The organism is Nonomuraea typhae, assembly GCF_009760925.1.
Classification (GTDB): Bacteria; Actinomycetota; Actinomycetes; order Streptosporangiales; family Streptosporangiaceae; genus Nonomuraea; species Nonomuraea typhae.
The window spans coordinates 392,670-434,253 of sequence record NZ_VRLV01000006.1 but is presented as its reverse complement, the minus strand read 5'-3'; the positions used below and the strand labels follow the sequence as shown (position 1 = coordinate 434,253).

38 protein-coding genes and 1 pseudogene (1 of these 39 running past the window's edge) are annotated in these 41,584 nt (G+C 70.5%); 20 read left to right on the top strand and 19 right to left on the bottom strand.

All coding sequences use genetic code 11. The features are described 5' to 3' along the window. Positions 1 to 222: 222 nt before the first annotated feature. The 4 genes from FVE25_RS24845 (at position 223) to FVE25_RS24830 (ending at position 5,244) form a co-directional block, all read left to right on the top strand. Positions 223 to 831: a superoxide dismutase gene (locus FVE25_RS24845; protein WP_157249435.1), complete on the top strand. Its 609-nt coding sequence runs from the start codon at positions 223 to 225 to the stop codon at positions 829 to 831. A 70-nt stretch (positions 832 to 901) separates the two neighbouring features. After that, on the top strand, positions 902 to 2,011 hold the full coding sequence (locus FVE25_RS24840) for a serine/threonine-protein kinase (protein ID WP_157249434.1): 1,110 nt from the start codon (positions 902 to 904) through the stop codon (positions 2,009 to 2,011). Between the two features lie 35 nt (positions 2,012 to 2,046). After that, positions 2,047 to 3,831, top strand: a complete 1,785-nt coding sequence (locus tag FVE25_RS56375; protein WP_157249433.1) for a serine/threonine-protein kinase — start codon at positions 2,047 to 2,049, stop codon at positions 3,829 to 3,831. Between the two features lie 27 nt (positions 3,832 to 3,858). Beyond that, entirely contained in the window at positions 3,859 to 5,244 is a 1,386-nt protein-coding gene (locus FVE25_RS24830; RefSeq protein ID WP_157249432.1) for a class II fumarate hydratase, read from the top strand. Between the two features lie 190 nt (positions 5,245 to 5,434). Here the strand turns inward: FVE25_RS24830 and FVE25_RS24825 are convergent, their stop codons facing one another. Further along, positions 5,435 to 6,367, bottom strand: coding sequence for a LysR family transcriptional regulator (locus tag FVE25_RS24825; protein WP_157249431.1), 933 nt, complete (start codon positions 6,365 to 6,367; stop codon positions 5,435 to 5,437). 120 nt (positions 6,368 to 6,487) lie between these two features. Here FVE25_RS24825 and dnaE point away from each other — a divergent pair, with 120 nt between their 5' ends. Next, positions 6,488 to 10,003, top strand: coding sequence for a DNA polymerase III subunit alpha (dnaE, locus tag FVE25_RS24820; protein ID WP_157249430.1), 3,516 nt, complete (start codon positions 6,488 to 6,490; stop codon positions 10,001 to 10,003). 126 nt (positions 10,004 to 10,129) lie between these two features. Here dnaE and trpD read toward each other — a convergent pair whose 3' ends face one another. Then, positions 10,130 to 11,179, bottom strand: a complete 1,050-nt coding sequence (gene trpD / locus FVE25_RS24815) for an anthranilate phosphoribosyltransferase (RefSeq protein ID WP_246267381.1) — start codon at positions 11,177 to 11,179, stop codon at positions 10,130 to 10,132. 242 nt (positions 11,180 to 11,421) lie between these two features. On the opposite strand from trpD, the gene FVE25_RS24810 reads away from it, so the two are divergent. The 5 genes from FVE25_RS24810 to FVE25_RS24790 are packed head-to-tail and all read left to right on the top strand — an operon-like array spanning position 11,422 to position 17,578. Beyond that, positions 11,422 to 12,171, top strand: coding sequence for a 3-hydroxybutyrate dehydrogenase (locus FVE25_RS24810; RefSeq protein ID WP_157249428.1), 750 nt, complete (start codon positions 11,422 to 11,424; stop codon positions 12,169 to 12,171). Continuing rightward, the gene (locus FVE25_RS24805; RefSeq protein ID WP_246267378.1) at positions 12,171 to 14,108 is read left to right on the top strand and encodes a helix-turn-helix domain-containing protein; all 1,938 of its coding nucleotides are present in this window, start codon (positions 12,171 to 12,173) and stop codon (positions 14,106 to 14,108) included. The genes FVE25_RS24810 and FVE25_RS24805 overlap by 1 nt, the downstream gene beginning before the upstream one ends. A gap of 31 nt (positions 14,109 to 14,139) precedes the next feature. Next, positions 14,140 to 15,411, top strand: coding sequence for an MFS transporter (locus FVE25_RS24800; protein WP_157249427.1), 1,272 nt, complete (start codon positions 14,140 to 14,142; stop codon positions 15,409 to 15,411). Then, the gene (locus FVE25_RS24795; RefSeq protein WP_157249426.1) at positions 15,408 to 16,394 is read left to right on the top strand and encodes an alpha/beta fold hydrolase; all 987 of its coding nucleotides are present in this window, start codon (positions 15,408 to 15,410) and stop codon (positions 16,392 to 16,394) included. Before FVE25_RS24800 ends, FVE25_RS24795 begins: the two co-directional genes overlap by 4 nt. After that, entirely contained in the window at positions 16,394 to 17,578 is a 1,185-nt protein-coding gene (locus FVE25_RS24790) for an alpha/beta hydrolase family protein (RefSeq protein WP_157249425.1), read from the top strand. Before FVE25_RS24795 ends, FVE25_RS24790 begins: the two co-directional genes overlap by 1 nt. 542 nt (positions 17,579 to 18,120) lie before the next feature. On the opposite strand, the gene FVE25_RS24785 is transcribed toward FVE25_RS24790, so the two are convergent. Together FVE25_RS24785 and FVE25_RS24780 are read right to left on the bottom strand one after the other, a co-directional pair. After that, positions 18,121 to 20,115 carry a glycosyltransferase family 2 protein gene (locus tag FVE25_RS24785; protein ID WP_157249424.1) on the bottom strand — a complete coding sequence of 665 codons (1,995 nt, stop codon included), beginning with the start codon at positions 20,113 to 20,115 and terminating at the stop codon, positions 18,121 to 18,123. Between the two features lie 60 nt (positions 20,116 to 20,175). Further along, positions 20,176 to 20,811 (bottom strand): aggregation-promoting factor C-terminal-like domain-containing protein, encoded by a 636-nt coding sequence (locus tag FVE25_RS24780; RefSeq protein ID WP_157249423.1) that lies wholly within the window; start codon positions 20,809 to 20,811, stop codon positions 20,176 to 20,178. 317 nt (positions 20,812 to 21,128) lie between these two features. Here FVE25_RS24780 and FVE25_RS24775 point away from each other — a divergent pair, with 317 nt between their 5' ends. From FVE25_RS24775 to FVE25_RS24765, 3 genes are read left to right on the top strand one after another with little or no spacing between them, the layout of a single operon-like run. Further along, positions 21,129 to 21,803: a response regulator transcription factor gene (locus FVE25_RS24775; protein WP_157249422.1), complete on the top strand. Its 675-nt coding sequence runs from the start codon at positions 21,129 to 21,131 to the stop codon at positions 21,801 to 21,803. Further along, a complete protein-coding gene (locus FVE25_RS24770) occupies positions 21,803 to 23,212 on the top strand; it encodes a sensor histidine kinase (RefSeq protein ID WP_246267376.1) in 1,410 nt (469 codons plus the stop codon). The genes FVE25_RS24775 and FVE25_RS24770 overlap by 1 nt, the downstream gene beginning before the upstream one ends. After that, positions 23,209 to 23,751, top strand: coding sequence for a hypothetical protein (locus FVE25_RS24765; RefSeq protein ID WP_157249420.1), 543 nt, complete (start codon positions 23,209 to 23,211; stop codon positions 23,749 to 23,751). Before FVE25_RS24770 ends, FVE25_RS24765 begins: the two co-directional genes overlap by 4 nt. Here FVE25_RS24765 and phoH2 read toward each other — a convergent pair. The 13 genes from phoH2 to FVE25_RS24705 all read right to left on the bottom strand — a co-directional run bounded on the left by phoH2 (position 23,741) and on the right by FVE25_RS24705 (position 35,669). Next, positions 23,741 to 25,060, bottom strand: a complete 1,320-nt coding sequence (gene phoH2, locus FVE25_RS24760) for an RNA 5'-3' helicase PhoH2 (protein ID WP_281367883.1) — start codon at positions 25,058 to 25,060, stop codon at positions 23,741 to 23,743. The genes FVE25_RS24765 and phoH2 overlap by 11 nt on opposite strands. Before the next feature lie 198 nt (positions 25,061 to 25,258). Continuing rightward, positions 25,259 to 26,026 carry an isoprenyl transferase gene (locus FVE25_RS24755; protein ID WP_157249419.1) on the bottom strand — a complete coding sequence of 256 codons (768 nt, stop codon included), beginning with the start codon at positions 26,024 to 26,026 and terminating at the stop codon, positions 25,259 to 25,261. Between the two features lie 40 nt (positions 26,027 to 26,066). Beyond that, on the bottom strand, positions 26,067 to 26,585 hold the full coding sequence (locus FVE25_RS24750; protein WP_246267375.1) for a hypothetical protein: 519 nt from the start codon (positions 26,583 to 26,585) through the stop codon (positions 26,067 to 26,069). Between the two features lie 40 nt (positions 26,586 to 26,625). Further along, positions 26,626 to 27,477: an amidohydrolase family protein gene (locus tag FVE25_RS24745; protein ID WP_157249417.1), complete on the bottom strand. Its 852-nt coding sequence runs from the start codon at positions 27,475 to 27,477 to the stop codon at positions 26,626 to 26,628. Positions 27,478 to 27,486: 9 nt separating this feature from the next. Continuing rightward, a complete protein-coding gene (locus FVE25_RS53940; RefSeq protein ID WP_181019701.1) occupies positions 27,487 to 27,879 on the bottom strand; it encodes an SCO6045 C-terminal-like domain-containing protein in 393 nt (130 codons plus the stop codon). After that, complete coding sequence (locus FVE25_RS24740) at positions 27,869 to 28,693, bottom strand: MbnB/TglH/ChrH family RiPP precursor modification enzyme (RefSeq protein ID WP_181019700.1); 825 nt, start codon at positions 28,691 to 28,693, stop codon at positions 27,869 to 27,871. Before FVE25_RS24740 ends, FVE25_RS53940 begins: the two co-directional genes overlap by 11 nt. A gap of 50 nt (positions 28,694 to 28,743) precedes the next feature. Next, positions 28,744 to 29,703 (bottom strand): TIGR04222 domain-containing membrane protein, encoded by a 960-nt coding sequence (locus FVE25_RS24735; protein WP_157249416.1) that lies wholly within the window; start codon positions 29,701 to 29,703, stop codon positions 28,744 to 28,746. Positions 29,704 to 29,764: 61 nt separating this feature from the next. Further along, entirely contained in the window at positions 29,765 to 30,688 is a 924-nt protein-coding gene (locus tag FVE25_RS24730) for a TIGR04222 domain-containing membrane protein (RefSeq protein ID WP_157249415.1), read from the bottom strand. Between the two features lie 40 nt (positions 30,689 to 30,728). Then, positions 30,729 to 32,558 (bottom strand): phosphoenolpyruvate carboxykinase (GTP), encoded by a 1,830-nt coding sequence (locus FVE25_RS24725; RefSeq protein WP_157249414.1) that lies wholly within the window; start codon positions 32,556 to 32,558, stop codon positions 30,729 to 30,731. A 232-nt stretch (positions 32,559 to 32,790) separates the two neighbouring features. Beyond that, positions 32,791 to 33,300: a hypothetical protein gene (locus FVE25_RS24720; RefSeq protein WP_157249413.1), complete on the bottom strand. Its 510-nt coding sequence runs from the start codon at positions 33,298 to 33,300 to the stop codon at positions 32,791 to 32,793. A gap of 74 nt (positions 33,301 to 33,374) precedes the next feature. Then, the gene (locus FVE25_RS24715) at positions 33,375 to 34,514 is read right to left on the bottom strand and encodes a C40 family peptidase (protein WP_246267369.1); all 1,140 of its coding nucleotides are present in this window, start codon (positions 34,512 to 34,514) and stop codon (positions 33,375 to 33,377) included. Between the two features lie 134 nt (positions 34,515 to 34,648). Then, complete coding sequence (gene greA, locus FVE25_RS24710) at positions 34,649 to 35,149, bottom strand: transcription elongation factor GreA (RefSeq protein ID WP_157249411.1); 501 nt, start codon at positions 35,147 to 35,149, stop codon at positions 34,649 to 34,651. A gap of 100 nt (positions 35,150 to 35,249) precedes the next feature. Beyond that, positions 35,250 to 35,669, bottom strand: a complete 420-nt coding sequence (locus FVE25_RS24705; RefSeq protein WP_157249410.1) for a DUF4307 domain-containing protein — start codon at positions 35,667 to 35,669, stop codon at positions 35,250 to 35,252. A gap of 134 nt (positions 35,670 to 35,803) precedes the next feature. Here FVE25_RS24705 and mca point away from each other — a divergent pair, with 134 nt between their 5' ends. The 3 genes from mca to FVE25_RS24690 are packed head-to-tail and all read left to right on the top strand — an operon-like array spanning position 35,804 to position 37,147. Continuing rightward, a complete protein-coding gene (gene mca / locus FVE25_RS24700) occupies positions 35,804 to 36,688 on the top strand; it encodes a mycothiol conjugate amidase Mca (RefSeq protein ID WP_157249409.1) in 885 nt (294 codons plus the stop codon). A gap of 9 nt (positions 36,689 to 36,697) precedes the next feature. After that, a complete protein-coding gene (locus FVE25_RS24695) occupies positions 36,698 to 36,865 on the top strand; it encodes a hypothetical protein (protein WP_157249408.1) in 168 nt (55 codons plus the stop codon). Continuing rightward, positions 36,866 to 37,147, top strand: coding sequence for a GNAT family N-acetyltransferase (locus FVE25_RS24690; protein WP_157249407.1), 282 nt, complete (start codon positions 36,866 to 36,868; stop codon positions 37,145 to 37,147). Here the strand turns inward: FVE25_RS24690 and FVE25_RS24685 are convergent. Continuing rightward, a complete protein-coding gene (locus FVE25_RS24685; protein WP_157249406.1) occupies positions 37,133 to 38,281 on the bottom strand; it encodes a hypothetical protein in 1,149 nt (382 codons plus the stop codon). The genes FVE25_RS24690 and FVE25_RS24685 overlap by 15 nt on opposite strands. 264 nt (positions 38,282 to 38,545) lie before the next feature. Between FVE25_RS24685 and FVE25_RS24680 the strand changes: the two are divergent. The 4 genes and pseudogenes from FVE25_RS24680 to FVE25_RS24665 all read left to right on the top strand — a co-directional run. Further along, positions 38,546 to 38,704, top strand: a pseudogene (locus FVE25_RS24680) (DUF255 domain-containing protein); the annotation flags it as partial. Positions 38,705 to 38,763: 59 nt separating this feature from the next. Beyond that, positions 38,764 to 39,057: a hypothetical protein gene (locus FVE25_RS24675; RefSeq protein WP_157249405.1), complete on the top strand. Its 294-nt coding sequence runs from the start codon at positions 38,764 to 38,766 to the stop codon at positions 39,055 to 39,057. Beyond that, positions 39,054 to 39,320, top strand: a complete 267-nt coding sequence (locus tag FVE25_RS24670) for a hypothetical protein (protein WP_157249404.1) — start codon at positions 39,054 to 39,056, stop codon at positions 39,318 to 39,320. Before FVE25_RS24675 ends, FVE25_RS24670 begins: the two co-directional genes overlap by 4 nt. Positions 39,321 to 39,344: 24 nt before the next feature. Beyond that, the gene (locus tag FVE25_RS24665; protein ID WP_157249403.1) at positions 39,345 to 41,303 is read left to right on the top strand and encodes a thioredoxin domain-containing protein; all 1,959 of its coding nucleotides are present in this window, start codon (positions 39,345 to 39,347) and stop codon (positions 41,301 to 41,303) included. Between the two features lie 12 nt (positions 41,304 to 41,315). Here the strand turns inward: FVE25_RS24665 and FVE25_RS24660 are convergent, their stop codons facing one another. Continuing rightward, positions 41,316 to 41,584, bottom strand: the 3' portion of a protein-coding gene (locus FVE25_RS24660) for a transglycosylase domain-containing protein (RefSeq protein WP_246267365.1). It continues 1,762 nt past the right edge of the window; only the last 269 of its 2,031 coding nucleotides appear in the window; its start codon lies off the right edge, out of view; the stop codon is at positions 41,316 to 41,318.

Sequence of the window (41,584 nt, the reverse complement as noted above, 5' to 3'; positions counted from 1 at the left end):
TACCCGGTGTTTTGGTTGCTCGGGGGGGGGCGGGTGGGGCGGGGAGCCGCATGTGGGGGTGCGCGCCACCCCCCCCCCCCCACGACCAGGACCTAACTGACTAATGCCATCATGACGTACTTGCAAGTTTGTCGCAATTAGCTCGAGTCCTAGGTCGCTGGTCTGATGCAACTGCGACAGACTTGCAATAGTGTCGGAGCTCAGTGATCGATTGGAGGACACATGGGGAAGTACAACCTTCCTGACATGCCATACGACTACGCGGCCCTGGAGCCGGCCATCACCGGCGAGATCCTGGAGCTGCACCACGCCAAGCACCACGCCGCGTACGTCAAGGGTGCCAACGACACCCTCGAGCGCCTGGCCGAGGCACGCGACAAGGGCGAGTTCGGCGGACTGGTCGGCCTGGAGAAGACGTTCGCGTTCAACCTCTCCGGGCACGTGCTGCACTCGATCTTCTGGGAGAACCTCTCGCCCGACGGCGGCGACCGCCCCGACGGCGCGCTGCGGGACGCCATCGACGAGCACTTCGGCACGTTCGAGGCATTCCAGAAGCAGTTGACGACCGCTACCGCCGGAGTGCAGGGTTCCGGCTGGGGCATCCTGGCGTGGGAGCCCCTCGGCAAGCGCCTGATCGTCGAGCAGGTCTACGACCACCACGGCAACGTCGGCATGAACTCCACGCCGCTGCTGGTATTCGACGCCTGGGAGCACGCCTACTACCTGCAGTACCGCAACGTCCGCCCGGACTATGTGGAGAAGCTGTGGGGGCTCATCAACTGGGACGATGTGGCCGCTAGGTTCGCTGACGTTCAAAGTCAAGCGGGTTGACCGAAGTTCGCAACATTTTATCGGCCCGGCCTCTACTGGTCGGTTTACACAAATAGGTAAGCTGCCTGCCATGCGTGCGCCCGCCGGTTACCTCCTTGCAGCGCGCTACCGGTTGCTGGAGCCGGTTGGCCGCGGCGGCATGGGCACCGTTTGGCGAGCGCATGACGAGCTGCTTGACCGGCACGTGGCGGTCAAGGAGGTGCGGCTGCCCGCCGTACTCGACGAGGACCTGCGCGCGGAGCTCTGCGCCCGCACCGAGCGCGAGGGCCGGGCCACCGCGATGGTCGCGCATCCGTCGGTCATCACCGTGTTCGACGTGGTCACCGAGGACGACCGGCCGTGGATCGTGATGGAGCTGCTCCAGGCCAAGTCCCTGGAGCAGCTCATCCTCGAGGAGGGGCCGCTGCCCCCGCGCCATGCCGCCGAGATCGGCCGGCAGATCCTGGGGGCGCTGCGGGCCGTCCACGCCAAGGGCATCCTTCACCGCGACGTGAAGCCCAGCAACGTGCTCGTGACCGAGGATCGCGCGGTGCTCACCGATTTCGGTCTGGCCGCATTGGAAGGCGACGTCTCGATCACCCAGGCGGGCATCGTGCTCGGCTCGGCCGGCTACATCGCCCCCGAACGCGTGCTCGGCGCGAAAGCCAGCCCCGCCGCCGATCTGTGGTCGCTCGGCGCGACCCTCTACACCGCCGTCGAGGGCAGGGGCCTGCACGGCAGGCGTACGGCTGCCGCCGCCCTGGCCGCCCTGACCAGCGGCGAACCGATCCCGATGACCAAGGCCGGGCCGCTCGGCCCGGTGCTCGACGCCCTCCTGCGCATCGATCCGGAAACCCGTCTCGACTCCGTGCGCGCCTCGCTGATGCTGGCCCGGGTGGCGGCCGGCGGCTCGGCCGAGGAGCCGCTCCCGGCGAGGAAGGGCGTGCGGCCGACGCCGGTGATCAACACCCCGTCTTTCGCGCGCCGGCCCGCGCACCGCGGGCTGCATCGGGCCGAGGCCACGGCCGCGGCGCTGGCCGTACCCGGACCTCGGATGGAGCGCAGGCCGGGTGAAGGAGTTCACCGTAAGCGGGTCGAGTCACGTCCCACTTTGTCGGCTTATGGCCGTTTTAAAGCGGCGCTGATAAAGTTGCTGCTTCCTCGGCGGTTCTGGCCGCGTGAACTTCGCAAGCGAGGGTAAACCACTTCCCAAGCGAGAATCGATATCTTCTATCCATGCCGGAACAGCACACACGCCTGCTCGCGGAGCGATATGAGCTGATCGCACCGCTGGGCCGGGGCACCATGGGCACCGTGTGGCGCGCCCACGATCGCGCCCTCGGCCGTGAGGTGGCGGTCAAGGAGATCCGCCAGGACCCCGGGCTCACCGAAGAGCAGCGTGCCGAGCTGCGGGAGCGCATGGTCAGGGAAGGCCGCACCGCCTCCAGGATCAACCACCCCTCCGTCGCCGCCATCCACGACGTGATCATCGACGGCGACAGCCCGTGGATCATCATGGAACTCATCGCCGCCCGCTCACTGGAGCAGGTCATCGACGAGGAAGGCCCGCTTCCGCCCAGGCTCGTGGCCGAGATCGGCGTCGACCTGCTCGGCGCGCTGCGCGCCGCGCACGCCCAGGGGATCACCCACCGGGACGTCAAGCCCGGCAACGTGCTCGTCAGCTCCGGCGGACGGGTGGTGCTGACCGACTTCGGCATCGCCAAGCAGGAGGGCGACAGCCGCCTCACCAAGACCGGCATGGTGATCGGGTCGCCGGGCTACACCGCGCCGGAACGCGCCAGGGGTGAGTACACCGGGCCCGAGTCCGACATCTGGTCACTCGGGGCGACCCTGTACTTCGCGGTGGAGGGACGGCCCGCCTACGAGCGCGCGTCGATCGCCGAGACGCTGGCCGCGTTGCTCAGCGAGAACGCCGACCCGCCCACGCAGGCCGGGCCGCTGCGGCCGGTGCTCACCGGGCTGCTGAACAAGGACTACAAGCAGCGGCTGAGCGCGGCCCAGGCCGAGACCATGCTGCGGATGGTCGCAGACACGCCGACCAGCGAGATTCCGATCGTCAAGGACGACACCCGGCAGCCGAACCAGGCCGGACGGCCGGGGCCGCACCCCGGCGGGCAGCCGGATGGGCGGCTTGGTCCTGGGCAGCGCGGTGGGCAGCCCGGACCTGGGCAGGCGCCTCGGCCGCCGCGGCCTCAGGAGGGCTACGACCCTGACCGGACCATCGCCGTCCGCCTTCCGAAACCGCCTCACGCGTCCCCGCAAGCCGGCGGCCCGGTCGGCGTCCCTGGGCAGCCGATCGGCGCCAACGGACCGGCGGCCGGCGCCGGCGCGCCCGGCCAGGCCCTCGGCGCCCCCGGGCAGCCAGGGGGTGCTCCGGGCCAGCCGGTGGGAGCTCCCGGCCAGCCAGGGGGTGCTCCGGGCCACCCGGTGGGTGCTCCCGGACGGCCAGTGGAAGCTCCCGGGCAGCCGGTGGGTGCTCCCGGGCAGCCGGTGGGTGCTTCCGGGCAGGCCCACGGTGCTCCAGGCCCGACCACGATGCCGGGCGCGGCGGCCCCCGGCCAGGGGACTCCGGGTTCGCCGGGTATCGGGGCCTTCGCCGCCGCTCCGCCCAGCACCGACGGCGACAGGCGCAACACGGGCGCCTTCGCGGACCCCCCCGGGCAGCCCGGCGGGTTCCCGCCCGCTCCAGGTGGCAACCGGCCGCCCGTGGACGAGGGCGACGTCCACACCATGAGGGTCGCGGTCCCCCCGGGCCAGCGGGTCTACCCGCCGCACCCGCGCCCACAACAACCCCCCATGCCCCCGAACCCTCCGCAGCAGCAACCCGGAACACCCCAGGTCTACGAGGAGAAGGGCCTGGGCACCGACCTGTTCGCCATTGCCGGCACCGCCGAGGAGCCGCCCCAGGTCGGCAACAAGAAGGGCATGCTCATGCTCATGGCCGTCGCCGCCGCGGCGGCGGTGATCATCGCCATCCTCATCGTGGCGTTCGTCAGCTGAGCACCCCCATGAGCCAGACTGGATCGCATGAGTGAATTCCGGATTGAGCACGACTCCATGGGCGAGGTCAGGGTCCCGGCGGGCGCCCGCTGGCGGGCGCAGACGCAGCGCGCGGTGGAGAACTTCCCCGTTTCCGGCCGGACCCTCGAGCCCGCCCACATCGCCGCGCTCGGCCTGATCAAGGCGGTGGCCGCGGAGGTCAACGGCGAGCTGGGCGTGCTCGACAAGGACATGGCCGAGGCGATCGCGCAGGCCGCCGCGGACGTGGCCGACAACGAGCACGACGAGCACTTCCCGATCGACGTCTTCCAGACCGGCTCCGGCACCTCGTCCAACATGAACGCCAACGAGGTGATCGCCAGCCTGGCCGAAGAGCGGCTGGGGCGTGCGGTGCATCCGAACGACCATGTGAACGCCTCGCAGTCGTCCAACGACGTCTTCCCGACCTCGATCCACGTGGCCGCCGCCACGGAGGTCGCCTTCCACTTGATCCCCTCCCTCGAACACCTGGCGACCGCGCTGAGGGCCAAGGCGGAGGAGTTCGCCGCTCACGTGAAGGCCGGCCGTACCCACTTGATGGACGCGACCCCGGTCACGCTGGGGCAGGAGTTCGGCGGCTATGCCACGCAGGTCGAGAACGGCGCGGCCCGGGTGGATTCCGTCATGATCCGCCTGCTCGAGCTGCCGCTGGGCGGCACGGCGGTCGGCACGGGCATCAATACGCCGCCGGGCTTCGCGGAGAAGGCGATCGCGAAGCTGCGCGAGGCGACCGGCATCCGTTTCACCGAGGCCGACGACCACTTCGAGGCGCAGAGCGCGCAGGACTCCATCGTGGAGTTGTCCGGCCAGCTCAAGGTGGTGGCGGTCTCACTCAACAAGATCGCCAACGATCTCCGGTGGATGGGGTCGGGGCCGCGCACCGGGCTGGGCGAGATCAACCTGCCCGATCTCCAGCCGGGCTCCTCGATCATGCCGGGGAAGGTGAACCCGGTCATCCCCGAGGCCACCGCGATGGTCGCCGCCCAGGTCATCGGCAACGACGCGGCCATCACGTTCGCGGGCGCGTCGGGCACGTTCGAGCTGAACGTGCAGCTTCCGGTGATCGCCCGCAACATCCTGGAGTCGATCCGGCTGCTGGCCAACATCTCCCGGCTGCTGGCCGACCGCACGGTCTCCGGCATCACGGCCAACGTGGAGCGCCTGCGCGAGTACGCCGAGTCGTCCCCGTCGATCGTCACGCCGCTGAACCGGTATGTGGGGTATGAGGAGGCGGCCAAGATCGCGAAGCAGGCGCTGGCCGAGCGCAAGACCATCCGGCAGGTGGTCATCGAGCGCGGCCACGTGGCGAGCGGCGCACTGACCGAGGCGCAGCTCGACGCGCTTCTCGACGTCCTCTCCATGACCCGCCCCTGATCCGCCGCCCGCTCGTCCCGCCGCCCTCTCCGCTCGACGTCCGCTCTGCAGCCCGCCGCCCTCTCCGCTCGACGTCCTCCCCGCAGCCCGCCCTCGATCCAGTACGGCGAAGCCGCCCCCACGCCACCCGCCGCCGTGCGCGGGCGCAGGTCGTGGGGGTCGCTTCTCACGTCGGACGAACGCGCCGCCGTCACGGGGAGGCGAAGACCACCCGGTCCAGGTCGGGAACCCACTGCCGCGAGGGGTCGAGCGGCTGGAAGGCGTCCCTGACGTACGCGGCCAGGGCCTCCAGGACCGGCCTGCGGTGGTGCCGGGGGGCCAGCAGCGACCACGGGTAGGCGGGGATCGGGTTGACCACCGGCAGCCGGACCACGTCCGGGTGCGGCGGGAGCCTGGTGCCTTCGCCGACGAAGCTGAAGCGGTTCTCCGTGGCCACGGTCTGGACGAAGTGCTCCCAGCCGAAGTCCGGCCCGGAGGTGTCGATCGCGAAGCCGAAGGCGGCTGACATCTCGACGTAGAAGTCGGCCCATTCGCTGCCGTCCTCGTTGCCGGGCATCCACGCCACGAGTCCGGCCAGGGCGGCGGTCTCCACGTGGCGGCCGTGGGCGAGGGGGTGGTTCTTGGCGGCCAGGACGTGCAGGGGTTCCAGATAGGCAGGCAGGGCTTCGGCGGTGTCCGGGAGGGTGCCGAGCGCGCGGGCGAGGACGGCGTCGACGCCGCCCCTGGCCAGGTTCTCGCGGGCGCTGCGCAGGCCGTTCGAGGTGACGATCTCCAGGTCCACGCCGGCGGTGCTCTCGTGGAAGCCCCGGATGAGGTCGATCGAGGCGAGCCGGGTGTCGAGGACGTCCACGCGCAGGGCGCGGCGGCGCCGCCGTACCTGCTCGAGGGTTTGGTCGGCGAGGGCGAGCAGGGAGCGGGCGGGCGGCAGGAGGGCGGCGCCGTCGGGGGTGAGGGTGGTGCCGCGGGCGCGGTCGAACAGGGTCAGCCCCAGGTCGGACTCCAGCTTCGCGATGCGTTTGGAGACCGCCTGCTGGCTGATGCCGAGGCGGGCGGCGGCCTCGCTGAAGGAGTGTTCCTCGGCGATCGCGACGAAGGCGCGGACGGCTCCCAGGTCCAGGTCCACTCGGCCTCCTTTCACAACCGTTGGTTGTGCTCATCGAGGGTGTTCGTTGTTGGACAACCCGCTTCCGGCTCGGGTCGAATGCTCGGGTTCCGGGATGAGCGTACAACCATGGGGAGTGCGATGCGGTCCTTCGTCCATCTGCACGTGCACACGGAGTACAGCATGCTCGACGGCGCCGCCAAGGTGGCTCCGCTGATGGAGGAGGCGGTGCGGCTGGAGATGCCGGCGGTGGCGATGAGCGATCACGGCAACGTGCACGGCGCCTACGAGTTCCACCGGGCGGCGGAGAAGGCGGGGGTCCGGCCGGTCATCGGGATCGAGGCGTATGTGGCTCCTGGGTCGCGGCGGGATCGGCGGCCGGTGTTCTGGAGTGACGACCTGTCGCTGCGGCGCTCGGACGACGCGACGGGCGCCGGCGGGGACGTCTCGGGGCGTGGTTTGTATACGCACATGACGATGTGGGCGGCGAGCGCGGAGGGGTTGCGGAACCTGTTCCGGCTGCAGTCCCGGGCGTGGCTGGAGGGGCATGTCCAGAAATATCCGCGCATGGATGATGAACTGCTGGCCGAGCACGGCCACGACGTCCTCGCCACCACCGGCTGCCCCTCCGGCGAGGTGCAGACCCGGCTCAGGCTCGGTCAGTACGACCGGGCGCTGACCGCCGCCGCCCGCTACCGTGACGTCTTCGGCCCGGAGAACTACTACCTGGAGCTGATGGACCACGGCCTGGCCATCGAGCGCCGCGTCCGCGAGGACCTGCTGCGCATCGGCAAGCACCTCGGCCTGCCGCCCCTGGCCACCAACGACTCCCACTACGTCACCGAGCAGCAGTCCGCCGCCCATGACGCGCTGCTGTGCATCGGCACCGGCAAGCGGCTGGCCGACGCCGACCGCTTCCGTTTCTCCGGCAGCGGCTACTACCTCAAGAGCGCCGCGGAGATGCGCGCACTCTGGGACGACGAGGTGCCCGGCGCCTGCGACAACACGCTGGAGCTGGCCGAGCGGGTGGGTGACTACGCCGAGGTCTTCGGCCACCGGGACCTGACGCCGCGCTTCCCCGTGCCCGAGGGCGAGACCGAGTCGAGCTGGCTGCGCAAGGAGTCGCTGCGCGGCGCCCGCCGCCGCTACCGGGGCGAGCCTCCGCAGGAGGTCCTGGACCGCATCGACTACGAGCTGGGCGTCATCGACGCCATGGGCTTCCCCGGCTACTTCCTGGTCGTCTCCGACATCTGCCGGCACGCCCGCGAGAACGGCATCGGGCTCGGCCCGGGCCGCGGCTCTGCCACGGGCTCCATGGTCGCCTACTGCACCGGCATCACCGAGCTCGACCCCATCGAGCACAAACTGATCTTCGAGCGCTTCCTCAACCCCGAGCGCGTCACCATGCCCGACGTGGACCTCGACTTCGACGACCGCCGCAGGGACGAGATGATCGACTACGTCACCCGCAAGTACGGCGACGACCGCGTCTGCCAGATCGTCACCTTCAACACGATCAAGGCCAAGGCCGCCGTCAAGGACGCCTGCCGCGTCCTCGGCCACCCCTACGCGCTCGGCGACCGCATCAGCAAGGCATTCCCCGCGGCCGTCGGCGGCAAGGAGATCCCCCTGGCCGCCATCCACGACGACACACATCCGCGGTACGGCGAGGCCGCGGAACTCCGGCAGATGTACGCGGCCGACGCCGAGGTGCGCCAGGTGATCGACACCGCGACCGGTGTGGAGGGCCTGGTGCGCGGCACCGGCATCCACGCCGCCGGCGTCATCCTGTCCAGCGAGCCCCTCGTGGACGTGCTCCCCCTGGCCAGGCCCAAGGCCGACGGCCCGGTCGTGACCGGCTTCCCGTTCACCCAGGCCGAGGACATGGGCCTGCTGAAGATGGACTTCCTCGGCCTGCGCAACCTCACCGTCATCCAGGACGCCATCGCCAACGTCGCGGCGAACAAGGGCGTCGAGATCGACATCCTGGAGGTCCCGCTCGACGACCCGGCCACCTACGAGCTGCTGGCCCGCGGCGACACCCTCGGCGTCTTCCAGCTCGACAGCGGCGGCATGCGGGTGTTGCTGCGGCTGATGCAGCCCACGACGTTCACCGACATCGCCGCGGTGAACGCGTTGTACCGGCCCGGCCCGATGGAGATGAACGCCCACACCAACTACGCGCTGCGCAAGACCGGCAAGCAGAAGGTCGAGCCGATCCACCCCGAGCTGGAGGCGGCGCTGGAGCCGATCCTGGGCGACACCTACCATCTGGTCGTCTTCCAGGAGCAGGTCATGGCCATCGCCCAGCAGCTCGCCGGCTACTCCCTGGGCGCCGCGGACCTGCTCAGGCGGGCCATGGGCAAGAAGAAGAAAGAGGTCCTGGACGCCGAGTGGGACCGTTTCTCCGCCGGGATGCGCGGCACGGGCTTCTCGGCCGAGGCCACCAAGGCGGTCTGGGACGTCCTGGTGCCCTTCAGCGGCTACGGCTTCAACAAGTCACACACCGCCGGCTACGGCCTGGTCTCCTACTGGACCGCCTACCTCAAGGCCAACCACCCGCAGGAGTACTTCGCGGCGCTGCTCACCTCCGTGGGCGACGACAAGCCGCGCATCGCCGGGTACCTGTCCGACTCCCGGCGCCTGGGCATCAAGGTGCTGCCGCCCGACGTCAACGCCAGCGGCCTGCACTTCGCCGCCGTGGGCGCCGACATCCGCTTCGGCCTGGGCGCGGTCCGCAACATCGGGGCCAACGTCGTGGACGCCATCGTCGCCGCCCGCGCCGAGAAGGGTCCCTACACCGGATTCGACGACTTCCTGGAAAAGGTCCCCGCCGCCGTCTGCAACAAGCGGGTGATCGAGTCGCTGGCCAGGGCGGGCGCCTTCGACAGCCTGGGACACCGCCGCAAGGCCCTGGTCGCCGCGCACGAGCAGGCGGTGGACGCCATCATCGACGTCAAACGCCACCAGGGACACGGCCAGGACTCCTTGTTCGGCGCAAGCGCCGCCCTGGCCACACCCCTCACCGACGACGAATGGGACCAGCCGACGCTGCTGGCGCACGAGCGGGAAATGCTGGGCCTCTACGTCTCCGGCCATCCGCTCGACGGGGCGGAACGCCTGCTCCACGCCCACCGGGACACCACCATCGCGGCCCTGCTCGCCTCCAGCCGCCAGGACGGGGCCGTGAAGGTCAGCGGGATCGTCTCCGGGCTGCAGCGCAAGGTCACCAAGCAGGGCCATCCGTGGGCGGTGGTCACCCTGGAGGATCACGACGCGGCCGTCGAGTGCCTGATCTTTCCCAAGGTCTATGTGCTGTACGGCGAGCAGCTCGTGGAGGACGGAGTGGTGGCGATCCGGGGCAGGGTGAACATCCGGGACGAGACGGTGAGCGTTTACGGGGAGGAGGTCACCTTCCTCACCAAACCGGACCCGCCGCTGGTGCTCCCCTTGGACGAGAACCGGGTGACCAGGCGCCTGGTGCGAGACCTGAAGCACATCCTCACGTCGTATCCGGGGGAAACGCGGGTCCACCTGCGGGTGCGCCGGGAGGCGGGCAAGGACGTGCTCATGGACCTGCCGGACTACCCCGTCGCACCGACGCCCGCCTTCTACGCCGACATGAAAGCCCTCCTGGGCCCTCTTGCTCCTGGATGATTTACGGCGAAGCCGCCCCCACGCCACCCGCCGCCGTGCGCGGGCGCCGATCGTGGGGGTCGCTTCTCACGTCGGACGAACGCGCCGCCGCTACGGCCCACCTCTCCCGATCACCAAGTCACGCGCTCACAGGTGGACGTGCCTGCGGGAGGTTGCCACCACCCATCTGGCGAGCAGGTCGGCTGCGGCGCCCGAATCAACCGCCGCAGCCGCGCGTTCCACTCCCTTGGCCAGGTAGGCGGTCAAATCGGCGGCAGGGGGCGCGCCGTCGGCGGCGACCAGGGCGGCGGCGGCGTTGAGCAGGACGATGTCGCGGACCGGGCCGCGTTCGCCGGCGAGCAGGCGTCTGGCCACGTCGGCGTTGCGGGCCGCGTCGCCGCCGCGCAGGTCGGCCACGGTGGCGGGCGGGAGGTCCAGGTCGGCCGGGTCGAAGCGGGTCGTGGTGACCGTGCCGCGGCGGACCACGTGAACCGTGGACGGGCCGGTGGTCGTCAGCTCGTCCAGGCCGTCGTCGCCGCGGAAGACCAGTGACGAGCCGCCGCGCTCGGCCAGCACCCCGGCGATCACCTCGGCCATGCGCGGGTGGAAGACGCCGACGGCCTGGGCGGCCGGCATGGCGGGGTTGGTGAGCGGGCCGAGGAAGTTGAAGACGGTCGGCACGCCGAGTTGCCCCCGGGCGGCGGAGGCGTGGCGGAGGAACGGGTGGAAGCGCGGGGCGAACAGGAACGTGATGCCCACCTTCTCGGCCACGTCGGCGACCGCGGCCGGGTCCAGGTCCACGACCACGCCCAGGGCCTCCAGGACGTCGGCGGAGCCCGAGGTGGAGCTCGCCGCCCTGGAGCCGTGTTTGACCACCTTCGCCCCGGCGGCCGCGGCCACGATCGCGGCCATCGTGGAGACGTTCACGGTGTTGGCCCGGTCTCCGCCGGTGCCGACCAGGTCCACGGGGTCGCCGGGGATGCGGATCGCGTTCGAGTGGGCCAGCATGCCCTCGGCGAGGCCGGCCACCTCCTCCACGCTCTCGCCCTTGGCGCGCAGGGCGACGGCGAAACCGGCGATCTGGGCGTCGGTCGCGGCGCCGGACATGATCTGGGCCATCGCCCAGGCGCTCTCGCGGGCGGCCAGCGATGCGCCGCCGAGCAACGTGGTGAGCAGTGCGGGCCAGGTGGTGGTCACGTGAACTCCTCCGGGTGTCGAGTCTGCTCGGCAAGGCGGAGGGAGATACGAAGAGGCCGCCTCGTCGAGGCGGCCGTGGTCATGAACGCTAGGGGGTCCGCCTAGGAAGCGGGCCACCAGGAGTACGAGAACGCGTTCATGGCTCCAACGATAGCAGTTCCGGCGAATCCACATAGATCATCATGCAGGTATGTCGGTGGCACCCATGCGTCCGGAATCGGCGAGCGCCTATGGTCGGAGACATGGGCAACGAGCTGACCGGGCGGACGGCCCTGGTGACGGGGGCGGGCGCGGGGATCGGGCGCGCGTGCGCGCTCAAGCTGGCCTCTCTGGGGGCCAGGGTGCTGGTCGTGGATCGTGACCGGGAGTCGGCGGAGAAGGTGGCGGCGGAGACGCAGGGGCAGGCCGTGGTGGCCGACCTCACCGCGACCGGCTTTCTCACGAAATTTCCGGATCAGGTGGATGTTGTGGTGAACAACGCGGGGTTCCAGCATGTGGCGCCGATCGAGGAGTTTCCGCCGGAGGTCTTCTCGGCCATGGTCAAGGTGATGCTGGAGGCGCCGTTCCTGATCGCCCGGCACGTGCTGCCCGGGATGTATGCCCGAGGCTGGGGGCGGTTCGTCAACATCACCTCGGTGCACGGGTTGCGGGCCTCGCCGTACAAGGCGGCCTATACCGCGGCCAAGCACGGGCTGGAGGGGCTGTCGAAGGTGATCGCGCTCGAAGGGGCGCCGCACGGGGTCACCTCCACCTGCGTCTCGCCCGGGTACGTCCGCACCGAGCTGGTCGAGCGGCAGATCGCCGACCAGGCCAGGGCCCACGGCATCCCCGAGAGCCAGGTGCTGGCCGACGTCATGCTCGGCCCCGAGGCGATCAAACGGCTCATCGAGCCCGAGGAGGTGGCCGACCTGGTCGCCTACCTGTGCGGGCCGAGCGGGTCGTTCATCACCGGCGTCTCGCTCACCGTCGACGGCGGCTGGACGGCACGCTAGTGGTCCGGCGGTTCCTGGAGCTTCTGGCCCGCGAAGCCTCGGCGGTCGAGTTCGAGGGGCCGATCATCGAGGCGCGCGCCGCGGGCGCCGACCCGGCCGAGATCGAACGGCTGGAGCAGGCCAAGGTCGAGGCGCTGCGGGTCCGGGCCCTGCTGCGCCGCCGGGCCAGGCGCGAGGCCGAGCTGTCCGCGCTCTACGACACCGCGGGCGACCTGGCCGCGCTGCGCGACCTCGACGCGGTGCTCGAGGCGATCGTGCACCGGGCCAGGCAGCTGCTCGGCACCGACACCGCCTACCTCACCCTGCACGACCCCGACCGCGGCGACACCTACATGCGGGTCACCGACGGCTCCACCTCCGCCGCCTTCCAGGCGCTGCGCCTGGGCATGGGCGACGGCCTCGGCGGGCTCGTGGCCCAGACGGCCCGGCCGTACTCGACCGCGGACTACCCCGCCGACTCACGCTTCCACCACACCGGCACGATCGACGCGGCGGTCAAGGAGGAGGGCCTGGTGGCCATCCTCGGCGTGCCGCTACGGCTGGGACGCCGCGTGATCGGGGTGTTGTTCGCGGCCAACCGGAGCGCCCGGCCGTTCCTGCAGGAAGAGGAGGCGTTGCTGGCCTCCCTGGCCGCCCACGCGGCCGTCGCCATCGACAACGCGCGGCTGCTGCAGGAGACGCGCAACGCGCTCGAGGAGCTCTCCCAGGCGCACCGGACCGCCCGCGAACACGCCGAGGCGGTCGAGCGGGCGGCGCGGGCCCACGACCGGATGACCTCGGTGGTGCTCCGGGGCGGGGGCATCGAGAACGTGGCCGCGGTGATCACCGAGGTGCTCGGCGGACGGCTGGCCGTCCTCGACGACCGCGGCCGGCCACTGGCGGGCGACACGACCTCCACCTCCCCCGGCGAGAGCGAGGGCATCGAACCGGACCCCGGGCTGCTCGAAGCGGCCCAGGCATCACGCGCCCTCGGGCGGACCGTACGACGGGGCGAACTGCTCATCGCCAGCGTGGACGTGGGCGGCGAGCCCCTGTGCACATTGGTGCTGCGTAGCGACGACGCCGACGAGCGCATCCTGGAGCGCGGCGCCCAGGTGTGCGCGCTGCTGCTGCTGTTCCGGCGCAGCGTGGCCGAGGCCGAGGGCCGGGTCCGGGGCGAGCTGCTGGACGACCTGATCTCCCGCCCCGGCTCCCCCGGCCTGGCCGACCGCGCCCGCAGGCTGGGCGTGGACCTGGACCGCCCGCACGTGCTCGTGGTCGCCCGGCACGAGGGCCAGCGCGAACGCGCCGCCTTCTGGGCCTCCTCACAGGCGGCGATCCGGCACGGCCTGGCGGCGGCGCGGGGTGAGGAGGTGGTGCTGCTGCTCCCCGGCGACGACCCGGGCGGGCTCGCCCGCCGCATCGCCGCCGAACTGACCGCCTCCCTGGGCAGCCCGGCCACCGCGGGCGCCGCCGTACCCGGAAAGGGCGCTGACACGGGTGCGCCCGGCGTGGGCGCAGGGGCGTATGGCGAGGTCGGCGCGGCCTATCGGGAGGCGCAGCGGTGCGCGCAGGCGCTGGTCGCGCTGGGCCGGGCCGGTGACGGGGCGGGCGCGGCCGAGCTGGGGTTCGTCGGCCTGCTCATCGGCGACGGCCAGGACGTGCCCGGCTTCGTGGCCTCGGTGCTGGGCCCGGTCGTGGACTACGACGCCCGCCGCGGCACCGCCCTGGTGGGGACGTTGTCCGCCTATTTCGCCTCCGGCGGCTCGCCGTCACGTACCGCCGAGACCATGCACATCCACGTCAACACGGTCACCCAGCGCCTCGACCGCATCGCCAAGCTCCTGGGCGACGGCTGGCAGGAGCCCGAGCGGGCACTGGAGCTCCAGCTTGCCCTGCGCCTGCACCGGCTCGGCCACACAACCTCTCCCCAGAGTGTGGGGAACGGCCCCATATGAGTGACGCCGGTCACTCTTTACCGTGACCGGCATGGCCACTTCCATCAAGAAGATCGTCGGCGCGAGCCTGATCGGCACCACCATCGAGTGGTACGACTTCTTCCTGTACGGCTCCGCAGCCGCGCTGGTGTTCAACAAGCTCTTCTTCCCCGAGAGCGACCCCATGACCGGCACGCTGCTCGCCTTCCTCACCTATGCCGTCGGGTTCGTCGCCAGGCCGTTGGGCGGCCTGGTCTTCGGCCACTTCGGCGACCGGGTGGGACGCAAGACGCTGCTGGTCGTCAGCCTGCTGCTGATGGGCGCGGCGACGTTCCTGATCGGCCTCCTGCCCACGCACGCGGCGATCGGCTCGGCGGCCCCGCTGCTGCTGACCGCGCTGCGCCTGGTGCAGGGGTTCGCGCTGGGCGGCGAGTGGGGCGGGGCGGTGCTGATCGTCTCCGAGCACGGCGACTCGGGCCGGCGCGGTTTCTGGGCGTCGTGGCCGCAGGCGGGCGCCCCGGGCGGCAACCTGCTGGCGACCGGTGTCCTGGCGGTGCTGGCCGCGGTCCAGTCGGAGGAGGCGTTCCTGTCGTGGGGCTGGCGGGTGCCGTTCCTGTTGTCGGGCGTGCTGGTGCTGATCGGCCTGTGGATCCGGTTGTCGATCAGCGAGTCGCCGGTCTTCCAGGAGGCGCCCAAGGAGGCCGCGCCACCGATCGTCAGCGTGCTGCGCCACCACCGCAAGGACGTGCTGATCGCGATCGGCGCCCGCCTGGCCGAGAACATCAGCTTCTACCTGCTGACGGTCTTCGTCATCACCTACGCCAAGACCGAGAAGATCGACAACTCGACCGTCCTGAACGCCGTGCTGATCGCCTCGGCCATCCACTTCGCGACGATCCCGGTGTGGGGCGCGCTGTCGGACCGCCTCGGCCGCCGCCCGATCTACCTGGCCGGCGCCGCCGGCATCGGACTGTGGATCTTCGCGTTCTTCCCGCTGGTCCGGACGGGCAGCTTCCTGGCGATCACTCTCGCCGTGACGGTCGGCCTGCTCTTCCACGGCATGATGTACGGCCCGCAGGCCGCCTTCTTCGCCGAGCTGTTCGCCACCCGCTCCCGCTACACCGGCGTCTCGATCGGCGCGCAGCTGTCGGCGATCGTCGCCGGCGCGCTGGCCCCGGTGATCGCCGTCGCCCTCCTCAAGACGTACGGCAGCGCCCTGCCGATCTCCATCTACCTGGGCATCGCCGCCCTGCTGACCCTGTTCGCCGTCTACAAGGCCAGGGAGACCCAGGGCCGCGACCTGGCTGAGAGGATCCACGCGTGAAAGTCACCACCCCGCGCCTGACCCAGCACGTGCTCACCGCCCGCGAGGAGGGCGAGCCGGTGCTGTTCGTGCACGGCAACGTGAGCTCGTCCGCCTTCTGGCGCGACACCCTCATCGCCCTCCCGTACCGAGCCCTGGCGCCCGACCTGCGCGGCTTCGGCGAAACGGACCCGGCTCCCGTGGACGCCACCCGCGGCCTGCGTGACTTCTCCGACGACCTGACCGAGCTGATCGAGGCCCTGAACCTGGGCCGAGTCCACCTGGTCGGCTGGAGCATGGGCGGCGGCGTCGTCCTGCAACTCCTGCGCGACCACCCCGACCTGGTCAGAAGCGTCACCCTGGTCAACCCCGTCAGCCCGTACGGCTACAGCGGCACGGAGGGCCCCGGCGGCACGCTGACCCACGCGGACGGCACCGGCGCCGGGGCGGGCGCCGCGAACCCCGATTTCGTGACCCGCCTCGCCGCCGGCGACATGTCCGACGAATCCCCCACATCCCCGAGAACCGTCTTCCGCACCTCCTACGTCGCCGCCCCGGTCCCCGACGAGGACTTCTACGTGGCCGCCATGCTCACCACCAAGGTCGGCGACCACAACTACCCGGGCGACGCCGTCACCTCCGACCGCTGGCCCGGCGTCGCCCCCGGCAAGAGCGGCATCCTCAACGCCCTGGCCCCCACCCACTTCCGCCTGGACGACCTGCACGAGCTGGCCGGCAAACCCCCGATCCTGTGGATCCGGGGCGCCGACGACGTGATCGTCTCCGACACCTCCCCCTTCGACCTGGCCCACCTCGGCGCCCTCGGCGTGATCCCCGGCTCCCCCGGCACCCCCGCCCAGCCGATGATCACCCAGACGAGAGCCGTCCTGGACCGCTACGGCCCCTACCAGGAGCACGTCATCCAGAACTGCGGCCACAGCCCCCACCTGGAACACCCGGCCGAATTCCGCCGCCTCCTCCTCGACCACCTCGGACGCGCCTGATGCCCGCCTTAACCGCCCTCACCCTGCTGGCCGGCCTCCTGACCACCACCCCGACCCCGACGGTGGTGACCGTCCCCGGCGCCGAACACACGATCACCGCAACCCTGCCCGACCTGACGACGGCAGGCACGATCGCGACCGGCCACACCGACCCCGCCGACTGGTCCGGCCTCCACCGGGCCGGCACCGTCAACCCCACCGGCGTCCCCGGCATCCAGATCGACGGCTACTTCCCCGACACCTCGACGGGCAACGCCACCCGAGGCTGGAACCACGACTCCCAGTTCGTCATCCGCCTGCCGCAGAACTGGAACGGCGGCCTGGTCGTCTCCGGCACCCCCGGCAACCGCGAACAGTACGCCAACGACTTCACCATCTCCGACTGGGTCCTGGCCAAGGGCTACGCCTTCGCCGCCACCGACAAGGGCAACGTCGGCCTCACCTTCCACACCGACGGCCGCCGCCCCGGCGACGCCATCGCCGAATGGAACCACCGCGTCACCCAGCTCGCCCTGGCCGCCAAGTCCGTCGTCAGGCAGCGGTACGGCAGGCCGCCCGCGACCACCCTCATGGCCGGCATCTCCAACGGCGGCTACCTGGTCAGGTGGCAACTCGAGAACCGCGCCTGGCTCTACGACGGCGGCCTCGACTGGGAAGGCACCCTCTGGCGCGTCAAGGGCGACAACCTGCTGGACTTCCTCCCCACGGCCCTCAAGCACGGCCCGGCGGCCGCCGGATTCCCGCGGGAGTCGGAGTTCCTGTGGCCGTTCCACCGGCAGTACTACTGGGAACTGACCCAGCAGCTCTACCAGAAGGAACTGGACCCGTCCTACGAAGGCGCCCCTGCGGACTACGTCTACACCGACCGCCGCCCCTACGCGGCCGTGGCCAAGATCGCGCTGACGGGCCGGATCACCAAGCCCCTCATCACCCTCCACGGCACCCTGGACGCGCTGCTCCCCATAGCCCGATCCTCGGACGTCTACGCCCAGATGGTCGGCCAGCACCGCCCGTTCCGCTACTACCGGGTGGACGCCGGCACCCACCTGGACGCCCTGACCGACGCCTACCCGGACCGCCTCCGGCCGATCCTGCCGGAGTTCAGAAGGGCCTTCGGGGAACTGGAGACCTGGGTGCGCTCAACGCAGACCGGCCCGCCGACGGGACCCAGCGCGGCGCCGTAACGAACACACGGCGACGACCGACCCGGCCAGAGCATGGAGGCTGCCTAGCTGGGCACGCGGAGGCGACCGACCCAACCGGACACACGAAGACCACCCAACCAAACCCACGGTGACCACCAACCCAGCCAGACACACGAAGGCCGCCTAGCCCGGCACACGGAGGCTCGGATCGGCCGGTCAAGGGATCGCCGTAACGGCGGGGCATGTGTCCGACGTGAGAAGCGACCCCCACGATCGGCGCCCGCCCGCGTCGGCGGGTGGTGTGGGAGTGGCTTCGCCGTAGAGGATGTGAGCGCACGCGTGGTGGCGTTGCTGCAAGCCCGTGCGCACAGAACCTGCATCACACATAATCTGTGCCGAGCAGAGACTGCGTGACACAGAGACTGCGCCACACGGAAACTGCGCCACACAGACACCGCACCACACGGACATCGCACCACACGGAAACTGCGCCACGCAGTGACTGCGCCACACGGAAACTGCGCCGAACGGAAACTGCGCGACACAGAGACCGCGCCACACCAACATGCGGCGGGGACGACTCAGTCGCGCAAATACCGGTGCTTGGTGGTGCGGGCGAGGCGGAGGAGTTGGCGGGCGCCTGGGACGTGGCGGCTGAGGCGGCGCAGGAGGGTGTCGCGGCCCATCGGGGTGCGGCGGCGAGGCTGGTCCGGTTCGGACCAAGGGCGTACGTCCACCCTCGCCCCCCGCATCTCCAGGCCGAAGCGCAGCCCCACCTCGCCGTTCTCCGTGCGCAGCGACGAGCGCCAGGCGCCGGGGCCGAGGCGGTCGCGGCCTGGTAGCAGCCGTTTGACCGGCACCTTCGCCACGAGTTGCCCGGCGATGCGGCCGGGGACGCCCGGTTCGACCAGCGCGGGTGCGGTGATCTCGCGTTGCCTGCCGGTGGTGTTGCGCAGCACCAGTTCCAGCGGCGGGCCGCCGCTCGGCGGGACGTAGGGGACCGGGACGACGACGTAGACGTGGTTCTCCTGGCGGCGGATGCTGGCCCCCGGCGAGACCAGCGCGATCGACTCGGAGAACGAGCGCGGCTCGATGGCCAGGCCCAGTTCCCCTGCGTCGCTCCAGCAGGGCACCACCAGGCGGCGGCGCGGGCGCTGGGCCAGGACGCCCATGCAGTTGAGCGGGCCGTCGGGGCGGCGTACGCGGGTCCTGGCCTGGTGGGCGCCGCCGTACATGCGCACGTGCACCTCCCATTGGCCCGAGTCCAGCGGCGCGCCGAGGGCGGCGACGGCCACGTCGAGCCGGGCCTCGCCGAGGATGCGCAGGCGGACGGCGTCCTCGTCGGGGACCCGTTCCACGTGGTAGTCGACGGGCAGGAAGTAGACGATGCCCGTCTCGGCGTGCCGTACGTAGACCTCGATGCGGGCGCGGGCCACGGCGGAGGTGACGTCGTTGAGGCCCTCGGGCAGGAGCTTGGGGTCGAGGGAGCGCGGCGGCAGCCACAGCAGGCGCTCGCCGTCGGCGCGGTAGCGCGCGAACTCGCCGTCGCCGGCCAGCACCTCCACGGCCAGGCCGAGCACGAGCACGGGGCCTTCCCAGCGCACGTCGAGCAGGTCGGCGCGCAGGCCCGCGCGGCGGGTGACGTTGGCGTAGGTGATGACCTGGTCGAGGCGGCCGGCCCGCACCAGGGCGGCGACCGCGCGCAGGTGGACGGGCAGGTGGCGGTCGATGCGCTCGGGGAAACGCTCCATGACGAGCCCGCGGGTGACGGTGAACATCCTGCCCCGGTCCACGGAGGAGGCGGCGAAGCGCGCGCTGAGGAACGGGCGCAGCATGGACCGCAGCCAGTAGGCGTACATGCGGTCGCGCTGGCGGCCCTCCTCGGTGTTCTCGTCGATGACCGTCAGGAGCGTCAGCAGTTCGGCGGTGACCGTGCGCAGGTCCTCGTCCTGCTCCTCGCGCTCGCCGAGGTGGCAGCAGATGTGGTCGGCCATCACCGCGACGACCTTGGCCGCGAGGTAGGCGCGCACCGCGAACGTCTGCTCGGCGATCCGGCCACCGGGTACGGCGAAGCCGAGCCCGTGCACCTCCAGGAAGGTCCGGCGGTAGAGCTTGTGCGGCGTCAGGAGGCTGAGCAGCCGGTCGCGCAGGATGTCGGCTCTGGCGACGCTGGCCTCGAAGGCGGCCATGGGCGGGCCGAAGTCGCGCACGAGGCGGCCGATGAGCACGTCGGCGTCGGTTTCGAGGGCACGCTCGTACATCTTCTCCAGCGCGGCGCGCTCCAGCCGGTCACCCTGGTCGAGGAGGTAGACGTAGGCGCCCCTGGCGGCGGCCAGGCCGATGTTGCGCCCCTGCATGGGGGAGCCGGTGTGCGGCAGGTGCAGGACCCGGACGTTCCTGCGAACCGCGGCCACGGTGTCGAGTCGTTCGGCGATGCCGTCGGTGGAACCGTCGTCCACGAAGATCACTTCGTAGGCGTCGGCCGGCAGCGTCTGCTCCAGCACGGAGCGGATGCACGGGTCGGCCGTGTCACCCGGGTTGTGGATACTGACGATCACGCTGACCTTCACAGCCATGTCGCCAGGGTGCGCCGAGATACCCGATCAGGCGTGACGGCTTGCCGATCGAATAGCGGGTTAGTACCAGCCCTTGGCCTGAGAATGGCCCCAGGCGCCGCATGGCGTGCCATAGCGGCCCTTGATGTAGCCGAGTCCCCACTTGATCTGGGTGGCGGCGTTGGTCTGCCAGTCGGAGCCGGCGCTGGCCATCTTGCTGCCGGGCAGCGACTGGGGGATGCCGTAGGCGCCGGAGTAGCGGTTCATGGCCCGCTCGTTCCAGCCGCTCTCCTTGTGCCAGAGCTTCTCCAGGCAGCCCCACTGGTCGAGGCCGAAGCCGAAGCCGCTCAGCATGTCCCTGGCGGTGGCCTTGTTGCTGCCGGGTGACGGGTTGCTGCCGGGCGGGAAGTTGGCGGGCGGGAAGCCGTCGCCGCCGGGCGCGCGGGTCTCGATGACGATCGGGTCGAGTTTGTCGACGCCGGCGCGCTCCTTCTTGAGCCGGTCCTTGTTGTAGGCGGTGACGGCGGAGGCCTTGTAGGCGTCGGACTTGGGGTCGGGCGAGTAGAAGTCGCCCGCCGCGATCCTGGCCCACTCCTCGGGCGAGGTGCCTTCGTAGTGGGTCTTGGAGTTCTGGATGGCGGTGTAGACGGTGAAGCCGCCGCCGCCGAGGACGATCACGGCCGTCACCCCGAGGATCACCACGCGTTTGGGGGTCATCGCCTTCTTCCGGCGCCTGACCGGGGCTACGCGTTCCTTCAACTCCGGACCTGGGCTCACGAGCTATGAGGATGCCGTGTACCGGGGGGTAGTCCGCAACCAGAACGCGGCACCTGGTTGGTGTTTCGTTGACCAACCGGCAGGTGACGAGGCCGTTTGAGCACACCTGTGACTTTGGTCACATTCGTAAGGCTCGCCCTTCGCGCCCCGCTCACCGAAGGGAGAGCCCGGTAACAGACTTTCGTCGGCCGTTCGCGTTGATGTCACATTTTCATGACAGAACGCGGATATTAGCGGGGTGGAAGAATAATGTGCGCGTGGCTGGCATCCTCCTCGTCGAAGACGATCCCTCCGTGCGCACCGCCCTTGAGCTGGCGCTGACCCGGCAGGGACACTCCGTCACGTCCTACGCCACCGGCGAAGAGGCCCTCGATCACATCCGATCACGCCGCCCCGAAATCGCCATCCTCGACGTGATGCTGCCCGGGATCGACGGGGTCGAGGTCTGCCGCCGCATCCGCCGCCTGGACCAGCTGCCCGTCATCCTCCTGACCGCCCGCGGCGACGACCTGGACGTCGTCGTCGGGCTGGAGGCCGGCGCCGACGACTACGTGGTCAAGCCGGTCGAGCCCAGGGTCCTGGACGCGCGCATCCGGGCCATTCTGCGCCGGGCCGAGTCCGCCGCCTCCGACCGCATCTCCTTCGGCGACCTCATGATCGACCGCGGCGCGCTCAAGGTCACGCTGGCCAACAAGGAGATCCACCTGACGCCCACCGAGCTGCGGCTGCTGCTGGAGCTCGTGCGCCACCCCGGCCAGGTCCTCAACCGGCGCTACCTGCTGCGCGTCGTCTGGGACCACACCCACGTCGCCGACTCCCGCCTCGTCGACGCCTGCGTGCAGCGGGTCCGGGCCAAGATCGAGCCGCGACCGGCCGAACCGGTGTTCATCCACACCGTCCGCGGCTTCGGCTACCGGTTCAGCCCTCCGTGATGCGGCTGCCCACCGGGCTGCGCGCACGCCTGGTCATCACCTTCACCCTGGTGGCGGCGGCCGCCTCGGTCATGGTCGCCACCATCGGCTACGAGCTGGCCAAGGCCGCCCTGGTCGACCGGGCCGAGGACAGCGCGATCGACCTGGTCACCCGGGAACTGCGCCAGGTCACCTTCCCCGTCGGCACGCTGCGCCAGGGCGAGGCGCCGCCCGAGACCAGGGACCTGCAGGCGCTGGCCGCCGCGCTCAACGGCCCCGGCCGCAGCGTCGTCCTGGAGTACGGCCACCTCAGCTACTCCGATGGGCCGCTGACGCTGGACGAGGTGCCCTCGGAGCTGCACGGCCGCGCCCGCGGCGGCGTGGTCAAGCAGCGCCGGGTCATCCGCGACCAGCTCTACCTCATCGTCGGTTCCGAGGTCTACCGCAAGGACGGCCCCATCCCCGAGGCCAGCGGGCTGCGCGCGTTCGTCTTCTTCCCCCTGCGCGCCGAGGAGAAGCAGCTCACCACGCTCAAGGGCTCGCTCATGCAGGGCGGCGCCGTCATCGTGCTCATCGCGCTCGGCGTCGCGCTGGTGTCGGCCAGGAGCGTGCTGCTGCCCGTCAGACGGCTCAGCGCCGCCGCCCAGGCGCTCGGCGAGGGCCGGCTCGACACGCGGCTGCCCGTGCACGGCCAGGACGAGCTGGCCGCGCTGACCGCGCACTTCAACGACGCCGCGGCCGCGCTCGAACTCAGCGTCGCCGAGCTGCGCGCGCTGGAGGCGATGTCCCGGCGCTTCGTCGCCGACGTCTCCCACGAGCTGCGCACCCCGCTGACCGCGATGACCGCCGTGGCGGACATGCTCATGGAGGAGGCCGAGCGGCTGCCCGACGCGCCCGCCGAGGCGGTCCGGCTGGTGCTGTCGGAGATCGACCGGCTGCGCCACCTCGTCGAGCACCTCATCGAGGTCAGCCGCTTCGACGCCGGTACGGCCACGCTCAACGTGGAGTCCGTCAACGTCTACGACGCCGTCCAGGACAGCCTGGAGACGCGTGGCTGGACCGATACCGTGGAGGTGAACGTGGTGAAGGGCCTGGCCGCCACCGTGGATCCGCGCCGGTTCGACGTGATCGTCGCCAACCTCGTGGGCAACGCGCTCAAACACGGCGGGCTCCCGGTCCAGGTGTCGGTCCGCGGCACCGAGAACGGGCTGGAGGTGAAGGTGCGCGACCACGGTCCCGGCATCCCCGAGGAGGCTGTGCCGTACGTCTTCGACCGGTTCTTCAAGGTCGGGGCGGGGCGCTCGCGCAGCCACGGCAGCGGGCTCGGGCTGGCCATCACGCGGGCCAACGTGCACCTGCACGGCGGCACCATCTCGGTGCGCAGGCAGCGGCCGGGCACGCTGTTCACGGTCTGGCTGCCGGGCCGGTGAGGGGGCGCGCGCCGGCGGTCGCCGGCCTGCTCCTGGCGGCGGGCTGCGGGATCACGCCCACGAACGTCGTGGACGTGACCGGCCCCCCCACGGTCAGGATCCCGCCGCCGTCGAAGACGATCTACCTGCTGAAGCCCGAGCCGCGCCAGGACAGCCGCAGCGAGCGGTTCCTGCTGACCAAGGAGCCGGCCGACGTCGAGAACGACACCGTGGACAGCCTGCTGACCGCGTTGTTCCAGGCCAACGACCGGCAACTGGGCGGCCTGCACACCGCCCTGCGCGGCTTCACCTACGAGGGCACCCAGGACTCGCTCAACCCGGTCACCCGGGACGAGACCCGCCTGCCCAGGACGTCCAAGCTGACCGTGTACATCAAGGGCAAGGGGACGCTGTCCAAGCTGGGCAAGGCGCAGATCGTCTGCACCGCCCAGCAGGACGCGAGCTTCGAGCAGGTGAAGATCATCCGTCAGTTCCCCAGCAGTCCCCCTCGGGAGGAGGGGGAGTACACCTGCGGGGACCTGAAGCTGCCTACATCGTGATGTCCTCCAGCATCTCCGTCACCAGTGCCGCGATCGGCGAGCGCTCGGACCTGGTGAGCGTCACGTGGGCGAACAGCGGGTGGCCCTTGAGCTTCTCCACCACGGCCACGACGCCGTCGTGGCGTCCCACCCGCAGGTTGTCGCGCTGGGCGATGTCGTGGGTGAGCACCACGCGGGAGTTGGCGCCGATGCGGCTCAGCACCGTCAGCAGCACCCCGCGCTCCAGCGACTGCGCCTCGTCCACGATCACGAACGCGTCGTGCAGCGAGCGGCCGCGGATGTGGGTGAGCGGCAGCACCTCAAGCATGCCGCGGTCGAGGACCTCCTCGATCACCTCGGGGCTGGTCACCGCGCCCAGGGTGTCGTAGACGGCCTGGGCCCACGGGCCCATCTTCTCTCCCTCGGTGCCGGGCAGGTAGCCGAGCTCCTGGCCGCCCACGGCGTACAGGGGGCGGAAGACCACGACCTTGCGGTGCTGGCGGCGCTCCAGGACGGCCTCCAGGCCCGCGCAGAGCGCCAGCGCGGACTTGCCGGTGCCCGCCCGGCCGCCGAGGGAGACGATGCCGATCTCGGGGTCCATGAGCAGGTCCAGCGCGATGCGCTGCTCGGCGGAGCGGCCGTGCAGGCCGAACACCTCGCGGTCGCCGCGGACCAGCTTGACCGACTTGTCCGGCAGCACGCGGCCCAGCGCCGAGCCCTTGGCCGACAGCAGCCGCAGCCCGGTGTGCGCCGGCAGGTCCCTGGCCTCCTGCATGTCGGCGCTGCCGGTCTCGAAGAGCGTTTCGACGTCCTCGGTGGTCACCTGGACCTCGGCCATCCCGGTCCAGCCCGACTCCACGACCAGCTCGGCGCGGTACTCCTCGGCCGACAGTCCGATGGATGCGGCCTTCACCCGCAACGGCAGGTCCTTGGAGACCAGGACGACGTCCTTGCCCTCGGCCGCCAGCGAGCGGGCGACCGTCAGGATCCGGGTGTCGTTGTCGCCGAGGCGGAAGCCGACGGGCAGGATGGACGGGTCGCTGTGGTTGAGTTCAACCCTGATCGTGCCTTCCCCGGTGGGCATGGGCTCGTCGAGCCTGCCGTACTGCACCCGTAGGTCGTCGAGGTACCGCAAGGCCTTACGGGCGAAGTAGCCGAGTTCGGGATGGTGACGCTTTCCCTCCAGCTCCGTGATCACAACGATCGGGAGGACGACCTCGTGCTCGGCGAAGCGGGTCATCGCCGCCGGGTCGGCTAGAAGGACCGACGTGTCCAACACGTAGGTGCGCTTGGTGGGGTTGGTCGAAGGGTTGCTCGAGGACACTGCCACACGTTCTCCCCCGGGCGCCCATGGGGCCGGGCGCCCTGCAGACGAGATGGGAATCGGACCGGACCCGCGCCCCCTGGAAGGCGCCGGGTACCGGCCCCCCTCAGCAGGTCTTTGCGCAGCAAAGGCGGGCCCCCTCCGAAGTGCTCGGCCTTTGGCCGTTCACTTCCAACGTTACGTACCTGATACCCACATAGGGGGTCAAGAACCGTAACGCCGGTGTCTCGCGGCGTAGTCGCGCAGCGCCCGCAGGAAGTCGACCCTGCGGAAGTCGGGCCAGTATGCCTCGCAGAAGTAGAACTCGGAGTGAGCACTCTGCCAGAGCATGAACCCGGAAAGCCGCTGCTCTCCCGAGGTCCGGATGAGAAGGTCCGGGTCGGGCTGGCCGCGAGTGTAGAGATGCTCCGCGATGTGCTCGACATCGAGAACCTCGACGAGGTCCTCGATGCTGGCTCCCTTGCTTGCTTGCTCCTGGAGGAGTGAGCGCACCGCATCGGCAATCTCACGCCTTCCTCCATACCCAACCGCAACGTTCACAATCAACCCTGGACGGTGGGATGTAGCTTCTTTTGCATTTTTCAGGACATTTGCCGTTTTGGCTGGCAGCAGGTCCAGCGCTCCCACCGGGCTGATCCGCCACCCCTCCGCCACAAGCTCCTGCACCACGTCCTCGATGATGCGCAGCAGCAGCTCCAACTCGTCCTTGGGCCGATTGATGTTGTCGCTGGAGAGCATCCAGACGGTCACAACCTCCACGCCGGCCTCACGACACCAAGTGAGCAGCTCGGAAATCTTGTCCGCGCCCTTGCGATGGCCCCTGCTGACGTCCTCGAGCCCCATCGAGCGCGCCCAGCGGCGATTGCCGTCGATGATCACGCCGACGTGCCGAGGGTGATCGCCCTTCGACTTCTTGAGCTTGGCCTCCAGTCGGTGTTCGTACAACCGGTAGACCAGGTCGCGCAGGCCCACGGAGCCCTCCCAGCGGTGCTGTGCCTGTTCGAGGCAATTATCACCGCGATTCAGCGCTGCCCGCTCCCTCAACGGGATTCCTGGCGAGATCCCGGCCTCCGAGGCACCCCTCCGCCTCCTCGACCAACACCCCCACGAATGTCGCAAGCTCGGCCGAAGTGAGCACCGCGCGCATGCCCACGCCGCCCGCCCCCCACGCCTCGACGAAGGCCCTGCGGGTCACCCGCCACTCGCCCCGGTGCTCGCCCCGCGGCACCCAGACCGGCAGCGTCCGCAGCTGGCAGCGCAACTCCCCGCCGCCCACCTGCCCCGACCTGGTGCGATACCGGAAGGAGAACAACTCGCACCCCGGCTCCTCCTCCGGGAAGCGGTCGTCGGGATCCGGCCAGCGCCCGGCCTCGCCGCGCCCCTGGCGCGCCTGCTCCACCCCGCGCTGCAGCCGCGCGAGCAGCCAGCCGCACCGCTCCCCCACCATCCCGTACGGCGTGCCGTCCCGGAGCAGCTCAAGGGTGATCTCGTACGGCATGCCGACGCTGTCCCGGCACGGAACCGGCGTCACGGTCAGATATGACCCATCAACACAACGGAGTCCCCCCACATCAGGGAGCATTACCCCCCGAAAATCCGCTAAACCCGTAGAAACGTGCAGCAGTGCCGCCGAACACCAGATCACTCCCCTGCTCCCCGACCAGTGCCCGAGCCGTCTCGAACACCGTCCGGTAGTCGGCCGCCAGCAGCGCCACCGGCCAGTCGCTGCCGAACATCAGCCTCTCGGGCCCGAAGACCTCCACCGCGTGCGCCACGTACGGCCGCAGGTCCGCCACCGTCCAGGCGGCGTGGTCGGCCTCGGTGACCAGGCCGGAGACCTTCGCGAAGACGTTGGGGAAGGCCGCCGCCGCGGCCAGCCGGCCCGCCCAGGGCTGCCACTCCCCGGCCTTGATCCGCGGCTTGGAGAGATGGTCGACGACGATCTTCAGCTCGGGGTGCCGCCTGGCCAGCGTCACCACGTGCTCCAGATGCCGCGGCAGCAGCGAGACCACGTCGAAGGCGAGCCCCTGGGCCGCCAGCAGCCCCAGCGACTCCAGCACCCCGTCGCGGACCAGCCAGTCGGGATCCGGCTCGTCATGGATCAGATGCCGGACACCCACAAACTTCGGATGACTGGCGTACCGTTCGAGCGCCTTCGCCGCCTCGGCGGGATCCGTCAGCGGGACCCAGCCGACCACCCCGGCGACGAACGCGCAGGCGTCGGCCAGGGCCAGCAGAGCGTCGGTCTCGGCGCCGGAGTCGGCCGCCTGGACCAGGACCGTTGCCTGCACACCCGTAGCCGCGAGCTCGGGTGCCAGGTGCTCGGGGCCGTAGGTGCGATACAACACGCCCAGGTCGGGCGTCAGCCACGGGTAGTCGCCGGTCTCGAGGTTCCAGAAGTGCTGGTGCGCGTCGACTATCACCCCGCAAACCTAGGATCTTTTGCGCCGCCGCGGCAAGAGGTCCCGCCAGCCGCCCCGCGGCTCCGGCTCCGGCATCCGGCCCCGCTCCTTCAGCCAGCCGGCGAAGTCGTCGGCGTCGCTGCGATAGCTGGGCGGCGGGGTGGTCCGGGCCGCGGCGTAGGCGGCGAACTCCGCCCGCAGGTCGGCGCCGGCCGCCATCGCGGCGTCCGGGCGCAGCTTGGCCACCACGCTGCGCCGCTTGGAGACCAGGCTCGCCGCCTGCACCTTCAGCCGCTCCCGGTCGAAGCCCTCGGGCGGCGCCGCCCCGGTCACCAGCGCCGCCACCACCCGTTCCTGGGCGTCGGCCAGCCTGGCCCGCGCCGTCTCCAGCCCCGCGCCCTCGCCGGGCCTCTCAGCGGGCACGGGAGGCTCCCCGGCCCATCGCGGCCCTGATGCGCTCCAGCTCCCCCGCCAGGGCGGCGTCGCTGGGGTAGTCGTCGTCCCACTCCAGCAGCACCCCGGGCGGGCTGACGCGGGCGCACAACTCGCTCAGGATGTCCAGGACCTCCTGCGGGACGGTCGCGGTGTGGGTGTCGTGCCAGATGCCGCCGTGCTCGTGCCCACCGGCGACGTGCACGTAGGCGAGCTGCGACAACGGCAGCGCGTCCAGGGCGGCCACGGCGGACAGGCCCAGGTTCACCTGGTTGGTGTAGAGGTTGGCCACGTCGATGAGCAGGTGCACTCCGGTCCGCTCGACCAGCTCGGCCAGGAACTCGCCGTCGGTCAGCTCGTCCTCCGGCCAGCCGAAGATGGCCGCCACGTTCTCCAGCGCGAGCGGCACCGGCAGCGCGTCCTGGGCCTGCCGGACGTTGTCGGTGATGACGTCCAGCGCCTCCCGGGTACGCGGCACCGGCAGCAGGTGCCCCGCCTCCACCCCGCCCGCCCGCACGAACGCCAGATGCTCGCTGACCAGCGGCGACTCCAGCGCTTCCGCACAGGCGGCCAAGTGCTTGAGCGTGCCGGGATCGGGCGCCTGCGCGCCGCCGATGCCCAGGCCGACGCCGTGCGGCACCACCGGCAGGCCGCGCCCGCGCAGCACCCGCAGCGACTCGGGCAACGCAGCGGGCCGGACGTTCTCGGCGATGACCTCGACGAAGTCGACGCCCTTCATGCGCTCCACGGTGAGGTCGATCTCCGACCGCCAGCCGATTCCCACGCCCAGCTGGAACTCCGCCATCACAGTCCCCCTAACGCCACCGATGCCGCCGGACCCGACCCGCGCGTGGGTCAGCCTCCGCCGCCACCGCAACCACCGCCGCAGCCGCCTCCGCCACAGCTGGAGCCGCCACCGCCATCAGCAGAGGAGCCGCCGAAGTCGCCGCCACCGCCGAAGGAGAAGCTCGCGCTGGAGTCGCTCCCGCCGCCGCACGAGCCCGCGGCACACGCGCTGGCGCCCTGGCCGTGCTGGTTGCGGTGCGCCTGCAACTCGGCCTCGAGCTGCGGGTCGCCCAGCGAGCCGAGGCCGTAGAGCGCCACGGGCACGGCCACCGCCGCGGCGGTCGCGGTGGCCAGCGGGCCGCCCGTCGTGTGCAAGCGCCCGGCCTCCATCACCTGCTCACGCCCCGCGAGGGTGATGTCGCTGGTCAGCGTCTTGCCCTGGCGGTGCCGTACGGCGAGGCTCCCGATCCACGTGCCGGCGGTCACCGCCATTGCGAAGACGGCCAGCGGGCCGCCCCCGGCGAAGACCACGTAGATGGCCAGGCCGATCGAGGCCACGAGGGCCCCCACCGCCAGGGCCAGGAGCCTGGCCAGGTAGGAGCGCACCCCGGCCAGTTCGCCGTCGCGCAGGACCAGCCCGAGGGCGGCCAGCTCGTGCCGGAGGGAGTCCACGGCGGGACCGTTGCCCACCTCGTTCCTGACGGCCGCGGCCGAGACGCCGTTGGGCCGGGCCGCGACGGCGGCCAGGACCGCGTCCTCGATCGGGTCGCCGCCGACGGTGGAGACCGCGTAGAGGGCGCCGCCGCGCGAGACGCGCAGTTCGCCGGACTTGGCCAGCAGGCCGATCGCCGTGTTGACGACCCGGCGCGGGCCGCCGGCCAGGTAGGCCAGTTCGTAATGACCCAGGTCCCGGAGGTTGCCGTTCACCGCGGTGGAGCGGATGCGGGAATGTTCGCGCTTGAGCGCCGAGACGGTGGCGCCGGAGGCCACCGCGAGGAAGACGGAAACGATCAGCAGAACCAGGTCCATCCAGGCCTCCTCTGGGTCGTACCGGATAGACGCGCCTGACCCCCCGAAAAGTTTCCGGAAATCAGGAACTCGATCCTCCGCCACAACTGGAGCTGGAACTGGAGCAACTGGACCCGCCCCCGCCGCTGTCGGAGGAGAAGGAAGAGGAGGAGTCCGATCCGCCGAAGGACGATGAGCCCGAGTCGCTGTGGGTACCGCAGGAGCCCCGGCAGTCGGAGCCGGGATCACCCGCCGACAGCCCGTGGCAGAGGTCGCGGTCGCCCAGTTCGTCCATGCCGTACAGGGCCACCGACGAGGTGTCGCCGCTGCCCGGCGGGTGGTGCCGCCGGGCCGCGGCCAGGACCCTCCTGCCCTCGGCGCTGACGAGGTTGCGCAGCATGCGCTGCTCCTTGCGGTACTCCGAGAAGCCCATGAAGGCGGCGTACCCGCCGAGGAAGAGCGCGCCGAAGAATCCGTACTCCAGGCCCACCACCCCGGCCACGGCCAGCAGCAGCACGCTGACCACGAAGCCGGCCGCGACCCAGGCGGCCGGCCGTACCCGCTCCAGCCGCAGCAGCGCCGGGGCCTGCGCGTCCTCCGCGAGCAGCAGCCCGGCCGCGCGCAGGCGCTCCTCGAGGGCGAGCAGGGCGGGGCCGCGCTCCAGCATCGCGCGCAACTCAGCGGCGCGGGCGCCCGGCCGCATGGCCACCGCGTCCAGCACGGCCTGCTCCAGCGGCTCCTGCGCGTACCGCGCACCCTGCACCGGGCTGACCTGGGCCAGCCGGGAGACGCGCACGGCGCCGGCCGTCGCCAGGACGGCCAGCGCCGTGTTGATCGCCCGCCGGGGCCCGCCCGCCAGGTAGGCCAGCTCGTACGGGGTCAGCCGGTGCCCGGCCTGCGAGAGCGTCGCGCCGGCCGCCTTGAGCCGGTGGGCGCGGACGCCGTTGGTCAGCCTGCTGACCAGGATGACCAGGGCCAGCGCGACCACGGCCAGGAAGATGTCCATCCCTGGTCAAGGTAGAGGGCCGCGCCGTACCCCACAAGCCTCACTGCAGGCGGTCGAGCAGGGCGTTGTACTCCTCCCACAGCTCCTTCGGAAGGTGCGTGCCGAACTTCTCGAAGTGCGGCGGGATCTGCGCCGCCTCCTCGCGCCACACGTCCTTGTCGACGCTCAGCAGCGTCTGAAGGTCCTCCTCCGCGATCGCCAGGCCCTCGGTGTCGAGCTCCTTCGGCAGCAGCCCGATGGGCGAGGGTACGGCTTGCGCCTCGCCGTTGAGCCGGTCGACGATCCACTTCAGCACGCGGCTGTTCTCGCCGAAGCCGGGCCAGATGAATTTCCCGGCGGCGTTCTTGCGGAACCAGTTCACGTAGTAGATGCGCGGCAGGCGGGCGCCTTCCGTGCGGCCGATCTTCAGCCAGTGGCCGAAGTAGTCGCCCATGTTGTAGCCGCAGAAGGGCAGCATGGCGAAGGGGTCGTGGCGCAGCTCGCCGACCTTGCCCTCGGCCGCGGCGGTCTTCTCGGAGGCGACGTTGGCTCCGAGAAAAACGCCGTGCTGCCAGCTCAGAGATTCGGTGACCAGCGGCACCGCGGTGGCGCGGCGTCCGCCGAACAGAATCGCCGAGATCGGCACGCCCTTGGGGTCCTGCCATTCGGGCGCGATCGTGGGCGCCTGCGCGGCAGGGGTGGTGAACCGGGCGTTGGGGTGGGCCGCCGGCTCGTCGCTGTCCGGCGTCCAGTCGCGGCCCTTCCAGTCGGTCAGGTGCGCGGGCGGAATGTCGGTCAGGCCCTCCCACCACACGTCGCCGTCGTCGGTCAGGGCGACGTTGGTGAAGATGCTGTTGCCCCAGAAGGTTTTGATCGCGTTGGCGTTGGTGACCTCGCCGGTGCCGGGGGCCACGCCGAAGAACCCGGCCTCGGGGTTGATCGCGTACAGCTGCCCGTCGGAGCCGAAGCGCATCCAGGCGATGTCATCGCCGATCGTCTCGACCTTCCAGCCGGGGATCGTCGGCTGGAGCATGGCGAGGTTGGTCTTGCCGCAGGCGCTCGGGAAGGCGGCGGCGATGTAGCGGGTCTCGCCGCTGGGCGGGGTCAGCTTGAGGATGAGCATGTGCTCGGCCAGCCAGCCCTCGTCGCGGGCCATGGCGCTGGCGATGCGCAGGGCGTAGCACTTCTTGCCGAGCAGGGCGTTGCCGCCGTAGCCGGAACCGTAGGACCAGATCTCGCGGGTCTCGGGGAAGTGGCTGATGTACTTGGTGGAGCTGCACGGCCAGGGGACGTCCTCCTGGCCGGGCTCCAGCGGCGCGCCGACCGAATGGACCGCGCGCACCCAGTGTCTATCCGACCCCCGCTTCGCTCCCGCCCCCGCCTCGCCGCGCTCCTCGATGAGGCGCAGCGCCCGGTCGCCCATCCGGGTCATGATCTTCATGGAGACCACGACGTAGGGCGAGTCGGTGATCTCGACGCCGAGCTGGGAGATCTCACCGCCCAGCGGGCCCATGCAGAACGGCACCACGTACATGGTGCGGCCGCGCATGCAGCCCTTGAAGAGTTCCCCGAAGGTGGCGCGCATCTCGGCGGGCGCGATCCAGTTGTTGGTCGGCCCGGCGTCCTCCTCCCGCTCGGAGCAGATGAAGGTGCGGTCCTCGACGCGGGCCACGTCGCTGGGGTCGGAGGTGGCGTAGAAGCTGTTGGGGCGCTTGGCCAGACGCGTGAACGTGCCCTGATCGACGAGAAGGTTGGTCAGACGCGTCCACTCCTCCTCGGAACCGTCGCACCACTCGATCCGCTCGGGCTGGGTCAGGGCGGCGATCTCGTTCACCCAGGCGACCAATTCGGGGTTGCTCGTCGGGGCGGGGACTACGACAGAAACGGACACGGCAGCGACTCCTCCACTTCTCAGGGCCAAAACATCATTAACGACGACCACCGGTTTTTGCCAATTGGCATAGACCTGTTGTCGCAGGCAGCGGCCCTGACGATTGGGGAAGCCTACCCATCGCGGCAGGATTTAAAGAAAACTATCCATTGAGTGGTTTAGGCCAATGTCAATGGTCTAAACCAATATGCACAATGGTTTAGTCCTTTCGTTGAGGTGTTTCTGCTGCCTGCTACTGGGAATTGAGGTCGGGCCCCTCGGAGCGAACGCGGTCGACGTGCTGCAGCGCGTCGCGCAAATCGGCGAGCCACGTGTCGGTGTGCTTGCCGACCAGCCGCACGCACCAGGCGAGCGCGTCACTGCGGCTGCGGGCCACCCCGGCCGCCACGAGCGTGTCGAGCACCTGACGCTCCGACTGCCGCAGCCGCGTCATGACGGGCACCGACAGTGTGGTGAACATCACGGTCTCGCCCCCGCAGGTGACACCCCATGACACCTTCTGCCGGAACTTGCGCTCCGCCTCGCGCGCGATCTCGATCCGGCGCTCGCGCGTCTCCTCCCGGAAGCGCCTGGCCAGACCGTCGATCAGCGCCGCACGCTCGCTCTCGGGGGTCTCGGCCGGCGGGTCGGGCAGCGTGCCGACGACGGCGATCTCCTCGCGGTCCAGCACGATCTCCGGAGGACCGGAGAACCACCCCTCGGGCAGGCGGCCGGTGAACCAGCCGCGAATCTCGCTTTCCATGTAATCAACATTACACACTTGCAGGCGATAGCCAAGGGTTCAACCACAGGTTCGTGCAGAGCGAAAAAGCGGAACTACCGCACGCGGGCGGCGACCGAGGGCGCGATGCGGACCACGCCCGCGAAGTTGCGCATGCCCACAGGCGAGACCTTGACCACGTCACCGGTGCGCGGCGCCTGGAGCATCTTGCCGTTGCCCAGGTAGATGGCCACGTGGGAGATGTAGCCCGGGTTGGTCGGGTCGTGCCGCCAGAAGATCAGGTCGCCGGGCTGAGCCTGCGAGTACGGAATCTGCGGACCCGCCACCCACTGCTGATGGGTGACCCGCGGGACCCTGATGCCCGCCTGGGCGTAGGCCCACTGGACCAGCCCCGAGCAGTCGAAGGTGTCCGGCCCCTCGGCACCCCAGACGTACGGCCGGCCCAGCTTGGACATGGCGGCCTGCAGCGCCACCGTGATCTGCTCGCCGCTCATGAAGGAGTTGCCCTGGTAGGTCACGTTCTGTACCGGCGGCGGGGTGCGCGGGTCGACCTCGGCGATCTGCGTGCCCTTGGGCAGCACGCCCAGCAGCTTCTTGCGCAGCTTCGCCGAATCGGCCTTGGGGGCGCTGACGATCAGCGCGTTGTCGTGGGGCAGGCCGAGCGTCCTCGCGGTCTGCTTGGAGACCACGGCGTCCACGGCGCCGAACCCGGTCGTGGCGTACGCGCCCACCCGCAGCGGGCCGCCGGGGCCACTCACCTGCCGGTGCAGGGTCAGTCCGCCGTCGTTGCCGAGCACGAACGAGACGGCGACGTCACCCTTGGCCACATTGGTCCACAGGCCGTCGGAGGCGGCCGTCACCTTCGGCGTGTAGGCGCGGAACGTCGAGGGGTCCACGCCCAGCGTCTGCACCCGCTTGCCGTCGATCATCACCGAGGCGGCGTCGGCCAGCTCGAGCGCCCGCACACCGCGGACCTTCGCCACCTTGCCCAGCAACTCCGTCGTGAACGGCTTCCTGGTCACCACGAACAGATGCGGCTTGCGCAGCTGACCGAGCGGCTTCACCCCGGGATCCTGGGGGCGGCTCTGCGCCACCAGGTTCTCCTTGTTCTCCTTGGGCGCGGACGGCGGCCGCCGTACCGGCTGGGGGCCGGCCTTGACCGGCGACGGCGGCGCGCTCTGGAACTCGCCCAGCAACAGCACGTCGGCGGTCAGCACCGCGACCAGAGTCACCACGATGAACGGGATTAACCTGCTTAAGTCACGCCGCTTCCTGGGGCGCAGGAGAAAAGCCAGATCCTGCTGGATTCCGGACACACGGTAATGATCCGCCGGGCCCAGAGCCCGGCGGACCTTGTCGTCCTGAGGAATCAATTGCCGACGTACGGCACGGCCTCGAGGATCTCGACCGTGTTCTGGCGGCCGTTGGGCATCGAGTACGTGGCCCGCTCCCCGATCTTCTTGCCGTTGATGGCGGCGCCCAGCGGCGACTTCGGCGAGTACACGTCGATGGGGGCGCCGGTCTCCTCCCGGGAGGCGAGCAGGAAGGTCACCTCTTCGTCGTCGCGCTCGAACCGGATCGTCACCGTCATGCCGGGACCGACCACGCCCTCGGTCTTGGGCGGCTCACCCACCCTGGCGCTGTCGAGCAGCTGGCGCAGCTGGAAGATCCTGGCCTCCATCTTGCCCTGCTCGTCCTTCGCGGCGTGGTAGCCGCCGTTCTCCCGCAGGTCGCCCTCTTCGCGAGCGGCCTCGATCTTCTTGGCGATGTCGACGCGACCCGGGCCCGAGAGGTAGTCGTATTCCCCCTTCAGGCGGTCGTACGCCTCCTGCGTCAGCCAGGTGACGTTCTCATCGCGAGAGTCGGCCACGGGATCTCCTTGCTTACTTAGGGGGCCCTGAGTTCACTTGAGGTTGCGAATTGCGAAAGGCTAACAACTTAGCTGCTCGAACGCTTCCCCAAATGTCTCACTATACGAGATTGCAGTACTGGATGTGGACGGAAGTGGCCTGGGCGGTGGTGTCCAGCCGCTCCTTGAGCTGCTTGATACCCCCACCTGGGGGAATTCTTACTTCCTTGCTGCCTACTTCTCCGTGGTTGGTGTCGGTCGCGCGGATGCGGCAGACGGCCATCCGGTCGGCCGGCTTGCTCACGGTGAACGTGATCTCGGCCTCGTCCGGCCGCTCCACGGAGAAGGTGATGACCTGCGGCTTGGCCCCTGTGGCGCTGCCGGTCATCGACCACATCACATAACCCCAGCCACCTGCGACGATGGCGACCAGCACGCCGATGACGACGTGCACGACGAGGCGCCCCCCTCGCGTCTGCCGATCGGGGAAGTCGTCGGGGGTGCCGAGAACGGGACCGTTCTCGACATCTCTGGTGGCCATGGCGGAATCTCCCTGCACTCCCTCGGCGTTATCCGAGACAATTGTCGCCCGCGGGGGCCCCGCCCTCGCGACCGCCCAGCAGAAACTAACCTCTCTGGGCAACTGATCGGTCCAACTGAGGAGACATCGAGCCCGTGAGTGCACCGCTGAGGCTGATGGCCGTCCACGCCCACCCCGACGACGAGTCGAGCAAGGGCGCCGCCACGATGGCGCGCTACGTGCGCGAAGGCGTCGAGGTTCTGGTCTGTACCCTCACGGGCGGCGAGCGCGGTTCCGTGCTCAACCCGAAGATGGACCGCCCGGAGGTCGTCGCCAACATCGCCGAGATCCGCCGGGGCGAGATGGATCGGGCCCGCGAGATCCTGGGCGTCCAGCAGCGTTTTCTCGGCTTCATCGACTCGGGGCTGCCCGAGAGCGAGGAGGAGGAACTGCCCGACGGCTGCTTCGCGCTGCAGCCGCTGGAGAAGGCCGCCGGGCCGCTGGTCTCCGCGGTCCGTGAGTTCCGCCCCCACGTGATCATCACCTATGACGACGACGGCGGCTACCCGCACCCCGACCACATCATGACCAACCGCGTCTCCATCGAGGCGTTCGAGGCGGCCGGCGACCCCGACCGCTACCCGGGCACCGGAGACCCGTGGCAGCCCCTGAAGCTTTACTACCAGATGGGCTTCACCAAGGAACGCTTCGAGGCGCTGCACGAGGCCATGACCGAGCGCGGGATGGGCTCGCCGTACGGCGACTGGATCGCCCGCTGGGAGGACCGCCCCGCCAAGTGGCCGGTGACCACCCGGGTGCCGTGCGCGGAGTACTTCGAGATCCGCGACCAGGCGCTGCTGGCCCACGCCACCCAGATCGACCCCGACGGCTGGTTCTTCACCTGCCCGCGCGAGCTGCAGCAGAAGATCTGGCCGACCGAGGACTACCACCTGGCCCGATCGCTGGTCGACACCGACCTGCCCGAGGACGACCTGTTCGCGGGCATACACGCCGACGACCCCACCCCTGCCTGTCATTAGACTGGAAGGGTGACTGTACTGGCAGCTGGCGAAGTCAGCCCCGGCCTGCTCGGCTTCCTCGTCGTGGCGGCCATCGGCGCGGCCCTGTTCTTCTTGATCAAATCCATGAACAAGCAGATGGGGAAGATCTCGATCCCGCGCGACGGTGACGTGCCCCACGAGAAGAAAGCCGAGTAGATGCCGGTCGAGATCGTCGACAACTCGACGGAGAGCCGCTTCGAGATCCTCGTGGACGGCCGGGTCGCCGGGTTCGCCGACTACAAGCTGCTGCCCACGAAGATCGTCTTCACCCACACCGAGGTGCTGCCCGACTTCGAGGGCCAGGGCCTGGCCGGGCAGCTCGTCCGGCACGCGCTCGACGCCAGCCGCGATGCCGGGCTGCAGGTCAGCCCGCTGTGCCCGTACGTCAAGCGCTACATCGACCGGCACCCGGAGTACCAACCCCTACTCGGCGGGTGACCAGGCGCGTTCCAGCGCCTTCGGCAGGCCCCACCAGCCGAGCCGCGTGAGCACGTCGCCGTCGTCGACCACGCCCAGATACCCCCACAGGTACACCACGGGCAGGAACAACCGCTCGGTCGTGGCCAGGTCGTCCTCGTCCTCCTCCGCCTCGATGTCGATGTCCTCCGACTCGGCGATCAGCCGCGCGATGCGCTCCGGCGAGGCCAGCACCCCGGGCCCCATCCTGGCCAGCGCCGCCACCGCCGCCAGCCAGTCGGCGTGCTGGATCTCGCACAAGCCGGCCAGCGCGGCGTCGTCCTGGCCGGGCCCCGCGTCCAGGTCGCCGAACTCGTCCTCGTCGGGGTCCGCCAGATCCGAGACCGGCCCCGCGATCCCCGCCAGCACCGCGATCCACAACTCCCGGTCGTCCTCGGGCACCGCCCGCTCGCCGAACCCCGCGCAGGCCCGCAACACGTTGCCCGGATACCCCGGCAGATCCAGGATGTCCCGCAGCCTGGCCACGGCCCGCTCCAGCTCGTCCTCGGGCAGCTCCGGCTGCTTGGGCAGCTCGCTCACGATCCGCCGCAGCTCCGCCAGGGCGAACGCCTCCTCCTCGTCCCAGGCGGCGAACAACTCCTCGTCCTGCTCGTCGCTGACCGCGTGCCCCGGCACCCGCCCGTCGGGCAGAGGGGAGTTGAGCCAGCGCTCCTGAAGCTCCTCGAAGGCCCGCCGCGCCCCCGGCTCGTCACGGGCCAGCGCGTCCGGATCGATCCGCCCCGCGTCGATCTCGTCCTCCAGAAACCGCACCAGCAGGTCGAACATCTCCCCCGCCACCGGCCCCCGCTCGTCCTCCTCCGGCCACACGAAGTAGCCGGGCGTCAGCAGGATCGGCTCGCTCCCGGTGGACTCCAGCCACCGCTGCACCTCGCCCACGGTGGCCGCGCCCGACTCGATCGAGCTCAGCGTGGCCTTGGCCGACTCCCAGAAGGGCAGGGAGAGCGGGTTGCCCGCGCCCATCAGCGCGCGACGCAGATCGGGCATGGCCACGAGCGCCACCCCCGACGGTACGGCCAGCAGCGCGAGAGCCACATCCCTGCGCGTGAGGGCGGTGGCGCGCCGGCCGGCGTGCCTGCAGACGAAATCCAGATCCACGATCCGTAACCTACGCCCACGGACCCTGTACCGACCACGACGTGAGAGGTGTGAGGGGATTCCCGCGAGCCGGGCGCGGTTCTTCGCCCGACGGCGGGAGCCGGGCGTTCGGTGAGCGGTCAGGTGGGCGGCGATCCGGACAGGCGGGAGATCCTCATTCCCAAGGGGCTCGGCATCGCCGAACACCGGATCGACAGGAAGCATCAACGGGTGCCGCTCACTCGCATAGTCCTGTCCTGAGCGGCGGTGTGAGAGCCTGATCCCATGAACAGGCTGGGTAGTGAGACCTCTCCCTACCTCCTCCAGCACGCCGGCAATCCAGTCGATTGGTGGCCGTGGGGAGAGGAGGCGATGCAAGAAGCGAGTAGGCGGGACGTACCCCTGTTGATCAGTGTGGGGTACTCATCCTGCCACTGGTGTCACGGGATTCCTGCGAGTAGCCGACGGCACCACGTACGCTGAACAGCGTGAAAGGTGGTGTCATGAGCGCTCAGCCTGTCCACGGTGGCACAGCGGACCGCCCCAGGGTGCCGCGGACTATCGGCGGTATTTCCCATGCGCTGCGAGGCAGCCGACGGGCGCAGTTCTTCGCCGAGCTACTCGAAGCCCAGCAGGGCCCGGAGTTGGACGGCGTGCTCAACGCCTGGTGGGGCCGCGCAATGCTCGACACCGACCCCGATCGTGACCGCATCCGAGCGGCGGCCGAAGCCGGCACTCTGGCGACGACGACCATGGATGAGGTCCTGCGTCGACGGCGGGAGCTAGGCGTTCAGTGAGCGAGGACGACCTATGGCCCGTGGTTCCCTCGGAGATCGTGGCCGACACACTCGCTGACCCGTCCATTTCGGCGGAGGTGTTCTCGACGGTCGCAGCGCTCACAGTCGCCATCTGCGAGGACCCGTGGCTCACAGGTAGCGACCAGGTGGGCGGCGATCCGGACTGGCGGGAGGTCCTCATTCCCAAGGGGCTCGGCATCGCCGAATACCGGATCGACAGGAAGAGTCAGCGGGTGCTGCTCACTCGCATAGTCCTGTCCTGAGCGGCGGTGTGAGAGCCTGATCCCATGAACAGGCTGGGTAGTGAGACCTCTCCCTACCTCCTCCAGCACGCCGGCAATCCAGTCGATTGGTGGCCGTGGGGAGAGGAGGCGATGCAAGAAGCGAGTAGGCGGGACGTACCCCTGTTGATCAGTGTGGGGTACTCATCCTGCCACTGGTGTCATGTCATGGCGCACGAGAGTTTCGAGGACGAGGCGACCGCCCGGCTCATGAACGAGCACTTCGTCAACGTCAAGGTCGATCGTGAGGAGCGGCCGGACGTGGACGCCGTCTACATGAGCGCCACCCAGGCCATGACCCATCAGGGCGGCTGGCCGATGACGGTGTTCGCCACGCCCGAGGGGCATCCCTTCTACTGCGGGACCTACTTTCCCCGGGAGAACTTCCAGCGGCTGCTGGCCGGGGTGCATCAGGCGTGGAGCGGGGATCGGGAGATGGTCCTCGCCCAGGGGGCGAAGGTGGTGGAGGCGCTCAACTCGCACACCACGCTGCCCAACGGGCCGCTGCCCGAGCCGGCCACGCTGGAGCTGGCGGTGCGCAGCCTCCGGGAGAGTTTCGACCCGGTGCGCGGCGGGTTCGGGGGTGCGCCGAAGTTTCCGCCGTCGATGGCGCTGGAGTTCCTGCTGCGGGCCGGTGAGCGGGAGATGTCGGCGGCCACGCTGGAGGCGATGGCCAGGGGCGGGATCTACGACCAGCTCGGCGGCGGGTTCGCGCGCTACAGCGTGGACGCGGAGTGGGTGGTGCCGCACTTCGAGAAGATGCTCTACGACAACGCGCTGCTGCTGCGGGTCTACACGCACTGGTGGCGCGGCGAGCGCACGCCGCTGGCGCGCAAGGTCGCGCTGGAGACGGCCGACTGGCTGGTGCGGGAGATGCGGACGCCAGAAGGCGGGTTCGCCTCCGCGCTCGACGCCGACAGCGAGGGCGAGGAGGGCAAGTTCTACGTCTGGACGCCCGCCGAGCTGGCCGAGGTGCTCGGGCAGGAGGACGGGTCCTGGGCTGCCGAGCTGTTCAAGGTGACCGGGACGTTCGAGCACGGGACCTCGGTGCTGCAGCTGCTGCGGGATCCGGCCGACCTCCCGCGCTACGAGCAGGTCCGCGAGCGGCTGATGGCCGCACGGGACCAGCGCGTACGGCCCGGCCGCGACGACAAGGTGGTGGCCGCCTGGAACGGCCTGGCCATCGCGGCGCTGGCCGAGACGGCGGTGGTCTTCGAGCGGCCCGATCTGCTGGAGGCGGCGCGGGCGGCAGCCGTACTGCTGGAGGACGTGCACGCGCGCGACGGGCGGCTGGCCCGGACCTCGCGCGACGGGCGGGCCGGGGCGAACGCCGGGGTGCTGGAAGACTACGCGGACGTGGCCGAGGGGCTGCTGGCGTTGTATGCGGCCACCGGGGAGGCGCGGTGGTTCTCGCTGGCCGGGGAGCTGCTGGAGACGGTGCTCACGCGGTTCGCGGACGGGACGGGCGGGTTCTACGACACGGCCGACGATGCCGAGCGGTTGTTCCAGCGGCCGCAGGATCCCACGGACAACGCGGTGCCTTCCGGGCAGTTCGCGGCGGCGGGGGCGTTGTTGTCGTATGCGGCGCTGACCGGGTCCGCGCGGCACCGGGAGGCGGCCTTCGAGGCGCTGGGCACCGTTTCCGTGCTGGCGACGGGGCATGCGCGCTTCGCCGGGTGGGGGCTGGCGGTGGCCGCGGCGGCGCTGGCCGGGCCGGTCGAGGTGGCGGTCGTGGGGGATCCCGGCGATCCCCGCACGCGGGCGTTGCACCGGGAGGCGATGCTGGCCGTTTCCCCCGGGCTGGTGCTGGCGCTGGGCGACGGCACGGACGAGACGGTGCCGTTGCTGGCCGGGCGCGGGCCGGTGGACGGGCGACCGGCGGCCTACGTCTGCCGGAACTTCGCCTGCCGCCTGCCCGTCACCACTCCCGAGGACCTGAGCGCGGAGCTGAGCCGGGCCGGCTGAACGACCCCGTCGTCACCGCGCCGGCGACCCCTGTCCGCCGTTGGGGCGGCCGCCGTTGTCGCGGCCGTCGCCCGGTCCCCCGGTGGGGAAGCCGGGGCCGTCGTCGTCCGGGGGCGGGCCGTCGGTCTCCTCCGGAGTGGTCGGCTCGCCGGTCGGGAAGTCGCTGATCGTGGGGTCGGGCTCGCGCGTCGGGTCCGGCGACTGGGTCTCGTCGTCGAACCAGTCCGGCGGCGGGCTGTTGCGGTCCTGCGGGACGGTGTCCTCGGGGCCGGAGTCGTAGG

Coding starts and splice junctions, on each gene's coding strand:
- FVE25_RS24845 (WP_157249435.1), top strand. CDS start 223: ATGGGGAAGTACAACCTTCCTGACATGCCATACGACTACGCGGCCCTG.
- FVE25_RS24840 (WP_157249434.1), top strand. CDS start 902: ATGCGTGCGCCCGCCGGTTACCTCCTTGCAGCGCGCTACCGGTTGCTG.
- FVE25_RS56375 (WP_157249433.1), top strand. CDS start 2,047: ATGCCGGAACAGCACACACGCCTGCTCGCGGAGCGATATGAGCTGATC.
- FVE25_RS24830 (WP_157249432.1), top strand. CDS start 3,859: ATGAGTGAATTCCGGATTGAGCACGACTCCATGGGCGAGGTCAGGGTC.
- dnaE (WP_157249430.1), top strand. CDS start 6,488: ATGCGGTCCTTCGTCCATCTGCACGTGCACACGGAGTACAGCATGCTC.
- FVE25_RS24810 (WP_157249428.1), top strand. CDS start 11,422: ATGGGCAACGAGCTGACCGGGCGGACGGCCCTGGTGACGGGGGCGGGC.
- FVE25_RS24800 (WP_157249427.1), top strand. CDS start 14,140: ATGGCCACTTCCATCAAGAAGATCGTCGGCGCGAGCCTGATCGGCACC.
- FVE25_RS24790 (WP_157249425.1), top strand. CDS start 16,394: ATGCCCGCCTTAACCGCCCTCACCCTGCTGGCCGGCCTCCTGACCACC.
- FVE25_RS24785 (WP_157249424.1), bottom strand. CDS start 20,115: ATGGCTGTGAAGGTCAGCGTGATCGTCAGTATCCACAACCCGGGTGAC.
- FVE25_RS24780 (WP_157249423.1), bottom strand. CDS start 20,811: ATGACCCCCAAACGCGTGGTGATCCTCGGGGTGACGGCCGTGATCGTC.
- FVE25_RS24770 (WP_246267376.1), top strand. CDS start 21,803: ATGCGGCTGCCCACCGGGCTGCGCGCACGCCTGGTCATCACCTTCACC.
- FVE25_RS24740 (WP_181019700.1), bottom strand. CDS start 28,693: ATGGCGGAGTTCCAGCTGGGCGTGGGAATCGGCTGGCGGTCGGAGATC.
- FVE25_RS24735 (WP_157249416.1), bottom strand. CDS start 29,703: ATGGACCTGGTTCTGCTGATCGTTTCCGTCTTCCTCGCGGTGGCCTCC.
- FVE25_RS24730 (WP_157249415.1), bottom strand. CDS start 30,688: ATGGACATCTTCCTGGCCGTGGTCGCGCTGGCCCTGGTCATCCTGGTC.
- FVE25_RS24720 (WP_157249413.1), bottom strand. CDS start 33,300: ATGGAAAGCGAGATTCGCGGCTGGTTCACCGGCCGCCTGCCCGAGGGG.
- FVE25_RS24705 (WP_157249410.1), bottom strand. CDS start 35,669: ATGGCCACCAGAGATGTCGAGAACGGTCCCGTTCTCGGCACCCCCGAC.
- FVE25_RS24690 (WP_157249407.1), top strand. CDS start 36,866: ATGCCGGTCGAGATCGTCGACAACTCGACGGAGAGCCGCTTCGAGATC.
- FVE25_RS24675 (WP_157249405.1), top strand. CDS start 38,764: ATGAGCGCTCAGCCTGTCCACGGTGGCACAGCGGACCGCCCCAGGGTG.
- FVE25_RS24665 (WP_157249403.1), top strand. CDS start 39,345: ATGAACAGGCTGGGTAGTGAGACCTCTCCCTACCTCCTCCAGCACGCC.